Annotated in this window: 41 protein-coding genes and 1 tRNA gene (1 of these 42 cut by a window edge); 24 read left to right on the plus strand and 18 right to left on the minus strand. The window is 68.8% G+C overall.

Translation table 11 applies throughout. The annotated features are described in order from the left end of the window. A protein-coding gene (locus ABZW17_RS05970; RefSeq protein WP_354810121.1) for a MarR family transcriptional regulator crosses the window boundary here: on the minus strand, positions 1–139 show its start. The gene continues 311 nt to the left of window position 1, outside the view; only the first 139 of its 450 coding nucleotides appear in the window; the start codon lies at positions 137–139; the stop codon falls past the left edge of the window. Between the two features lie 154 nt (positions 140–293). Between ABZW17_RS05970 and ABZW17_RS05975 the strand changes: the two genes are divergently transcribed. Both ABZW17_RS05975 and ABZW17_RS05980 read left to right on the plus strand, forming a co-directional pair. Further along, positions 294–1,256, plus strand: a complete 963-nt coding sequence (locus tag ABZW17_RS05975; protein WP_354810123.1) for an alpha/beta hydrolase — start codon at positions 294–296, stop codon at positions 1,254–1,256. 144 nt (positions 1,257–1,400) lie between these two features. After that, positions 1,401–2,609 (plus strand): alpha/beta hydrolase-fold protein, encoded by a 1,209-nt coding sequence (locus ABZW17_RS05980; protein ID WP_354810125.1) that lies wholly within the window; start codon positions 1,401–1,403, stop codon positions 2,607–2,609. 5 nt (positions 2,610–2,614) lie between these two features. On the opposite strand, the gene ABZW17_RS05985 is transcribed toward ABZW17_RS05980, so the two are convergent. Then, positions 2,615–3,505 (minus strand): hypothetical protein, encoded by an 891-nt coding sequence (locus ABZW17_RS05985; RefSeq protein ID WP_354810127.1) that lies wholly within the window; start codon positions 3,503–3,505, stop codon positions 2,615–2,617. A 190-nt stretch (positions 3,506–3,695) separates the two neighbouring features. Here ABZW17_RS05985 and ABZW17_RS05990 point away from each other — a divergent pair, with 190 nt between their 5' ends. Then, the gene (locus ABZW17_RS05990; RefSeq protein WP_354810129.1) at positions 3,696–4,391 is read left to right on the plus strand and encodes a DUF4383 domain-containing protein; all 696 of its coding nucleotides are present in this window, start codon (positions 3,696–3,698) and stop codon (positions 4,389–4,391) included. An 8-nt stretch (positions 4,392–4,399) separates the two neighbouring features. On the opposite strand, the gene ABZW17_RS05995 is transcribed toward ABZW17_RS05990, so the two are convergent. Next, the gene (locus tag ABZW17_RS05995; RefSeq protein ID WP_354810131.1) at positions 4,400–5,401 is read right to left on the minus strand and encodes an SCO0930 family lipoprotein; all 1,002 of its coding nucleotides are present in this window, start codon (positions 5,399–5,401) and stop codon (positions 4,400–4,402) included. A 344-nt stretch (positions 5,402–5,745) separates the two neighbouring features. Continuing rightward, complete coding sequence (pcaB, locus tag ABZW17_RS06000) at positions 5,746–7,131, minus strand: 3-carboxy-cis,cis-muconate cycloisomerase (RefSeq protein ID WP_354810133.1); 1,386 nt, start codon at positions 7,129–7,131, stop codon at positions 5,746–5,748. Between the two features lie 68 nt (positions 7,132–7,199). Here pcaB and ABZW17_RS06005 point away from each other — a divergent pair, with 68 nt between their 5' ends. Continuing rightward, positions 7,200–7,841: a TMEM175 family protein gene (locus ABZW17_RS06005; RefSeq protein ID WP_354810135.1), complete on the plus strand. Its 642-nt coding sequence runs from the start codon at positions 7,200–7,202 to the stop codon at positions 7,839–7,841. A gap of 4 nt (positions 7,842–7,845) precedes the next feature. Here the strand turns inward: ABZW17_RS06005 and ABZW17_RS06010 are convergent, their stop codons facing one another. Then, a complete protein-coding gene (locus ABZW17_RS06010) occupies positions 7,846–8,391 on the minus strand; it encodes a DinB family protein (protein WP_354810137.1) in 546 nt (181 codons plus the stop codon). A gap of 213 nt (positions 8,392–8,604) precedes the next feature. Between ABZW17_RS06010 and ABZW17_RS06015 the strand changes: the two genes are divergently transcribed. Further along, positions 8,605–9,453 (plus strand): hypothetical protein, encoded by an 849-nt coding sequence (locus ABZW17_RS06015; RefSeq protein WP_354810139.1) that lies wholly within the window; start codon positions 8,605–8,607, stop codon positions 9,451–9,453. A gap of 55 nt (positions 9,454–9,508) precedes the next feature. On the opposite strand, the gene ABZW17_RS06020 is transcribed toward ABZW17_RS06015, so the two are convergent. Continuing rightward, complete coding sequence (locus tag ABZW17_RS06020) at positions 9,509–9,721, minus strand: hypothetical protein (protein ID WP_354810551.1); 213 nt, start codon at positions 9,719–9,721, stop codon at positions 9,509–9,511. Continuing rightward, positions 9,658–10,044 (minus strand): AAA family ATPase, encoded by a 387-nt coding sequence (locus ABZW17_RS06025; protein WP_354810141.1) that lies wholly within the window; start codon positions 10,042–10,044, stop codon positions 9,658–9,660. The genes ABZW17_RS06020 and ABZW17_RS06025 overlap by 64 nt, the downstream gene beginning before the upstream one ends. 111 nt (positions 10,045–10,155) lie before the next feature. On the opposite strand from ABZW17_RS06025, the gene ABZW17_RS06030 reads away from it, so the two are divergent. Further along, positions 10,156–10,228 (plus strand) — tRNA-Lys (locus tag ABZW17_RS06030). Positions 10,229–10,643: 415 nt separating this feature from the next. Here ABZW17_RS06030 and ABZW17_RS06035 read toward each other — a convergent pair. Continuing rightward, positions 10,644–11,675 carry a tyrosine-type recombinase/integrase gene (locus ABZW17_RS06035; RefSeq protein WP_354810143.1) on the minus strand — a complete coding sequence of 344 codons (1,032 nt, stop codon included), beginning with the start codon at positions 11,673–11,675 and terminating at the stop codon, positions 10,644–10,646. An 8-nt stretch (positions 11,676–11,683) separates the two neighbouring features. Beyond that, complete coding sequence (locus ABZW17_RS06040) at positions 11,684–11,854, minus strand: hypothetical protein (RefSeq protein WP_354810145.1); 171 nt, start codon at positions 11,852–11,854, stop codon at positions 11,684–11,686. Between the two features lie 1,053 nt (positions 11,855–12,907). Between ABZW17_RS06040 and ABZW17_RS06045 the strand changes: the two genes are divergently transcribed. Next, positions 12,908–13,951, plus strand: a complete 1,044-nt coding sequence (locus ABZW17_RS06045; RefSeq protein ID WP_354810147.1) for a hypothetical protein — start codon at positions 12,908–12,910, stop codon at positions 13,949–13,951. Here ABZW17_RS06045 and ABZW17_RS06050 read toward each other — a convergent pair. Beyond that, entirely contained in the window at positions 13,948–14,409 is a 462-nt protein-coding gene (locus tag ABZW17_RS06050) for a hypothetical protein (RefSeq protein WP_354810149.1), read from the minus strand. The two genes, ABZW17_RS06045 and ABZW17_RS06050, sit on opposite strands and share 4 nt — an antisense overlap. Before the next feature lie 193 nt (positions 14,410–14,602). On the opposite strand from ABZW17_RS06050, the gene ABZW17_RS06055 reads away from it, so the two are divergent. The 4 genes from ABZW17_RS06055 (at position 14,603) to ABZW17_RS06070 (ending at position 21,495) form a co-directional block, all read left to right on the plus strand. Next, positions 14,603–14,971, plus strand: a complete 369-nt coding sequence (locus ABZW17_RS06055) for a helix-turn-helix transcriptional regulator (RefSeq protein WP_354810151.1) — start codon at positions 14,603–14,605, stop codon at positions 14,969–14,971. Positions 14,972–15,380: 409 nt separating this feature from the next. Then, positions 15,381–17,126 (plus strand): class I SAM-dependent DNA methyltransferase, encoded by a 1,746-nt coding sequence (locus tag ABZW17_RS06060; protein ID WP_354810153.1) that lies wholly within the window; start codon positions 15,381–15,383, stop codon positions 17,124–17,126. Next, complete coding sequence (locus ABZW17_RS06065) at positions 17,123–18,358, plus strand: restriction endonuclease subunit S (protein ID WP_354810155.1); 1,236 nt, start codon at positions 17,123–17,125, stop codon at positions 18,356–18,358. Before ABZW17_RS06060 ends, ABZW17_RS06065 begins: the two co-directional genes overlap by 4 nt. Further along, positions 18,358–21,495 (plus strand): DEAD/DEAH box helicase family protein, encoded by a 3,138-nt coding sequence (locus tag ABZW17_RS06070; RefSeq protein ID WP_354810157.1) that lies wholly within the window; start codon positions 18,358–18,360, stop codon positions 21,493–21,495. The genes ABZW17_RS06065 and ABZW17_RS06070 overlap by 1 nt, the downstream gene beginning before the upstream one ends. 255 nt (positions 21,496–21,750) lie before the next feature. Here ABZW17_RS06070 and ABZW17_RS06075 read toward each other — a convergent pair whose 3' ends face one another. Genes ABZW17_RS06075 through ABZW17_RS06085 form a run of 3 tightly spaced genes read right to left on the minus strand, consistent with a single transcriptional unit; the run spans position 21,751 to position 23,707 of the window. Continuing rightward, on the minus strand, positions 21,751–22,176 hold the full coding sequence (locus ABZW17_RS06075) for a contact-dependent growth inhibition system immunity protein (RefSeq protein ID WP_354810159.1): 426 nt from the start codon (positions 22,174–22,176) through the stop codon (positions 21,751–21,753). A 39-nt stretch (positions 22,177–22,215) separates the two neighbouring features. After that, the gene (locus ABZW17_RS06080) at positions 22,216–23,382 is read right to left on the minus strand and encodes a putative T7SS-secreted protein (protein WP_354810161.1); all 1,167 of its coding nucleotides are present in this window, start codon (positions 23,380–23,382) and stop codon (positions 22,216–22,218) included. Then, on the minus strand, positions 23,375–23,707 hold the full coding sequence (locus tag ABZW17_RS06085) for a hypothetical protein (RefSeq protein WP_354810163.1): 333 nt from the start codon (positions 23,705–23,707) through the stop codon (positions 23,375–23,377). Before ABZW17_RS06085 ends, ABZW17_RS06080 begins: the two co-directional genes overlap by 8 nt. A gap of 304 nt (positions 23,708–24,011) precedes the next feature. Between ABZW17_RS06085 and ABZW17_RS06090 the strand changes: the two genes are divergently transcribed. Beyond that, positions 24,012–24,521, plus strand: a complete 510-nt coding sequence (locus ABZW17_RS06090) for a histidine phosphatase family protein (protein ID WP_354810165.1) — start codon at positions 24,012–24,014, stop codon at positions 24,519–24,521. 91 nt (positions 24,522–24,612) lie between these two features. After that, positions 24,613–25,917, plus strand: a complete 1,305-nt coding sequence (locus ABZW17_RS06095; protein WP_354810167.1) for an alginate lyase family protein — start codon at positions 24,613–24,615, stop codon at positions 25,915–25,917. Between the two features lie 48 nt (positions 25,918–25,965). Here the strand turns inward: ABZW17_RS06095 and ABZW17_RS06100 are convergent, their stop codons facing one another. The 3 genes from ABZW17_RS06100 to ABZW17_RS06110 all read right to left on the minus strand — a co-directional run bounded on the left by ABZW17_RS06100 (position 25,966) and on the right by ABZW17_RS06110 (position 27,676). After that, positions 25,966–26,682: a trypsin-like serine protease gene (locus ABZW17_RS06100; protein ID WP_354810169.1), complete on the minus strand. Its 717-nt coding sequence runs from the start codon at positions 26,680–26,682 to the stop codon at positions 25,966–25,968. 234 nt (positions 26,683–26,916) lie between these two features. After that, positions 26,917–27,288, minus strand: coding sequence for a hypothetical protein (locus ABZW17_RS06105; protein WP_354810539.1), 372 nt, complete (start codon positions 27,286–27,288; stop codon positions 26,917–26,919). A 22-nt stretch (positions 27,289–27,310) separates the two neighbouring features. Then, complete coding sequence (locus tag ABZW17_RS06110) at positions 27,311–27,676, minus strand: hypothetical protein (RefSeq protein ID WP_354810171.1); 366 nt, start codon at positions 27,674–27,676, stop codon at positions 27,311–27,313. A gap of 445 nt (positions 27,677–28,121) precedes the next feature. On the opposite strand from ABZW17_RS06110, the gene lanKC reads away from it, so the two are divergent. After that, a complete protein-coding gene (gene lanKC, locus ABZW17_RS06115) occupies positions 28,122–30,692 on the plus strand; it encodes a class III lanthionine synthetase LanKC (protein WP_354810173.1) in 2,571 nt (856 codons plus the stop codon). Positions 30,693–31,269: 577 nt separating this feature from the next. Here lanKC and ABZW17_RS06120 read toward each other — a convergent pair. Both ABZW17_RS06120 and ABZW17_RS06125 read right to left on the minus strand, forming a co-directional pair. Next, a complete protein-coding gene (locus ABZW17_RS06120) occupies positions 31,270–31,680 on the minus strand; it encodes a thioesterase family protein (protein WP_354810175.1) in 411 nt (136 codons plus the stop codon). Further along, positions 31,677–32,957, minus strand: coding sequence for a hydroxyacid-oxoacid transhydrogenase (locus ABZW17_RS06125; protein ID WP_354810177.1), 1,281 nt, complete (start codon positions 32,955–32,957; stop codon positions 31,677–31,679). Before ABZW17_RS06125 ends, ABZW17_RS06120 begins: the two co-directional genes overlap by 4 nt. Positions 32,958–33,092: 135 nt before the next feature. On the opposite strand from ABZW17_RS06125, the gene ABZW17_RS06130 reads away from it, so the two are divergent. From ABZW17_RS06130 to ABZW17_RS06175, 10 genes are all read left to right on the plus strand, one after another. Next, on the plus strand, positions 33,093–34,751 hold the full coding sequence (locus tag ABZW17_RS06130) for a thiamine pyrophosphate-dependent enzyme (protein ID WP_354810541.1): 1,659 nt from the start codon (positions 33,093–33,095) through the stop codon (positions 34,749–34,751). 213 nt (positions 34,752–34,964) lie between these two features. Then, a complete protein-coding gene (locus ABZW17_RS06135) occupies positions 34,965–35,138 on the plus strand; it encodes a hypothetical protein (RefSeq protein ID WP_354810179.1) in 174 nt (57 codons plus the stop codon). 206 nt (positions 35,139–35,344) lie between these two features. Beyond that, on the plus strand, positions 35,345–35,548 hold the full coding sequence (locus ABZW17_RS06140; RefSeq protein ID WP_004563013.1) for a cold-shock protein: 204 nt from the start codon (positions 35,345–35,347) through the stop codon (positions 35,546–35,548). Positions 35,549–35,612: 64 nt separating this feature from the next. Next, a complete protein-coding gene (locus tag ABZW17_RS06145; RefSeq protein ID WP_354810181.1) occupies positions 35,613–35,828 on the plus strand; it encodes a heavy-metal-associated domain-containing protein in 216 nt (71 codons plus the stop codon). Positions 35,829–36,024: 196 nt separating this feature from the next. After that, entirely contained in the window at positions 36,025–37,059 is a 1,035-nt protein-coding gene (locus ABZW17_RS06150) for an NAD(+)/NADH kinase (protein ID WP_354810183.1), read from the plus strand. Beyond that, positions 37,056–37,805, plus strand: a complete 750-nt coding sequence (locus tag ABZW17_RS06155; protein ID WP_354810185.1) for a thiamine pyrophosphate-dependent enzyme — start codon at positions 37,056–37,058, stop codon at positions 37,803–37,805. Before ABZW17_RS06150 ends, ABZW17_RS06155 begins: the two co-directional genes overlap by 4 nt. A gap of 84 nt (positions 37,806–37,889) precedes the next feature. After that, positions 37,890–39,152, plus strand: a complete 1,263-nt coding sequence (locus ABZW17_RS06160; protein WP_354810187.1) for a GAF domain-containing protein — start codon at positions 37,890–37,892, stop codon at positions 39,150–39,152. Between the two features lie 218 nt (positions 39,153–39,370). Continuing rightward, on the plus strand, positions 39,371–40,789 hold the full coding sequence (locus ABZW17_RS06165) for a hypothetical protein (RefSeq protein WP_354810189.1): 1,419 nt from the start codon (positions 39,371–39,373) through the stop codon (positions 40,787–40,789). After that, the gene (locus ABZW17_RS06170; RefSeq protein WP_354810191.1) at positions 40,786–41,760 is read left to right on the plus strand and encodes a glutamate ABC transporter substrate-binding protein; all 975 of its coding nucleotides are present in this window, start codon (positions 40,786–40,788) and stop codon (positions 41,758–41,760) included. Before ABZW17_RS06165 ends, ABZW17_RS06170 begins: the two co-directional genes overlap by 4 nt. 55 nt (positions 41,761–41,815) lie before the next feature. After that, entirely contained in the window at positions 41,816–44,452 is a 2,637-nt protein-coding gene (locus ABZW17_RS06175) for a tetratricopeptide repeat protein (protein WP_354810193.1), read from the plus strand. The last annotated feature ends 59 nt before the right edge of the window (positions 44,453–44,511 follow it).

Here is a 44,511-nt window from a genome sequence, read left to right on the forward strand (position 1 = left end):
CCCAGAGCGCCAGCATGACCAGGTACTGGGGGTAGGTCAGATCGAGGTCCTCCAGGACGACCCGGTACAGCGACGTCACCGCGCGAGACGCCGCGTACAGCCCGAAGCAGAGCTGGTCGTCCAGTCGCAGCGATGCCATGGCGTCCTCCTCTCTCGTAACTCTCCATGGTCCTCGGCCCGGCCTCGGGAGGCAACTCAAGTGCCCTGCATCTCATTGAGTCCCAATTAGTTGTGCACAACCGAGTTGCGAGCTACCTTAGTGGCATCAGCTTGGTCCACCCGAGGAGGACGACATGACCGCCAACCCGCACCAGCTGGCCCTCGAACCGGCCGCGCAGGCGTTCGCGGAGGCCACCGACCAGCCGCCGTACCTGTTCCAGCTGGCCCCGGAAGAGGGTCGCAAGGCCGTCGACGGCGTCCAGGACGGCGACGTCGCCATGCCCGCCGCCGAGATCGAGGTGCTGTCCGTCCCGGGCGGCCCGGACGGCGACGTCGAGACCCGGATCGTCCGCCCCGCCGGGGTTTCCGGCCCGCTGCCGGTGATCGTCTACATCCACGGCGCCGGCTGGGTGTTCGGCGACTTCCACACCCACGAGCGGCTGGTGCGTGAGCTGGCGGCCGGCGTCGGCGCGGCCGTCGTGTTCCCGGAGTACAGCCGTTCGCCTGAGGCGCGTTACCCGGTCGCCATCGAGGAGAACTACGCCGTGGCGAAGTGGGTCGCCCAGCACGGCGCCGAGAAGGGCCTCGACACCTCGCGCATCGCGATCGCCGGCGACTCCGTCGGCGGCAACATGACCGCGGCGCTGACCATCCTGGCCAAGCAGCGCGGCGACGTCACCTTCAAGCAGCAGGTGCTCTTCTACCCGGTGACCGACGCTTCGTTCGACACCGAGTCGTACCACCGGTTCGCCGAGGGCTACTTCCTCGGCCGCGAAGGCATGAAGTGGTTCTGGGACCAGTACACGACGGACCCGGCCCAGCGCGCGGAGATCACGGCGTCGCCGCTGCGCGCGTCGCTCGACGAGCTCGCCGGGCTGCCGCCGGCCCTGGTGATCACCGGCGAAGCCGACGTCCTTCGCGACGAAGGTGAGGCGTACGCGGCGAAGCTGCGTCAGGCCGGTGTGCCCGTCACCGCCGTCCGGTACCAGGGGATCATCCACGACTTCGTGATGGTGAACGCCCTTCGCGAGACCCACGCCGCCGAGGCCGCGATCACCCAGGCCGTCACCGTGCTGACCCGCGCACTCGCGAAGTAACTGAGAGAACGCTGAGTTCGCGGCACGTTGCGGCCTTATGACGGAGCTCACAAGGCCGCAACGTGCGTGGGGGCTCAAACGTGATATATACGCGAGTCCCGCGATCCGGGCGCGCATTTCTGCCCGCCTGGAAGGACCGTTGCCATGCACCTGAGCAGCATCCGGCTCGACTCGCCGGTCAACATGATCGTGGTGGTCGTGTTGACGCTGCTCGCGATCGTCGCCGTCCCGTGGTTCTGGGACCGCTGGAAACGCAAGCGGCTCTGGCGCAGCGCGACGATCCTGCTCGCCGTCGTGCTCATCGTGCTCAGCGCCGGCATGGGCGGCAACATGATCGGCGGGTTCTTCCCGACGGTCGGCTCGCTGCTCGGCACCGGCGTCTACTCGGCGCAGGGGACCGACGCGGAAGCGGCGCAGAACGGCGAAGACCTCGAAAAGCTGCGTGACACCGGCGTGGCGCACGCCCGCGAGGGCAAGGGCACCGTCGTCCACATGAAGGTGACCGGGCGGCGCACCAAGGTCACCCGCGACGTCACCGTCTACCTGCCGCCGCAGTACTTCGACGCGGCGTTCAAGGAGCTGCGGTTCCCGGCGATCGAGTGGATCCCGAACTACCCGTCCGGGCCCGAGGTCGTGACCGGCGGCTACCACCTGCCCGAGCAGCTCGACGCGGCGATCGCCAAGCGCGTCCTGCCGCCGACCGTGGTGATCGTCCCGGACCCGACGGGCGTGCCGAAGGTCGGCCACGACACCGAATGCGTCGACGAGGTCAACGGCACGGCGAACGACACGTACCTCACCGCGGACCTGCGCGACTGGGCGCTGCAGAAGCTCGGCGTCGCGGCGAACCGGCGGGCGTGGACGATCGCGGGCTGGTCGTCCGGCGGGTACTGCGCGATGAACCTGGTGACCCGGCACCCGCAGTGGTACGGCCAGGCGGTCAGCGTCAGCGGCTACGACAAGGCCCAGGTCGACGCCGAAACCGAGGACCTGTTCCACGGCCGCCAGGACATCAACGACGCCAACAACGTCCGGCTCAACGTGGCCCGGCACCCGTCGCCGGTGGACATCCTGGCGATCTCCGGTGAGAAGGAGAACTACGAGAGCTTCGCGATCGACCAGATCCGCGCGGCGGCCCGCCCGCCGGTCCAGTTCTCGTCGTGGCGGATCAAGGACGCCGGGCACAACATGAACACGTTCAAGTCCCAGATCCCCGACGTCCTGGCGTGGATCGGGGCGCACACGACGGGCCCGTCCCCGGCCGGTCGGCAGCTGGAGACCACCGGCGGCGTGCTGCCGTGGCCGCTGCCGCGCTCCGGCGCGCACGGCGCCCTCGCCGACACCGACCAGTAGGCCCGTCAGCCGAGCAGCTTCGCGACGATGTCCGTCACGCGCTTCGACGCGGTCGGGTAGTCGACGCCGGCCGGGTGCTCGGTCAGCACCACCACGATGTAGCGGCTGTCGTCGCCGAGCACGCCCGAGGTGTGCAGCATCCGCGTCGGCTTGCAGCACGACCAGCCCTGCTTGACCGCCCACGCCCGCCCGCCGGCCGCGTCCGGGATGCCGAAGTACTGCCGGAAGCCGTCGGACCCGCGTTCGGTCGCGGCGCGCAACGCGGCCATGATCGCGCTCGGACCGTGGTCGAGCAGGTACCGGTAGATCTTCACGACGTCCGGCGCGGTGATCTGCGTGTCGCCCCAGCGGCCGGGGTCCGCGGGCGCCCGCGTGCCGGTGAGGCCGAGTTTCCTGGCCCACTGCGTGACGATCGACGGGCCGCCGTAGGACGTCCAGAACCGGCTGGCGAGGTCGTCGTCGCTGCGCGACAGCATCCGCTGCACGTCGGCCACCGGACCGCCGCGCTCGAGCACGGAAAGCGCTATCAGCAGTTTCACGAGCGAGGCGGACGTGTAATCGCGGTCGGGGTGCACGGAGACGGTGGTTTTGCCGCTCTGCCGGTCGAACACGACGGCGCTGACGTTGCCGCCGCGCACCAGCTTGTCCAGCGTGGCGGCGTCCACCCCGGGGCCGGGCTCCGGCGTCGGCTCCGCCTTCTTCTCCGGCCCGGTCTTTGCCGGTGGTGTCGCGCTGGTGCTCACGCTTGTCGTCACGCCTGTGGTCACGCTCGGCGGCGTGACGGTTTCGGCGACCGCGACCGCCTGGGGCGGCGTGCTGTGGCTCAGTGTCACCGCCACCGCGCCGATCGCCCCCACGCACAGCCCCACCAGGAAGATGCCGCTCAGCTTGCGCATGACCCGGATTGCCGGGAACGCCGCGCGCTGTTCGCTCGAACGGGGGTATTTGTGGGATTGCTCTCGAACCGGCCCCGATCCGGGAACGCGCAGGTGGGCTGTGGGCAAGCGACATCGTTTCGCTCACCGTGTCCGCGGGGTACCTGAGGGCGGTGACGGTCGTCACCACCCGCTGGGAAGGACTGGAGTCATGGTTCACGCGAAAGGCGCACGCATCCGGGTCCGAGGCCTGCAGCCGGCGCAGGTGCTGGCCGGACTGGCCGGCATCGCGTTCCTCGTCGTAGGCATCATCGGATTTTCAAGGACCGGCTTCGGCGACTTCGCCGGGCACCACGACGTGGGGTTCTGGCGGTTCTCCGGCAACCCCCTGATGAGCTTGGTCCGCGTCGTGACCGGCGTCGTCGGCCTGCTGCTGGCGTTCGGCTCGGGCCGCGCGCGGGTGTTCGGCTGGCTGCTGTTCATCGGTTACGGCCTGCTGTTCGTGTGGGGCCTGATGATCGACGGCCTCATTTCGACCAACCCCTTCGCCAACGCCGGCAACCCGATGGACCTCGGCCGCGCCGACACGTGGCTGCACCTCGGCGTCGCCGCGCTCGGCCTGCTGATCGCGGTCCTGCCGGCCCGCCGCACGATCCTGCTGCCCGAAGACGAGGTCGTCGACGAGCCGGCCGTGGCCGAGCAGCGCACCGAGGTCATCGACCGCACGGACGCGGTCGACCGCGACCGCCGCACCGACGTCGTCGACCGGGGCCGCCGCACGGACGTCGTCGACGGTGCCGACGGGGTGGCCGAGGAGCCGCGCCGCCGGTCGTTCCTGCGTCGTGACCGCAACGAGCGAGGCCCGGAGGTCGCTCGCGAAGAGCGTCCGCCGGGCCTCGCCCACTAGGTGATCGTTCAGTAGGTGGTGCCGGTACCACCGGAGTTGTCGTTGCTGCTCCCAGTTCCGCTGTTAGCCGCCGGGGCCTGGTTGGCGGTGGAGCTGGGAGTGGTGCCGACCTTGCAGCCGTTGGGCTCGATGACGAACCAGGTGCCGTTGACGCCCATGCCGTTGGCGTCGCCCGGCTTCAGGTCCTTCGAGAAGTTGTAGACGGGCCAGCCGCCGATGGTGACCTGCTCGGTGCCGTCCTGGCGCTTGATGCTGCCGAGCAGCTTCGAGTCGATGCCCTGCAGCTCGACCTTGCCCTTGGACAGGACCGGCGGCCAGGTCTTGGCGCAGTCACCGTTGCAGGCGGAGGCCTTCTTCTTGGTGTCCTTCGTGAACAGGTAGAGCGTCATGCCGTTCTGGTCGACGATCGCGTCGCCGAGCCCGTCGATCTTGCTGGCGCTGAGCTTGACGGCACCGGACTCGGTGCCACCCGCCGCGGCCTGCCCGGACTTCCCGCCCTTGGCGTTCGCCGCGTACCAGGCGCCACCGACGCCCTGGCCGGTCGCGTCACCGGGCTTGGTGTCCTTGGCGTAGCGGTAGAGCGCCCACCCGCCGACGGTGATCTGTTCGGTGCCGTCGGAGCGCGTCACCTTCCCGACGATGTTCTTGTCGACCCCCTGCACCTGGACGTCCCCGGTGGCCAGCATCGGCGGCCAGGCCTTGGCGCAGTCACCGTCGCAGTTGGACTTCGGCGGCTTCGCGGTGTCCTTGTCGAACCGGTAGAGGGTCATGCCGTTCTGGTCGGTGAGCACCTGCCCGACATCGGCGACGTCGGCGACGACCAGTTTCGATTCGTTCGACGCCGGAGCGGCGTTGCCCACCTGGCCGTTGGCGGCCTGGCCACCCCCGGTACCCCCGGCGGCAGCCGGAGCAACAACCGGCTGGGCGGTTTCGGCACCCGAGCAAGCGGTGAGCACTGCCAGCCCGGCTGCCGCCGCGGCGACGGAGACGGCGATGCGCGTGCGAAGCATGGAAGTTCTCCTTGTGTCCGTTGGGATTCCCGCCGCTCGGTGCGGCTGCCTGATACCCACTACACGGACCCCTGGCGGAGGCGGTTCAAAGAATTTTCGACGACGTGACCGGGCGGCCCGGCGAGGCCAGCCGGGCCGGTCGAGCCGGGACCCGGTACCCGGAGGCCCGGCGGCCGGGACCCGGCGGCCGGCGCACGGCCGCCGCCGGATTCGCGCCTTGGCCGCGGGCGAGTGGTGGCCGCCCCTGGTCCGCAGCCGCAGCCGCAGCCGCAGCCGCAGCCGCAGCCGCAGCCGCAGCCCGCAGCCGCTGCTCCCTCGCCTGCGGGGGAGCCGTTGCCTGCCGCTCAGCCGCGGAGGGCGCGGTCGACCAGCGCGGCGGCCGCGCCCGTGTAGCCGGCCGGGTCGAGGAGCTCGTCGAGCGCCGCCGGAGTCAGCACGCCGGTGACGGCGGGCAGCTCGTCCAGCACCTCCCGCAGCGGCCGGCCCTCGTGTACTGCCCGCCGGGACGCCTCGCCCAGCAGTTCCTTCGCCGTCGCCTTGCCGAGCAGCGGCGCCAGCACGGCGGAAAGCCGTTCGGAGACGATCAGCCCGTGCGTCGACGCCAGGTTCTCCCGCATCCGCCCGGGCACCGCGGTGAGCCCGCGCGCCAGCTCGGCGGCGGTGTGCGCGGCACCGCCGGTCAGCCGCAGGCACTCGCGGACCAGCTGCCATTCGGCGTGCCAGACCCCGGCCGACCGCTCGTCCTCGGCCAGCATCGACTGCGTAACCCCCGCGGCCAGCACCGGCACCTGCAGCGCGGCCGACCGGATCAGCGTCGCGAGCACGGGGTTCCGCTTGTGCGGCATCGCCGAGGAACCGCCCCGCCCGTCGGCGGCCGGTTCGGCGACCTCGCCCAGCTCGGTCCGGGTCAGCGTCTCGACGTCGACCGCCAGCTTCCCGAGCGCGCCCGCGGTGAACGCGAGCGCGCCCGCCAGCTCCGCGACCGGCGTCCGCAGCGCGTGCCACGGCAGCACCGGCACACCCAGCCCGGTCTCCTCGGCGAAGGCAGCGGTCAGCCGTCCGGCGTAGGCGCCGGCGTCCGCGTCGCCGTCGGCGAGGCGCGCGTACTCGACGTACGCCGCCAGCGTTCCGGCCGCGCCGCCCAGCGAGACCGGCAGCCCGCCGTCGAGCACGCGCCGGATGCGGACGGCCGCGTCCAGCACCAGCTGCCGCCAGCCCGCGGCCTTGAGCCCGAACGTCGTCGGCACCGCGTGTGCCGTCAGCGTCCGCCCGGCCATCGTCGTGTCCCGGTGCTCGCGGGCCAGCCCGGCCAGCGCCTCGGCCGTCGCGTCGAGGTCGGCAGCGAGCGGCCGCAGCGTCCGGTCGGCGACCAGCATCATCGCCGTGTCGAAGATGTCCTGGCTGGTCGAGCCGCGGTGCACGTACTCGGCCGCGCCGGGCGCCACCTCGCCGACCGCCGCCGTCAACGCCTTCACCAGGCCGACCACCGGGTTCGCGGTCGCCCGCGACCCGCGCGCCAGCTCGACGACGTCGATCCGCGCCCGGCCGGCGGCCTCCGTGATCGCGTCCGCGGCCTCCGGCGGCACCGTCCCGAGCCGCGCCTGCGCCCGCGCGAGCGCTGCCTCGGCGTCGAGCATCGCGCGCAACCACGCCTCGTCTCCGGTCGACGCTTCGGCCGGCGTGCCGGCCCGCACGGGGGACAGGAGCCCGGAATCGGGGTCGACGGTCATGGCGTCAGCATCGCACGCGCACGACCTCGGCGACGGCCGCGCAGCCGCGTCTGGCACGCTCATCGGCCATGACCAGCGCCCCGTCCGCGGAGGACACCGCCGGCGACGAACCCCGGGGAATCGCCGCCGAGCGGCTGACCTTCTTTTCGGACGCCGTCGTCGCCATCGCGATCACGCTGCTCGCGCTCGAGCTGCCGCTGCCGGAGGGCGCCACCAGCGCCGAACTGCTGCGGTCACTCGGTCATCACCAGTCCGAATACGTCTCCTTCCTGATCAGCTTCGTCGTCATCGGCGGCCACTGGCGTGCCCACCACCGCCTGTTCAACTACGTCACCGCGCTCGGCGGCGGGCTCGCCCGGCTCACCTTCGGCTGGCTCCTGACGCAGGTGATCATGCCGTTCGCCACGAAGGTGCTGGCCGAAGACGGCGGGTTCGAGTTCCGGTTCGTCTTCTACGCCGTCGTGCAGGTCGTCGCGCTGACGCTGTTCCTCGTCATGGCCCGGCAGATCCAGCGGAACCACCTCTACCGCGCGGACACCCCACCGGAGCTCTTCGGCTCGGTGTACCGCGGGATCGGCGCGCTGATCGCCGCCTTCGCCGTCTCGATCCCGGTAGCCTTCTTCACGCACTGGGCCTACACGTGCTGGATCGTCATCCCAATCGTCGTCAACCTCCTCTTCCGCGTCCGCCGCCGGACGGCCGCCGCCTGAGCCGTCATTCGCCGGTCGCGCCGTCGATCCGCTCGCGGACCAGGTCGGCCTGGCCGATGTGGCGCGCGTACTCGCCGATCATGCGCAGCATCAGCCAGCGCAGGGTGAACGGTTCGCCGGTGCTGCGGCGAGTGCCGGTCTGGTCCAGTGAGGCGGCTTCGGCGACGATCTCCCGGGAGCGCGCGCATTCGGCGTGCCACAGGGAGAACGCCTCGTCGACATCGCCGCCCAGGTCCGTGAAGTCCTGCTCCGGGTCGTCGTCCGAGTAGTAGAGGTTCGGCACGTCCTCGCCCGTGAACTGGATCCGGAACCACCAGCGTTCGACACCCGTGAGGTGCCGCAGCAGGCCGTGCAGGGTCAGCGTCGACGGTGGTACCGAGCGTTCGGACAGCTGCGCGGGGTCCAGACCGGCGCATTTCAGCTCGAAGGTGCGCCGGTAGTACTCCAGGCTCTCGGTGAGGGCCTGGAGCTCGTCCGCGACCGGTGCGGGGTCGTGCCGGGGGCCGGTCAAGCGGGGCGGAGCGGCCACCGGGGTGGTGTGTTCGGTCATGCGCGGAGCGTGCCACAGGGGTCCGACAATTTTCGGATCACCGGGGTGGCCGGTGACCGGGCAACCGGCCGAAAACCCCAGTTCAAGCACGGTTCGAAGAACCCGGTAACGAAAATCCGGGTGCGCCGATCTGATCTTCGTCACCCTGCTGCGCACGCCCGTCTTGACCGGTCGGAGCGGCACCCCTCGGTTCGGAACCAGGAGATCACGACTATGCAGCGAACCGGACGAAGAACTGCCGTGCTGGCCGCGCTGACGACGGCGGTCCTGTGCGCAGCACCCGCCGTCGCGGCCGCGGCGCCGCCCGCGAGCACGATCGACGTCAGCGCGACCACGGTCCGCGCGGGCGACACGCTCACGGTCACCGAGCAGCTGACCAACCCGACGGACTTCACCGTCACCGGCGCGAAGGCGGCGCTCTACGTCAAGGAAAAGCCGATCGCCGACGTGCTGGACCTGGTGTCCTGCGCCGGCGCGATCGCCCCGTGCGCGCCGTACCTGAGCAGCTTCCGCGGCGGCGTCGGCGACCTGGGCGCGGGCGAGAGCCGGACGGTGACGTGGACGCTGCGCCTCAAGGACGACGTCGAGCCCGGCGAGTTCACGCTCCAGCACCAGTTCGCCGGCGACAACTACGCGTTCGCGGTCGAAGACGGCCCGGCCGTGACGATCGCCGCGCCGGCCAAGGCCGACGTCAAGGTCGCGCTGACCGGCACGCCCCACTTCGGCGTGGTCGCCCGGGTCGACTACGTGATCACGGTGTCGAACACCGGACCGGCGTCCGCGACCGGCGTCCGCGTGACGGCCAACCCGGGTACCGGCCGCACGATCACCTCGGCCACGGGCTGCACCCGCTCGGGAGCGACGCTGACCTGCACGATCGGCACCCTGGCCCCGGGCGCCTCGGCGACGGCGAAGTTCACGTCGGAAGGCGGATTCTTCGCGTGGGGCGCGTTCACGGCCACGGCCCAGCGCGCGGCGAGCGCCCCGGCCGACCCGAACGTCGCCAACGACAGCGTGTCGAAGAAGTGCACGGCTTACACGGGTCTCTTCGTGCAGTGTTGACGGCCTGACGCGCGGGGTCCGGACGGGACCCCGCGCGTACGTCCACACAGGAGCATCAGAGCGCGAAGGCTGCCGAGCGGCCCCGGTTCCGCACGTCGTCGGCGGTCTCTTCGACGGTCTGCGCGGAGGTGTCGAGGACATGCCGTTCGAGGTCCCCGAGCCGACTGAACGCGGCATGCATCCCCTTGAGCGGCTCGACGTCGGTCAGTTCCGCCGCACCGCGGGCGGTCCCGCGCGCGAGGGTGACATCGAGGCTCGGCCGGAGCACGACGTAGAAGAGGTCCAGACCGTCGCGCAGCGCGGAGTCCCGGAACGGCTGCAGCGCCCACGGCCCGACGACCCGTCGAGCACAACGTCGTAACCCCCGCGCGCATACCCACAGGCGGCCTCGGCGATGACCCCGAGCACAACGTCGTTCTGCCGGGCGGCCTCGGGCAGGTAGGGCGGAACGAACCCGGTCCGGATCCAGACGCAGAAGCTGTCGGTGTGCAGGTGCACGGCCGCATGAGGCGCGTTTTCGGTGACGAGCCGCGCAACGGTGGACTTCCCGGCCCCGGGCGGCCCGGTGAGGATCAGCAGCGAACCAGCCATGCGGGCATCATGCAGAGCCGGCGGCTGGAGAACCAGTCTTGACCTCCGCGGGAGCGCGACCCGGACCCGGAGTGCAGGCGGCCGACGGCGCCCTGGCTAAACTGGTGGCGCGGGCCGTTAGCTCAATTGGTAGAGCTGCGGACTTTTAATCCGTAGGTTCTGGGTTCGAGCCCCAGGCGGCCCACTGCGATCCTGCTTCTGACCTGCGAAAACAGGGAGATTGGTGATCTTCGGGCAAGTCCGCGGGGTCATGTGTGGCCGGGCGTGTGGCTACGGCGTGGACATGAGGATCGGTGGCCGTGACGAAATAGGCCGACGCCGGGGCTGCTCGCGGCTAAGGTGAACGGTCCCGAAATTCGACTGCGGCAGGTATTTTGTTGCTGTAGCCGGGACAATGGACTTCGGTAGGATGCTTGTGGGCGGCTGGGCTGCTGTCATTCTGTCCTGAGTCGGTGGTTCCTGGTGTGACGATTGTGTGTCCGATCGTGAGGCCCGAGGCGTCGATCGCAGCGGATTGATAACGGCGTTTTGAGTGTGGCGTGAGCAATGGAGCCCAATCGGAGACATCGGTGCCCGCTCCTGGGCAGCATATTCCCAGGTCAAGCGCACACGTGCGGCATCGCGATGCCGCGCACCCGCGGACTCGTGGTCCGCGGGTTAGAGATTTTCGGGGTAGCTGTTGGTGCGTGCGGGCACCCGGTGGCACTGCCCGCCACGCGTCGGCAGTGGAGCGGGAGCCGGGCCCGGTGCGTACGGCCGGAGGGTGCAGGGAACAAGGAGGCGCTGATTTTCTCGGCGGCTTGGTGGCGGGTGCAGGGGTGGAGCGAGATGTAGTAGTCGGCGGTGAAGGTCATGGAGGCGTGTCCGAGCATGTCCTGGGTGCTTTCGAGGTCGCTGCCGGCGGCCAGGGACAGTGAGGCTGCGCCGTGGCGGAGGTCGTGCAGCCGGATCGGCGGTAGCTGGGTGTGTTCGGCCAGCAGGTCCTCGAACTCGTGGGTGAACAGGTCGCACCGGCATGGCATCCCGGTGGGGGTGGTGAACAGGTACCGCTCTCCTGCTGGTCCTGCGGGGAGCCCGGCTCGTGCGGTGAGGTAGCGCCGCACCAGGCCGGCGGTGAGGTGGTCGAGAGCGATGGTCCGTGTGCTGGATCGGCTTTTCAGTCTCCCGTCACCGTCAGCCTGCTCTCCGGGGTCCGGTCTGGTGATGACGAACAGCTCGCGGTGGCGCAGGTCCACGTCGACCTCGCGCAAGGCGGCGGCTTCGCTGCGGCGCAGTCCGGTGACGGCCACGAGATGGTAATACAGGTAGCGCTTGTGCCCGGCAATGGCTTTGAGGAACTCGATCGTCTGTTCTCGAGTCCACACGCACACCGGTCCCAGGCGCCATCCGGTTGCCCGCCAGCGCGCCACCCGCTCTTCAGTCCACACGTACGGCCGCGGCGCCACCGCTTCCGGGAGGTCGATCTCCCGGCCTCGTGCCGGGTTGCGTGCCAGCAGTCCTTCCTTCACCGCGGCTCGCAGCGCGGAGCTCAACGTCGCACGGACCCGCGCCACGGTCGATGGCGCCAGTCGTCCGTAGCGGGACCCGGTCCCGGCCGCGATCGCGGTGAACGCCTTCTGCACGTCGCTCACGCTGAGGGTCACCAACGGCAGGTCACCCAGCTGGGGGGCAGGTAGGTGACGACGTGCTGCCGGTAGTTCCGACGTGTGCTGGAACGGAGCCGGACGGTGCGGATCCAGTACTCCAGCCAGTGACCGGTTGTCAGCCCGATGCCCTTGGTGGCCGCCGCGACCTGGTCCCGGGCGGCCATCGCGGCCTCCTCCGAGGGGTAGCCGCCGCGACGCACCCGCCCGCGTACGAGACCCGTCTCCGGCTCGGGGACCTTCGACCGCGAACCACCACGACCCGTGCTCCGGTTCAGCCAATCGGCGACAACGCGCACCCAGCTACCTCCCCGTCGCCGGACACCGGCACCCACACCGCTTGAACACATCCTTTGCCGACATAGAGACTCCTCACGCGGGGCAGACCAACGAGCTGGCCAGGTCGCCGATCTGCGCCGGGTCTCGGTCGCGGCCGATGGCCGGGTCGAGGCCGGCGGGTCCCGACCGACGGCGGTGCTGGGCACGGCGTGCAGGTGGCGTCGATGCGCTGCAGCGTGTCCGGCGGCAACGGCCGATCGTCGGTCACGTAGGTGTGGATCACGGTGATGAACATTGCCTCCGTCCGGGCAGGGCCCAGTTCGGTGATCCGCCCAGGCCCAGCTGCGCCATCAGATGAATCGTGCCACCCTCATCGCTTCAAAATTCCGGGATCCGATGCCATGGTCATACGCCTCAATTCACGGTAAAGAACACCCGCCAACCGCGTCCTCGCTGAGGCTACTGGGCTGCCGGGCGGAGTTTGCCGCTGCGATCATGACGGAACACCGCAGTACTATGATCGTGAACCCATATCTCGCGAATGTCCATAAGGGACTGTCTATTTGTGATAAAGCCACGCGAAGCGGGATAAAAATTGGCGCGCTGTGGCGTCCTCGGTCCCTACGTGCATCGTAGATCAAAACAGGCAGAAGTCCCGCCTCGTCAATCACGGACATTGCCAGCATGTCGAGCTGCGATACTCTCGTTGATCACGAGGCAGCCAGCCATCTCGCTGTCCCGGTTCACGAGGTGTTCACCGTTTCGCAGCGGTCTCTTGATCGCTCTGAAGCACTCGCGCTGTGGCTCATGTGGAGATTGTTGTTCGAGTGGCAGGTGTGCCAAATTCTTCCTTCGCTTCACGACTCGTCCGGCGTGTCGCGCACCGAGGGTGTTACCCGGCCGCCGTACCGTAGTCAGTTACAGGTCCTCGAGGAGGCTTGATGACGGCAACCCGGACAACGGCACGCGGCGTCTTCGCGATTACGGATGTACTGCTGGCACAAGTAGACCCGGCGGATGCACAGCCGCTTGCCTCAGTAGCAGGAGTGCCCGGTGGTGGCCTCGTCGTTTCCGGGGACAAGGAAGCGAAGATGGCCGTCCGCTATCTTCGAGGGCGCGGTTTCCAGCAGTTGATGTTGCCGGACCGCCAGCGTTATAAGGGACGGAACCGGTTGCCCGCGGCCCATCCATTCGACTCCAACTGGATTTCGTGGCAGCGGGATCTGGGACTGCCGGTAATCATGCCGGATGCCGGCTACGTTGCGGCAACGGACCTGAATGGCCTCCAGACAGTTTTGCGGAACTCGGCAGCGATCCCGGGAGCCATCGCACCATTGGCTCTGGCCAACTGGTGGTTATACGGCGCCGGCCTCCGGCTGCTGCTCACCGAACTCGCCCAGGTCTCGGTGCCAATCGCCGTGATCATCGAGCATGCCGGCGACCCCTTCGGGGCGAACCGCATACTCCAGGGACTACTCGCCGTGATCCGCAGCGGGATCCCGGTCATTCCGTTGCGCTGCGACACGAGTGCGGTTGGGCTACTCGCTCATGGCGCGCTGGCCGCCGCATACGGAGGTACGACAGCACTACGACACCTGTATCCCCAGCGAGCCGGTGGTGGGGGCACTCCCGGTAAGGAATCAGCTCTCTGGCCCGCAGGACTTGCCTTGCACTACCGCGACCTTCTCCACGACGCCGTGATGGCCACACCGACAGTCCCGCGGTGGAGGTGTGACTGCCAAATCTGCCGCGGCGCTCGGCTCGATCGCTTGGCCATCGCATCGACCTACGAGGTGAGGCAGCACAATCTTGCGTGCGTTCTCGGCCTCCGCCACCAGCTTGTCGCTCTGCCCGCAGGAAGTGACCGGGTCAGGGCTTGGTCCTCCTGGTGCCGGCGTGGCGAAGAGGAACATGCGGCGGTGAACACGTCGCCGGTCTTTCTCAGGGTGCCGCCAGCCTTGAGGCACTGGCAGGCCGCGGGCTAGACGGACACAATTCCCGGAGTTGAGTCGCTGCGCAACTCGGCAAGGATCACTTCGTCCAGCAGGCGGTGCAGGAGGCCCCTGCTGGACCCGGGCGTCGGCCCGCCCTCGCCTGCCGAGGCGATTCGTGCCGGGTGTCCGGCCGCGACCAGCCACACACCACGCAGGCCCGCCTCGGCCATGGCGTGCTCAGTGATGCGATCAGCGGAAACAATCGCGACCCGAGACGCGTAGGACGCCCACCGGCCTGCCCGTTGTACGGCGCGAACAGGATCACGTCCGGCCACGACGATGGCCTGGATCGTGACAGGTCGGGCCCATTCGAGGTTCTCCGCGCTACCTGAGACCAGCTCCAACGCCAAGAGGTCCGTAATCGGTTCGCGGTGAAGCACGTCGTGAGCCGATCGGTCGAGCTCGGCAATGGCCGTGACCGTCTTGCCCTGGAATCGAACGGTGCACACCCGACCGGGTATACCGAGCAAGCCAGGCACTGCCTCCGCGGCACGCATCAGCCCAGCACCAGAGGGTGCTGACCACGTGGAGTCCATCGCCTGAGCCGTCATGTCTCCTTGATTGTGCCCACTCAAGTAGGCATCCTCAAGGAGGCGCGCCGAGGCAAGGCTGGTCAAACGGTCAACGATTCGAGGGGGCAAAATGCCAGCTGGAGAACCACCCGGCGAGGGTCCTGGGCGGACGCCGCGTCTCCTCAAGGCAGTTCCATCTCCGTCCTTCGACGACCACTTTAGTGTGCACTTCGGCCGCCGTCTCCGCGAGCTACGCGAGCAACGGGGTCTGACACAAGAAGTCGCCGCGGTGACTGCGGGCATCACGCGGAACACCCTCGTCAAGCTTGAACGTGCGCGCTTCCCGAATCCGCAGCTCAGCACGTTGCTCTCCCTGATGCAGTGCTACGAACTTCGTTCCATCGACGAGTTGATCGGGCCGATGCCCGCCACACGTCTTGCCCATGCCTGGCAGGCTGCGGGGTGGCCGAACACGCGCCAACGACGACAACCAGGATGACACCGACGTTCATACGCGGACCAGGTTTCTCTTGTCCCCGGTTTGCGGTCGGCCCGGCCGTCGGTTCGTCGTTCCGGCGGAGGTGGTGCAGTCGGCGCGTCTGCCTGCGGCAAGGGGGCAGCGTGCGCAGCCCAGCGACCTCGCCGCAGGGTAGATCGAGCTCGTGGCCGAGTGATCGCCGCCTGGCTTCTCGTTTGCATGAGCCTAAACGCCCTGGCCACGCAAGCGTCGGTTACAGGCTCTCACGCGGCCGAGCGCTGGTGGCGCCGCCGCGAGGACTGGCGATGCGCCATGATGTCCCAGTGACGCGCCGGCTGTCGCAGACTGTGCGCCGCCTGGTCGGACGGTGCCCACGTCCTCAAGCTGGACGTCCACCATTCATCGTCGAGTGAACGTCGTAAGGAGCCGCGTGAGCACTCTCGGTAGTTTTATCTGGTCGATCGCTGATCAGCTTCGGGGTCCCTACCGCCCCAACCAGTACGGCAACGTGGTCCTCCCGCTCACGATCCTGCGCCGCCTCGACTGCATCCTCGAGCCCGACCGCGAGACGGTACGCAAGCTCGCGGCGAAGTACGACAACCCGAACCGGCTCAGGATCGAGGTCAAGAAGGCGACCGGCCGGTCGTTCTTCAACACCTCGAACTACTCCTTCGCCAACCTGCTGGCCGACGCCGACGGGCTGGCGGACAACCTGGCCGACTACATCGACCGGTTCTCACCCGATGTCGACGTGTTCGAGTACTTCGACTTCAAGAAGGAGATCCTGGCCCTGGAGAAGGCGGAACTCCTGCGCGAGGTCATCACCTCCTTCAAAGCCGTCGACCTGCATCCGGATGTCGTCTCCAACGCCGACATGGGCGATGCGTTCGAGTACATCATCCGCAAGTTCAACGAGGCCGCGAACGAGACCTCCGGCGACCATTACACCCCGCGCGACGCGATCCGGCTGCTGGTCGACCTGCTCTTCGCCGAGAAGGACGCCGACCTGACCGAGGCCGGCATCGTCCGCACGTTGTACGACCCGACTGCGGGCACCGGCGGTATGCTCGCCTTGGCCGAGGAGCACCTGCTTGCACAGAATCCCGGCGCGAAGCTGAGCCTGTACGGCCAGGAGTACAACCCGCAGTCGTACGCCATTTGCAAGTCCGACTTGCTGGCCAAGGGCCATGACGAGACCAATATTGCTTTCGGCAACACGCTCACCGATGATGCGTTCAAAGGCCGCCAGTTCGACTTCTGCATGTCCAACCCGCCGTACGGCGTCGACTGGAAGCAGTACGCCAAGGCGGTCACCAAAGAGAAGGAGTCAGCGGGGCCCTATGGCCGGTTCGTCCCGGGCCTCCCTTCGACCTCAGACGGGCAGATGCTCTTCCTGCTCCACCTGGTTCATAAGCTGCGCGCCCCGGAGGACGGCGGCGGCCGCGCCGGGATCGTGATGAACGGCTCGCCGCTTTTTAACGGTGGCGCCGAGTCCGGGCCCTCCAACATCCGCAAGTGGCTGCTGGAGAACGACCTGATCGATGCCATCGTCGCGCTGCCGACGAACATGTTCTTCAACACCGGTATTGCCACCTACATTTGGATCCTCGACAACACCAAGCACCCCGACCGCAAGGGCCTGGTCCAGCTCATCGACGGTTCGTCGTTCTGGACCAAGATGCGGAAGAATCTCGGTGCCAAGAACCGTGAGCTCAGCGAGGCAGACCGGGTCAAGGTGGTGAAGTTGTACGACGACTTCCTCGACGCCGACCCCGATTGCTCCAAGGTGCTGCGCAACGACGAGTTCGGCTACTGGACCATCACCGTCGAGCGTCCCCTCCTCGACGAGGATGGCAAGCCGGTCGTCGACCGCAAAGGCAAGCCCAAGCCGGACACGAAGAAGCGCGACACCGAGAACGTCCCGTTCACCCACGGCGGCTCGACCGCCGGTGTGGCCGGCAAGGTCGAGGTGATCCAGGCGTACTTCGACGCCGAGGTGAAGCCGCACGTCCCCGACGCTTGGATCGATTGGACCAAGGTCAAGATCGGCTACGAGATTCCCTTCACCCGCCACTTCTACAAGTACGTCCCGCCCCGTCCTCTTGCCGAGATCGACGCCGACCTGGAGAAGCAGGTCGCCAAGATCCTCGACTTGCTGCGGGAGGTTGAGCAGTGACGGGACCACTGTGGGAGTCGTTGCCTGATGGCTGGCAGACAGGACAGGTCAAGCATGCTGCGACGGTCACTCTTGGCAAGATGTTGCAGAGCAAGGACTCGGGCGGGGACGTACGTGCGCCCTACATGCGTGCCGCAAATGTGCAGCCCGACGGCGCGTTGGCCCTCGATGACGTGAACGAGATGTGGTTCGGCGAGGCCGAATTGGAGCAATTGAACATCAGAGTCGGTGACGTGGTCGTTGTCGAGGGCGGCCAGGGCGGGTTCGGCCGTGCCGCGTACGTTGATGAGGAGCTATTGGGCTGGGGATTCCAAAACTCGATCAACCGGCTCCGACCGATTAGCGGTTACGACGGCCGCTTCATCGCGTTCTACCTGATTGCGCTGCGGGCAAGCGGTTTCATCCGTGCCTGCTCCAACGTTGTCTCGATGCCGCACCTCACGGCGGAGAAGCTCGCCAGGATTCCGATCCCACTGGCCCCGCTGGAGGAGCAGCGCGCCATCGCCGACTACCTCGACCGCGAGACCGCTCGCATCGACACGCTCATCGAGGAGCAGCAGCGCCTGATCGAGATGCTCCGCGAGCGCCGTGCCGCAGTACTCTCCGCAGCATTCGATACCGACCCGTCGACCGAGGCAACTAAAGTCGGACGAATGCTGGCGGCCCGCCCGTCGTACGGCGTGCTGGTGCCGAGGTACGTGGAAGAGGCGGAGGGCGTTCCGTTTGTTCGGGTCGGCGACCTGTTGAACCTCACACCGGAGCGGCCCATGCTGGCGATCGCGCCGGAGCAGTCGGACGAGTACTCACGCACGAAGATCGTCGGCGGTGAAGTGCTTCTCGGCGTTGTCGGCAAGATGGGGCAGGCTGCGCTCGCACCTCGGTGGCTCGCGGGCGCGAACGTCGCGCGGGCGGTGGCTGTACTCCGCTGCAAAGACCCGGCTATAGCCCCCCTCTTATGCGCCTGGATCGGATCCAACAAATTTCTGTATCAGGCTGAGTTGGCGACGAGCGGAGACAGCATTCAGCCCACGCTCGGTATGAAGGACCTTGCGCGGTTCGACATCAACCTGCCTACTGATCCCAACGCGGCTGCTGACCTCATTAGCCGGTTGGCCAAGATCGACACACTCATCATCGAGACTGAGCGGTTCATCGAGCTCGCCCGGGAGCGCCGGGCGGCGTTGATCACGGCGGCGGTGACGGGGCAGATCGACGTACGGGAGATGGTCTGATGGCCGGTCACAACGAGGTCGTCTTCGAGACCGAGATCTGCGAGTACCTGGCTGACCATGGGTGGCTGTACTCGGAGGACGACACCGGCTACGACCGGGAGCGGGCGCTCTTCCCCGATGACCTGTTCGCCTGGCTGAAAGAGACCCAACCGGCACCATACGAGAAGGCGCTGAAAGCGGCAGGGTCGGAGGCGAAGTTCCTCGACGTGCTGGCCACGTCGCTTGACAAGCCTCTCGAACACGGTGGCGGGACGTTGAACATCCTGCGCAACGGAGTGCAGTACATCGGCGGTGGCCGGCTGAAGATGGCGCAGTTCCGGCCCGAGACCAGCCTGAATGCGACCACCAACGAGCAGTACGCGGAGATGCGGGTACGGGTGATGCGGCAGGTCTACTTCTCCACCGCCGACCAGCGCAGCATCGACCTGGTCTTCTTCATCAACGGGCTCCCGGTCGCGACGGTCGAATTGAAGACCGACTTCACACAGTCCCTCGATCAGGCGATCAACCAGTACCGCAAGAACCGGAATCCGCTGACCAACGGGAGGCTCGAGCCGCTGCTGTCGTTCGGGCACCGGGCGGTGGTGCACTTCGCGGTCTCCAACGACCTAGCCGCGATGACCACCCGGCTCGAGGGCGAGAAGACGCACTTCCTGCCATTCAACGTCGGCCATGAGGATGGTGCGGGGAACCCGCCGGGTACGGGCGGGCGTTCAGCAACCGCGTACCTGTGGGAGCGGGTCTGGGAGAAGCACGCCTGGCTCAACATCATCGGCCGACTGATGATCGTGGAGACCAAGGAGGAGTGGGACGTCGCGACCGGGACGTCGGTGCGGCGCACGAGCATGCTCTTCCCCCGGTTCCACCAATGGGAGGCGGTGACAAACATCGTGGCCGCGGTGCGCGAGGAGGGGGTGGGCCACCGCTACCTGATCGAACACTCCGCAGGCTCGGGCAAGACCAACACCATCGCCTGGACCGCGCATCGTCTGGCGCGGTTACACGTGAAGGACAAGAAGGTCTTCGACTCGGTGATTGTGGTCGTGGACCGCACCGTGCTTGACGGGCAGCTCCAGGAAGCGATCCGGCAGATCGACGGGTCGGGAAAGATCGTGACCACGATCAGTCCGGAGGACGTGCGCAAGGCGGGAGCCAAGTCGAAGTCCGGACTGCTGGCGACTGCGTTGAAGAACGGGGAGCTGATCATCGCTGTCACGGTGCAGACCTTCCCGTTCGCACTCGACGAGATCCGGGCCGACAAAGGTCTGAAGGGCAAGCGGTTCGCGGTGATCGCGGACGAGGCGCACTCCTCACAGTCCGGACAGATTTCCTCCAAGCTCAAGGCCGTGCTGACCGCTGAGGAGGTCAAGGAGATCGAGGAGGGCGGCTCGATCAATGTCGAGTCGATCTTGGCTTCGGAGATGACTGAGCGGGCCGAGTCGAAGAACATCTCCTACTTCGCGTTCACCGCGACACCGAAGAACAAGACCCTGGAACTCTTCGGCCGCAAGGGCCCTGACGGCAAGCCGGTCGAGTTTCACCTCTACTCGATGCGGCAGGCGATCGAGGAGGGTTACATCCTCGACGTGCTCAAGGGTTACCAGCCCTACGACACCGCGCTGAAGATCGCCGGGCAAGCCGAGAGCGGCGACGGCGACGTGGTAGTGGACGAGGCCGCGGCGCGCAAAGGGTTGATGCGGTGGGTGAAGCTGCACCCGACCAACATCAGCCAGAAAGTGCAGATCATCGTCGAGCACTTCCACGCCAACGTCGCCCACCTGCTCGAGGGCAAGGCGAAGGCGATGGTCGTCACCGACTCTCGCAAGGCCGCAGTGAAGTACAAGAAGGCGATCGACGCGTACATCGCCAAGCGGGCCGTCAACGATGCCTCGTACAACTACCGGACCCTGGTCGCCTTCTCCGGCTCGGTGACGATGGCCGAGGACGAAGAGTGGGCTTCGGACTGGGGGGCGCAGCCGAGTAAGGACGACGAGTTCACCGAGGCCAACCTCAACCCGGGCGCCGGCTCGGACTTGGCCGCCGCCTTCAAGGGCGCAACGTACAAGATCATGCTAGTCGCCAACAAATATCAGACAGGGTTCGACCAGCCGCTGCTCTCGGCGATGTACGTCGACAAGAAGCTCTCCGGGGTCACTGCCGTGCAGACGCTGTCGCGGCTCAACCGCACCTATCGCACTGCGGGCGGAGAGCGCAAGCGCAAGACGTTCGTCATCGACTTCGTGAACAACCCCGAGGACATCCGGGCCGCGTTCGAGCCGTACTTCACGAACGCCACCCTGGAGACCGAGACCGATCCGTACGTCGTCTTCCACCTCGCCACCAAGCTCGACCAGGCTGGTATCTATACGCCAGAGCAGGTGCGCGAGGTCGCCGAACTGTGGGTCACGCGGAAGGGCAACAACGCGCTTTCGGCTGCGATCAGCCCAGCCAAGAACGAGTTCGCCCGCCGCTACGCGGCTGCGATTGAGGCCGATGACAAGGTCATCCTCAACACTCTCGACCTGTTCCGCAAGGACGTCTCCACCCTTGTCCGGCTCTACGACTTCATGAGCCAGATCGTCGACTATGGCGACGCGTACATGGAGATGCTGTCGATCTTCCTGCGGCTCCTGGAGAAGGTCATCGCAGAGTCGTCCTGGGCCGCAGAGGTCGATTTGTCCGATGTGGTCCTCGTCGGCGTCAAGCACAGCAAGGGAACCGCAGTCGACATCTCGCTGACCGGCGACGGCGAGCTCAAAGGCATCAGTGCTGCGGGCACCGGCGGCCGGAAGGAGCCGAAGTACGTCGCACTCCAGGTCGTCATCGACAAGATGAATGATCTCTTCGGTGCCGAGTCGTTCACGGGGTCGCAGGTCCGGGAGTTCGTGCAGGGCCTGGTGCAGCGGCTGCTCGCCCACCCGGACTTGATCAACCAGACCAAGGTGAACTCGAAGAAGCAATTCATGGAGTCGCAGGACTTCCAGGCTGCGGTCGTCGAGGCGGTGGTCGAGAATCAGGAGGCCCACAACACCATGGCGGACTACTTCTTCAGTGACGGGCCTGGCGTCAACGCTGTCATCGTGGCACTCGCGGACGCCTTTTACGAGGCTGCGATCGATCAGCAGACGGATGTGTGAGCAGCCTGGGTGCCATGTCACGAACGGTGTTTCAGCATTCTCGATCAGTCTCGATAGCTTGCCGGCGGTCATCCGAAGGTGATGGCGAACGCGCAGGTGGCGTGCCGCGCACACATGCGTTTCCAGGCGGCTATCGCAGCGGTAGCGAGAGCGGCTCGTGCAGTTGGCGGCGGTCAGCGCCATTCCCGTCTTGCTCCGACAGGTATTGAAGCAATTCCGCAGATCAGATGTCTGCGACTGTCCTAATTGTGAATGTCAGCCGCGGAACATGTTGATCTGCTGCCAGATGGTGTCGTGTGGTGCGTCGTGATCGTCGAGGTTGCCGAGGGACTCGACTGCTCCGGTCACGGCTGAAGCGCGGCTTCCTTGGTCAGGGTGCTGTTGCCAGTAAGCCTGCGGGATCTTCAGCACGGCCGTGAGCAGGTCGCCGGGGTAGAAGTCGCCTTCGGCGAGAGGGTTCTGCTCCAGGAGGGTCAGCGCAATGGGGACCAGTACGTCGAGGCTCTCTTGCTGGAGCAGAAGTATACGGAGGTCTTCGACGTCCAAGGAGCCGATCGGCTTGTGGCGCAGCTCGTAGACGGTCCTGATCAGCCGCGTAGCGTCGGCTGGTGGGTTGCCCCAGTGGCGGTCTTCGATCTGCTCGAGGGTGAGCGATTCGTCCACGTCGTGACTGGTCCCCATGGCTCCTCGTGTCAGCTGTCGTGGTCGTGCGTGGGTCTGCTATCCGCGTGGTACCCACTGCTCACTGTAGTCGAGGAGGCGGCTGGCTTCGGATAGTTCGGCCTCGACGGCGGGACGGTCTTCGGGTGACAGTCGTGAGTCGCTGAGCTGGCGTTTCAGGCGGTTGATCTGGTTCGAGAGGCCGTTTTGGGCCTCTCTGACTTCGGTGACGTGGTCCCAGGGGGTGCCGTCGCCCTTGCGGGCGACGACTTCGCCGTTCAGTTCGCGGCGCGCGCCGTCGAGATCCTTATCGGTGAGGTGTTCCTTGAGCCGGTCCGTCTTGGTGGGCTTGGTCGGGTTGGAACGCGGTTTGACGGGTTCGACGTGGTCGTCGGTCATGGCGTGCCGGGCGAGGTCGCCGACGGCGCCGACGGTCATCGTTCCGCCAACCGCGATGCCGGCGGCGGATACGACGTTGAGGGGCACGCCGGCGATGGCGCCGATGCCGGTGGCGTCGAGGAGGAGGCCCGCGCCTTCGCCTGCTGAGCTGATCGTGGTCAGCGCTATTCCGCCGACCGCGGCGGCGGTGTCGACCGGGTGGTTGAGCATGGCGTTGCCGAACGAGGCGAGGCTGTTCGCGGCGTGGGTGCCGAGGTCGGCGAGGAAGTTGCCGGCGTCGTCGAGCCAGCTGGACTTTTGTGGTGCTACGTCCGCTTCGGTGTCGAGCATGCCTGCGATGGAGTTTCCGGCCTCGGTCAGCTGCTCTCGGGCCCGGTTGAGCCTGTCCTGGGCAGCTTGCCGTCCGCCTTCACCCGGATCGGTGAACGGTGGCAGAGGCTGGTTGTGGGCCTGAGCCTCAGCTGCGGCGGCATCGTGCCGGGCTTTGGCCTGCTGGGTGGCGGCTTGGGCGTTGTTCCACTGGGCGATGGCTTCGCCTGCCTGGGTTTGGGCCCAGCGGAGCGTGTGCGCGTAGTCGGTCAGCAGTGACCCGCCTCGGTGCAGGGTGTCGGCGGCGTCGAACCACTTGTTCGGCTCGTAGCTGAACTTGTCGTGGAACGCGCGGGCGGCTGGGCCTTCCCAGGCTCCAGTGTCGATGGCTTTGAGCCCGTCGGCGGCCTGGCCGGCGAGGTCGCCGCGGGCGTTCAGTACGCGCGCGTTCTCCTCGATCGCTTCGGGTTTGCCGGGGACGAGGGCTGTCGGGTCGCTGGTGTCTCCGAGTTCAGCCATCGTCCACCGGTCCCTGGCCCGGGTCGGTGGTGAGTGAGCCGGCAGCCGCGGAGTCCGTCGCTCGGTACGCGGCGGCCGCCTTGGTGAGGACGTCGCCGATCGCGTCCGCGTCGTCGGTCAAGATGTCGAGACCGTCGCTCCAGCGGACACAAAAGTTCATCAGGGAGTTGTGGATACCGTCGTGTCCGTACAGGCCAGTATCACCGCACAGGTCGCGTAGCTCGAAGCTCGACTGGTCGGTCACGCTTCGCTTGATGCCGTTCGCGCCTTCCTCCACCTTGCCGACGTCGACATGGAACCCAGGACCATCCACTACTGAAACCATCCCCCTCGAACACGTTCAGTGCTCGTCGAGTGTGGATGATTCGGTCGCCGATGACAAGCGGCCGACCTGCCGTGAGCACAGCTCGACGAACGGAGACATAACGGAGCCCAGACCTGCCGCCAAGGCACGTTACGATGAGCGCTGCAGCTTAAAACTGCTGGTAGAAACCGTTGCCAACGCGACCAGGATTGGATCGCTGCGGCGTTACGAGCAGGCTTTTAATCCGTAGGTTCTGGGTTCGAGCCCCAGGCGGCGCACTCGAACGAACTCCGAAGTCGGCGGCTGTGTCGATTAGGGTTGCGGTATGGACGCGACCAGGTGGCTCATCGTTCTCCGGCACGCCAAGTCGGACTGGTCGGAGGGGCTGCCCGACCACGAACGGCCCCTAGCGCCCCGGGGTGTCCGTGATGCGCCGCGGCTCGGCCGGTGGCTTGTCGAGACCGGTCGTGTTCCCGAGCTGGTTGTCTGCTCCGCCGCCCGGCGGACCCGCGAGACCTGGCACCGTGTCAGTGGCGAGCTTCCCGCGTCGCCGCCGGTCGAGTACGACGACGATCTCTACGGTGCCGACGTTCCCGAGCTGCTGAACGCCGCCCGCCGGACGCCGGGTGACGTCACCACGCTTGCGCTCGTCGGGCACGAGCCCGGGGTCAGCGAGGTGACGCTGCACCTCGCCGGTCACGGGGAAGACACCCGGCAGGTCCAGACCAAGTTCCCCACGGGCGCCGCGGCCGTGCTTGCCACTGCGGACCCGTGGGACGCGCTCCGGACGGCCCGGCTCGTCGCCTTCTTCCGGCCTCGCGACTTCACCGACTGACGGGTCCATGGGCATTGCCTCAGCGGTGTTCACATGCGTACGCTCCATTCACTCACAGGTCTGGTATTCATATTTGTGAATGGAGCGGGACATGGTTCTCCGCCACACCGTCGTGGCCGCGATGGCCGCGCTCGGCCTCGTCGCCACGTCGTTCGCCGCGCCGGCCGAAGCCGCGTCGTGGCCTTCGCCCTGTACCGTCCCGGTTCTCGGGCCGGTGTGTGCCCCCGATACCGCCGTTCTCGACGGCAAGCAGCTGCTTCGCACGAAACTCGCCGCGCTCGTCGGCGAAAGAACGTCTCGCACCGCGCTGAACAACCTGCTCGTCGCCGCGAAGACCGATCTCACCGCGGGACCGTGGAGTGTCACCTCGAAGAAACAGGTGCCACCCAGCGGTGACAAGCACGACTACCTCAGCCTCGCGCCGTACTGGTGGCCGACCACGCAGCCGACCGCCGAGAACCCGTGGGGCTGCCCGTTCGTGCAGCGGGACGGTCAGCGCAACCCGATCGTCGACGAAATCACCGACCACGCCTACCGCGGCGACGCGTTCGCCGCGATCTACCGACTCGCGCTCGCCTGGTACTACACCGGGGACGCGCGGTACGCCCGGCGCGCGGCGCTCGACCTGCGTACGTGGTTCCTCGACGCCGCGACGAAGATGAACCCGAACATGAACTACGCGCAGGGCATCCCGTGCAAAGTGGACGGCCGCGGCATCGGCATCATCGAGTTTTCCTACACGCTGAGCCAGGTCGTCGACGCGACCGCGATCCTCGCCACCGGCGCTCCCGGGTGGACGAAGACCGACCAGGCCGGCATGACCGGCTGGTACACGCAGTTCCTCGGCTGGCTGCGTACCAGCAAGAACGGCACCGACGAGGCCAAGGCCCAGAACAACCACGGCAGCTTCTACGACATGCTCGTCGCCTCGCTCGCCCTCGGCACGGGGCAGCGGGACCTGGCCGCGGCCGTCGCGCGGGACGCCGGGCCCCAGCGCATCGCCCCGCAGATCCAGGCCGGCGGCCTGCAGCCGCAGGAGACGAGCCGGACGCGAAGCTGGCCCTACTCGGCGTTCAACCTGGTCGCGCTGACGCGGCTCGCGCAGATCGGCCAGCACGTCGGCGTCGACCTGTGGCACTACACCGCGCCCAGCGGGGCCACGCTGTTCTCGGCCGTCGACTTCCTGATCCCGGGCGCCACGCAGGGCAAGTCGGCTTGGCCGTACCCCGAGCTGGACTTCCGGCCGTACGCGGCTTTGGACGTCCTGCACGCGGCCGCCGACGCGGGCGACCGGGCGGCGCGGACGGCTCTGCCGCGGGTGCCGGCCGAACCGGGCGGTGATCTCTACCCGGTCCGGCCCGCCGCCGAACAGCTCGACGACATTTCGACGTCCTGACGGCGTGAAAAGGGCCCGGCTTTTGCGGCCGGGCCCTTTCCGGCGGAATCAGACGCCGGCCACCTGGGAAATCCAGCTGCGATAACGCGTGATGTTCGTGTACGCGGTGTTGTTCGACCGGTCGCTGGTCGACGCGACGCCAACCTGGCGGCCGGACGCGAACATCGGGCCGCCGGAGTCGCCGCCGGCGGTGATGCCGTTGACGCGGTTCGCGCACACCGCGACGCCGCCGGTGTAGTCGCTGCAGCTGATCGAGTTCACCCGCACGGTCGCGACCTTCAGGTACCGCGACTGGCAGTTGATCTCGGAGCCGCACTGGCTGGTCGCGCCCCAGCCGTAGACCGAGACGTTCTGGCCGACCGTGACGTCACCGACGTTGCCGAGCGGCGAGTAGGTGGCGTTCACCGAGGTCGTGAGCCGGACGATCGCCAGGTCGGCGCTGCCCGGGTAGCGCGTGATGGTGGAGCCGGTGGCCACGGTTCCGCCGCTCGACTGGTCCAGGCTGCCGATGCGGAACGTGTAGGTGCCGGAACTGCTGACGCAGTGCTTGGCGGTCAGGATGTACTGCGGCGCGATGATGGTCGCGGTGCAGTTCTGCTGGCCGTTGACGAACAGCCGGGCCGCCCAGGGGCCGCTGGAGGCGGTGCTGCCGCCGATGATCGACGGCTGGGCCTGCGGGGTGCTGTCCGCGGCCGCCGGACCGCCGAGCCCGATGACGGCCAACGCGGTGCTCGCGGCCAGCAGGATGAACTTGCCGAATTTCACTCTGACTCCTTTTCACGCGGGGGAGAACCGCGTGGGGGAAAGCCGGTGGGGACCGAACTCCAGGATTGTCCGAGTTTTAGGCGAATGTCCGGAACCGACGAAAGTCGCCGGTCGAATCCGTATTTATTGCCCGCCGCGGGGTACGTGCAGTTCCCTTACTGTTCCGCGTGCGGCTCCGGGCGCGCGGCTGCGCCGCTCCGGTGGTGCCGCCGGGTGCTTCCGAGGTGGTGCTGTTCAGGCGGCGATCTTCGCCGGGGCCGTCTTCCGCAGCCAGTACAGGCCGATGACCGGCAGCACGAGCGGGATGAACAGGTAGCCCTCGCCGTAGACCGACCAGACGGTCGGGTGCCGGAAGGCGGCCGCGTCGACGAGGCTCAGCGTGCCGATCGTCAGGACGCCCAGCAGTTCGATGGAGCAGGCCGCGAGGGCCACGCGCCACCAGCCGTCGCCGCGCCGGGCGAGCGCGATCGTCGCGACGATGTAGACGACCGCGGCGAGGGCCGAGAGCAGGTAGGCGAGCGGGGCCTCGTGGAACTTCGTGCCGATCTGGACGCCGGCCCGCGACGTCGCCGCCAGCGCGAAGATCGCGTACACGGCGACGAGCACCCGTCCGGGGCCGCTGGCCGTCCTACGCTGTTGCTCCACTCCACACCTCGTTCAGTCGCAGCACCATCACCGGGATGGCCAGGCAGGCAATGCCGAGCACCGCGGTGCTCGACCGGCTCCGCTCGGCCAGCGCCCAGGCGGCGCCGACGGGCAGCACGACCAGGCAGCCGATCAGGTAGGCCAGGTAGGTCGCCAGGCTGCCGGGACGTTCACCGCCGGCGAGCAGCACGACCCCGATCACCAGCTGCGCGACCAGCAGCAGTTCGATCACGGCGAGTGCGATCAGGAGCGGGTTGTCCGGCAGCCGGTTGCGAGCGGACTGCACGAAGCTCCAAAGCGCGACGAGCGTGGCAGCCACGGCGACCGTCACGGCGAATCCGAAGATCACCCGTTCCTCCTTCCGGTCCGCCGGCCGCCAACTTACTCCGTGGTACCCGCTGGTCCGTTCGCCGAGGTGCCGCGGGCGTGGCGTGGGCCACCGCGTCGACACCCGGCGCTGTGCGGGCCGACACGGAAGGCCGGCACCTCGAAAATCAATCACGGACCGCGTTGATTGGCAATCTGTCAATTCGATTTGCGTATTCGGTCAAATCTCTGGCTGGACCTGGGTAAGTGCTGAAGAAACCTTCATGTTACAACTCTTTGGTGTGATGGATTTGTTCGAGAGGGTCACCCTGGGTTCTGCTACTGGCCGGTAAGTGACCTTTTTGCCTACCTCGGATAGCCCAGCTGAACCGCCGGGATGGCGGATTGGCTCAGGGTGGCTCGACGTGGGGGAATATCCTTCGTCCCGGAGCCGTGGTGCCCGGGGATCGTACGGAGGGGTATCTCGGATGGACCTGCGCCACGAAGCGTTTTGCTTCGCTGATCCGTTGTTCTACGACGAACAGCAGGAAAACGGCGCACTGATCGACGATTTCGCCGCGGAACTTCCAGCGCCGGAGGCTGGCTGGAGCAGCACGGACAAGGGGGTCTGGCGTGCGATGCGTCCCGCGGGACGTGTGCTCCCAGCGCAGGGCTGGAAGATCCGTGTCTCCGCCGGCCCGGACAACGCGCGCCAGGTGCTTGCGCAGGTGTACGCGAGCTGCGTCGAGCACCGGGTCTCGTTCAAGCACCTCCGCTCAGCGTCAGCGTTGCTCGCGCGGAATTCGAAATACGCTTCGCCGGCTGGCAACGTCGAGCTGGCGGTCATTTACCCGGCCGACGACAACGAACTCGAGCGGGTGCTCGTGGACCTGTCGACGCGGCTCGCGGGTGAGCACGGTCCTGACATTCCGAGCGACCTTCGGTACGGCGACGGGCCCCTCTACGTACGTTACGGCGGATTCGAGGAACAGTGGGTCGAACATGACGGCCACCGCGTACCCGCGGTCCGCAAGCCGGACGGCAGGCTCGTGCCCGACCGGCAGGGGCCGACGTTCTCTGTGCCCGGTTGGGTGAAGATTCCCGCGTGTCTGCAAAGCGGGATCGCAACGCGTCGAGGAGCCGTCCCGGCTCAGTTCCCTTACCGAATTGCCAGCCCACTGACCACATCGAGGGGCGGCGACAGCTACCTCGCCGTCCCCAAAGCAGGTGGCAGGCAGGTCGTCCTCAAGGAGGCCCGCCCGTACACCGGCCTCGACGAGGGGCGGACCGACGCCGTCCAACGGCTCCGCCGTGAGCACGAGGTGCTCGCTCGGCTCGCCGGCATCCCCGGCGTGCCACAGGTGCTCGAGCGGTTCACCGTCTCGGAGCGCCACTACTCGGCCATGGAGTACCTGCCCGGCATTTCCCTCGACAGCTGGCAGACCCGCAATCACCCGCTGACCAGGCACGGCACGACGGAGCCCGACCTCGCTACCTACACTCGGCGCGCGTTGGGCATCGTCGCGGCAGTCGAGCGAACGATCCAGGCGATCCACGGCCGAGGCATCGTCTTGGGTGACCTGCACCCCCAGAACATCCTGGTCGACGAGGACCACGACGACCAGGTCTTCCTGCCCGACTTCGAGGCGGCGTTCGACGTCGAGTCCGCCGACCGGCCGGCGCCAGGTGCGCCCGGGTTCCGCGTGCCGGAGGACCGCGCCGGGTTCGAGATCGACGAGCATGCTGCGGCCGCTTTGCGCCTGTGGCTGTTCCTGCCGCTTTACCCGCTGACGGAAGTTGCTCCGGCGAAGCTGCGCCGTATTGCTGAATTCGTCGAACGTCGGTTTGCGCTGCCCGAGGGGTACGTCGATGACGCAGTCATGGCGCTGGCTCCGCGTGAAGGTGACGCGGATTCGGCGCCGGTCCACACCGAGCTCGACCACGACAAGCCGGACTGGGCGCTGGTGCGCAAGCAGATGGTCGAGGCGATCCTGGCCAGTGCGACTCCGGTACGTCAGGATCGGTTGTTCCCGGGGGACGTCGAGCAGTTCGAGGTCGGCGGCGCTTGTTTCGGCGTCGGTGCGGCGGGCGTGCTGCACGCGCTCGATGTCGTCGGCGCCGGGCGGTTTCCCGAGCACGAACGCTGGCTGATCGAGTCGGTTCGGCGTGACCCGCCGGCCCGGCCGGGCTTCTACGACGGCGGCTCCGGCATCGCCTACGTGCTGGAGAGCTTCGGGTACCACGACGAGGCGGGGAGACTGCTGGCGTCGTGCGCACAGCTCGTCGAGCAGACAACCGACCACTCCCTGGAGAGCGGGCTGGCCGGGATCGGGCTGACGATGTTGCACTTCGCGACCGTCCGGCAGGACAACGAGTTCGGCCGCCAGGCGCTGGCCACGGCCGTCCGGCTGGCCGAGGCGCTGGAGACAGCGGCGCCGCCGGGCAGCTCGGCCCGTGCCGGACTGCTGGCCGGCTGGTCCGGGCCCGCGCTGCTGTTCATCCGGCTCTTCGAACGCACCGGTGAGCCGGCCTGGCTGTCGTTTGCCGACCAGGCACTGTGTCGCGACCTCGAGGAATGCGTCGAGGCCGACGACGGCTCGCTGCAGGTGCGCGACGGTGCGGCCCGTGCGTTGCCCTATGCCGGCGTCGGGAGTGCCGGGATCCTTCTCGTCGCCGAGCAGCTGGCGCGGCACCGTCCCGATGCCGAGGCATGCGACAGCGTCGCCGCGCTGCGCGATGCCTGCCGTGGCGAGTTCGTCATGCATCCCGGGTTGCTCAACGGCCGGTGCGGGCTGGCGGTGGCGCTGGGTGCGAACCCGGGCCCGGACCCAGACCAGTCCGTCCGCGCGGTGATCGACCAGCACCTGGCGTGGCTGGCGTGGTACGCGGTGCCGTACAAAGGCGGCCTGGCGTTCCCGGGTGACCGGCTGCTGCGGCTCTCGATGGATGTCAAGACCGGCAGTGCGGGGATCCTCCTCTCCCTCTCCGCCTTGCTTGATGGCAATGAAGTCCTGCCCTTCCTCGGCGACACACCGCTCCACCCGACCACCGGCCGGTAACTGACGGTGCCGCCACGACGGCCCGGGTCGGGCAGCCAACTCCCAGTACCGGGGGTTCGCCGCCCGGGGTAGAGGCGCGGTCGCTGCAGGACGTCTTCGGCAACGACCGCGACCTCTACCTGGCCGTCTGCGGTTGTGGTGCGATCGTCGGCGGGGCGCCTTCCGGCGACGGCCACAATCTCCACAACCGCATGTGGGCAGTGGTGCGTCCGCGCGCGGGGCGCCTTCCGGGAACGGCCCGCAGCCACTGCGAATCCACTTCTGCGGCGAGCCTGAAGCTCACACCCGTGCCGCCACCGGATCGACGCCTAGGTCGCCATCCGTGTGACCAGCCGCTCCGGTGAGCCGCCTGCTCGTCCACTGTGGATTGATCTCATGGGGGCCTTCAGCTTATCGCCGTCGGTGGGGCGTGGAACCCGTCGATGGAAATCTGTGGACAACTCGCCGATGTTGGCGGTGCCTGTGGACAACTCCGGCCGATCGGCCGGTTCTGTCGGTGGCGTCGTGCATCATCGGAAGTGCAGGAAGAACGCAGCCCGGACACACCCGGAAAGGAAGGAGAACCAGTGGCGGTGCATCACCTGGGCTGCAGGGCTTCCAGCGCCTCGCGAAGTTTGCCGGCAAGCGGTGTCGGCCGGCGGGACTCGCGGTCCACGAAGACGTGCACGAAGTGCCCTTCCGCGACCAGGGACTCGTCGGCGGCGTACATCCCTATCTCGTAGCGGACGCTGGACTTCCCGAGGTGCGCCACCCGCAACCCGACTCGCAACGACCCAGGAAAGGAAACCGATGCGTGATACCCGCAGTGCGACTCGACGCAGAGCCCGATCACCGCCCCGGCTTCGATGTCGAGGCCGCCTTGCTCGATGAGCCACGTGTTGATCACGGTGTCCATCAGCGAGTAGTGCACGACGTTGTTGACGTGGCCGTAGACGTCGTTGTCCTTCCAGCGCAACGGGACCGTCTGCCAGTGCGGGTACCCACTCACCACAGCGACACCGACTCGCGCAGGATGACCGACAGGTCGTCCGCGGACGCCTCGCGCGGGGCGGTGGCCAGCAGGCGTTGCTGCTTCAGCGTTCCTTCGACCAGGGAGTCCACATCGGACTCCGCGTAGCCGACGGCGCCGATGCCGTCCGGGATGCCGATCTGCCGCATCAGGTCGATCAGCACCGCGGGCAGGTGGTCGGCGAAGTCGCCGGGCCACTCGAAGTCGGGCGCCAGGAGGCGTGCGACGCGCAGGTGGCGGTCCGGTGCTGCGCTGAAGGTGAAGCGGAACGCGGCGGGCGCGGTCAGCGAGACCGCCATGCCGTGCGGGACCATGGGTTCTTCGCCCGGGTAACCGTCCGGGTGGAAATCCCTGACCTGGCCGGCGATCGGGTACGCGTTGGCGTGCGGGATGTGCACGCCGGCGTTGCCGAACCCGAGTCCGGCGAACGTCGCGGCCAGGGCCATGGCCTCACGCGCCTTGAGGTCGGAACCGTCGCGCACGGCCGCCGGGAGGGCCCACGACAACAGCCGCAGCGACTGCTCGGCGAACATGTCGGCCAGCGGGTTGGACCCGCAGTACGGCACGCGCTGTTCCGGGCGCTTGCGCTCGAACTCGGTGTACGGCTTGGCGGTGTAGCTCTCCGCGGCGTGGCAGAGGATGTCCATGCCGCTGGCGGCCGTCACCGCGGGTGGCTGGCTGACGGTGAGCCGCGGGTCGACGACGGCCAGGGTCGGGCGCAGCCGCAGGTGGCTGATCCCGCTCTTGACGCGCAGGGACAACACGTCCAGGACGCAGACCGTGGTGCTCTCCGAGCCGGTGCCGGTGGTGGTGGGCACCGCGACCAGTGGCTTGAGCGGGCGGGCCGGTGCGCGGCCGCCGCCGACGGGGGCGTTGACGTAGTCCATCAGGTCGCCGTCGTTGCTCGTCAGCAGGTTTGCGGCCTTGGCCGTGTCGATGGCCGAGCCGCCGCCGACGGCGACGAAGGCGTCGTACGGGCCCGTTCCGCGGGCGAAGTCAACCGCCTTCTGCATGCTGACATCGGTGGGTTCGACGTGTACGCCGTCGAAGATCTCGGTCTCGATGCCGTAGCCGGCGATGCCTTCGGCGATGCGGTGCGGCCAGCCGGTTGCGGCCACCTGCGGGTCGGTCACGACGAGGACGCGGTGCGCGCCGTACTGGGTGAGGTCGTAGCCGATCTCGTCGCTGGCGCCGGTGCCGTACTTCAACGCCGGTGCGCCATAAGTAAAAACAGTTTCATGTTCGGTCGCGGCCAAGTCGGTGGTCCTCGCTCCCCTGATCGGCTACCAGTCGGTCAAATCGGACATTCGGCCCATCCTTGTCCGGTTTCGGTGAAGATCACTTGACTGCACTGAACGGTGCCCGCCTAAGCTCTCCTCATTAGATACCAACTGGGAGCGACCGTTGCCCAGACGGCCGTGCGGATCCTGACCGAGGCGCGTGTCCGCCGCGTGTACGCGGTGGTCGGTGAGTCCTTCCTGGAACTGCTCGACGCCCTGCAGCGCGAGCGGGAAATCACGCTGGTTTCGGCGCGGCACGACGCGGGCGCGGCGTTCATGGCGGAGGCCGAGGGCAAGCTGACCGAACGTCCCGCCGTGCTGCTCGCCAGCCGGGGGCCGAGCGCGGCGAGCCTGGCCATCGGCGTCCAAACGGCGTACCAGGACGAGACTCCCATGGTCGTCCTGTTGGAGACGCCGGCGACCGAGCCGGTGTGGTCTTCGTCCGGGGAACTGCCGACCTCGGACCTCACGGCCATGTTCGAGTCGATCGCCAAGTCGACTTTGCGGGTCACCGACCCGGACGGCCTGCCCGGGCTGCTGGCGCACGCGCTGACGACGTCCCAAGAAGGCCGGCCGGGGCCGGTTGTGCTCGGTGTGCCCTGCGACATCTGGGGGATGCCCTACGACGCGGCGAAGCCGATGGCGCGGGTGCGGCCGCCGGCGTCCGGGACGCTGGGCCGTTCAGCTGACGCTGTCGCCCAGCTGGTGGACGAGGCCAAGTACCCCGTCGTCGTCGTCGGTGGGCGGGCTCGGTCGGCGCGGGACGAGCTGATCGCCGTGGCCGACGAACTCGCGTTGCCCGTCTACAACGCCTTCCGGCGGCAGGACGCCTTCCCGGAAAACCACGCCCGGTACGCCGGGCACCTCGGGCTCGGCATCCCGGCCCGGCAGCTGGACGCGCTCGAGCGGGCCGACCTGGTGCTCGCGCTCGGCACCCAGCTCGACGAGGTGACGACCCAGGCCTACCGCTACCCGACGGCGCAGCAGACGCTGGTCATGGTCGGCACCGGCATCGACGTCAGCCCGAAGCGGCGGGGGCTCACCTTCCGCGTCGACTCCGAGGTCGAACCATTCCTGCGGGAGCTGCGGGCGGTCGCGTCGCCGCGGACGCGGCGGGCTTCGGCGGCGAACGCGGCCGTCCACACCTTCATGACCCCGCCCGACACCAGCGGGAACACGCGGGTGCACCCCGTCGACGTCGTCCGGGCGCTGCGCAGACTCGCGCCCGAGGACACCATCGTGACCAGCGACGCCGGGAACTTCGCGCAGTTCATGCACCGCTACTGGTGCTTCACGGCGCCGCGCAGCCAGCTCGGTCCGAGCAACGCCGCCATGGGCTACGCCGTGCCGGCCGCCGTGGCGGCGAAGCTGGCCGAACCGCGGCGGACCGTCGTTGCCATGGTCGGGGACGCCGGGACGCTGATGACCGGGCAGGAGATCGAAACCGCCGTCCGGTACCGGGCGCCGGTGATGGTCGTCGTCTTCCAGAACGGCGTGCACGGGGCGCTCGCCATGCACCAGGCCCGCACCTACGGCCGGCTCACCGGGGTCTCCATCCCGCTGACCGACTTCGCCTCGTGGGCGCGTGGACTGGGCGCGGCCGGGTACACCGTGGACGATCGTGAAGAGCTCGAGCCCATCATCGCCAGCGCGCTGGTGCGGCAGCGGCCGTGCGTCATCGACGTGCGCACGGACCCCGACGTGGTGACTCCGGACGTGCGGCTTTCGGCCCTGCTCGCGCAGGTGCGCCCGCAACCGCCCGCACAGTAAGGATTCTGCTGCGTTTCGTTCCGGAAAAGGCGGGAATGCCGTGTGGTAGCAGGGCGTTGGCTCGGGTAACCTGACGGTGTTCCGGTGGTGGTTCGCCGCTGAACCTTCCCGGCCGGGTCCCGGCGGGAGACAACCGGTTTCTGTCGGTGCCGCATGGCACCATCACGGTCATGACCCGCGCCGAAGCGGGCAGGGAACGAGGGGAGTTTCGACGTGACCGATCACCAGCACGCATCCGAAGCAGCGCGGAAGGCCTCCGGCGTCGTTCCGGTGCTGTTCAGCGCCAGTGCCGAGGCCCACGACGACGCCGTCGTCGCCGGCGAGCACGACACCGCGTGGCGCTCGCCGTTCGCCGCGGAAGGGCTGCGCCCGGCGAGTGGCGAATAGCTCACCTCGCCCGGGTGAAGACCGCTTGTCCGCCCAGGTCAACGTGTGCTTTACTGCTTACGGTCTCGATTTTTGTGTTCGTGATGAGTCACGCTCGCAGAACTCAGCGGGCGTAGTGTCTCCTCGCCGAGGAAGCAAACCGTCCGGGTGCTGACCCGGGTCGCCGAAGTGGCTTCCTGTTTTGGTGTTACACATGGAGATTTTTGATGACTCAGGGCACTGTGAAGTGGTTCAACTCCGAGAAGGGGTTCGGCTTCATCACCCCCGACAACGGTGGCGGCGACGTCTTCGTTCACTACAGCGAGATCCAGGGTAACGGCTTCCGTACCCTCGAGGAGAACGCTCGCGTCGAGTTCGAGATCGGCCAGGGCCAGAAGGGCCCGCAGGCCACGTCGGTCACCGTGATCTGACTTTGATCTTGGGGAAGGGCCGTCACCCGTTCGGGGTGGCGGCCCTTTTCGTAGGCTGCGCACCATGATCGAGCACGGTTACGCCGTTTCCGGCATGAGCTGCGGACACTGCGCGCAGTCGGTCACCGAGGAAATCTCGGTGCTGCCCGGAGTGGCCGAAGTGGACGTCGACGTCGCGGCGCGCCGCGTCCTCGTGCGTGCCGAAACCGCGCTGGCCGAGAACGACGTCCGCGCCGCGGTCGAAGAAGCCGGCTACACCTTCGAAGGTGCGGTGTCGTAACCCCCCGCCGGGCGTTTCGATCCGGTTGGTTCTTCCCCGTCTCCCGCTTGGACAGTCCACTGACGACCAGTCCGTGAGACGCGCGGGTGTGATCTGTGACGCTTCGAGCACGCCCGGACACTGCAACGCCCTGCAACCCTTCCGCTCGCGCCGATCGCGGAGTTCCCTGTGCTGCGAAGCACGACAGGGAGGTCAGGTGGGCGAAACGGTGGCGGGGATCGTCGCGAACCCGGCTTCGGGGCGGGACATCCGCCGGCTGGTCGCGCAGGCTTCGGTGTTCCCCACCGCGGAAAAGGCGAACATGGTCCAGCGGCTGCTGGCGGCGTTCGCCGTCACGGGCCTCGATCGCGCCCTCGTCTCGACCGATCTCGGCGGGATCTCCGCCGCGGTCCTGCGCGCGCTCGGCCGCGGCGGGACCTGGCCGAAGGTCGACTTCTGCCAGGACGATCCGATCACCGGCACCGCGGCCGACACCACGAACGCGGTGCGGCGGATGGTCGAAGCCGGCGCCGGGGTCATCGTCGTCCTCGGCGGGGACGGGACCGCCCGCGTGGCCGCCGCCGCGTGCGAGGACGTGCCGATCCTCGCCCTCTCCACCGGGACCAACAACGTCTTCCCGCAGGTGCGGGAGGCGACCGTGGCCGGCCTGGCCGCCGGGCTGATCGCCACCGGGCAGATCGATCCCGACCTCGTCACCCACCGCGTCAGCGTGCTGGAGGTCGTGACGAAGGCACGCCGGGAGATCGCGCTCGTCGACGTCTGCGTGTCGCTGAGCAGGCACATCGGGGCGCGGGCGTTGTGGGACCCGTCCTCGCTGACCGAGCTGTACTGCACCTTCGCCGAACCGGACGGAATCGGCCTCTCGAGCGTTCCAGGCCACCTCTGTCCCAGCCCCCGGTCGAGCCCGGACGGCGTCGCGCTGCAGCTCGGGCCGGTCGGGGAGACGCCGTACGTCGTGCACGCGCCGATCGCGCCCGGGCTCGTGCGGCCCGTCGGGGTGCGTGGCTGGGGCCTCCTGCGGCCCGGTGTGCGCGTCGAGCTCGCGGCCGCCGGTGGTGTCATCGCGCTCGACGGCGAGCGGGAACTCGAGCTGAAGACCGGCGAGAGCGCGTTCGTCGAGCTCAAGCCGGACGGGCCGTGGGTCGTCGACGTCCGGGCCGCGATGGCGGAGGCGGCGCGGAAAGGGCTGTTGCGCACGGAGACCGACCAGGGGAAGGAACGTCGAAGATGACTGACGCCCTGCGGGCCGCGTATCGCGTCATGTGCACCATCCGGGCCTTCGAGGAGCGGGTGCACCAGGAGTCCGGGCGCCCGGCCACCGGCGAGGAGGCCGCCACGGCCGGCGTCTGCCTCCACCTCGACCGCCGGGACGTCATCGCCGGCGCGCACCGGCGGCACGGTCACCGCATCGCCAAGGGCGTCGACGTCCGGGTCGTGCTGGCCGAACTCCGCGGGCGCCGGACCCGCGTCGCCGACGGCACGCTCGGCGGCGTCTCCCTCCTCGTCTGCGGCGCCGCACTCGCCGCGAAACAGCAGGACAACGGCGGTGTCGGCGTGGCCTTCCTGGCCGACGGCGCCGCCAACCCGGGGACGACAGCGGAGGCGCTGAACCTCGCGTGCGCCTGGAACCTCCCGGCCATCTTCGTCGCGGAGGACAGCGGTTACGCCGATCGGGTGGCCGCACTCGGCATGCCCGGTGTGATCGTCGACGGCGCCGACTTCTTCGCCGTGTACGAAGCCGCAGGCGAGGCAATCGGCCGCGCTCGCCGCGGCGCAGGCCCGACCCTGATCGAAATCGCGCCGGGCGAAGGCGGCTTCGAGCGGTTCCGCGCCCGCGTCACCGACAGCGGTGAGCTGCCCGAACAGGTCCTCGACGACATCGACGCCGACGTCGCGAAACTCATCGAGGTCGCCGCCGTGACACCCCTGGCCACCGCGCCGGACGACCCGCAAACCGACCTCTACGCCCGGTACTAACCGGACAAGCGCGATGTGCGCCACCTTCCGATCACCGCATCGAAACGGCAGACTCCGAGGAGGCAAAGGCACAAGGAGCGGCGGTTGGGGCAGCGAGACCTCGAGGCGGCGTTGCCGGCCGGGGCGGATCCCCGGCGGCACGCCCGTGTCCTCGCGCAGGTGCACGAAGCGGCCTTGAGCGGCAAAACGCCGCCCAGCAGCCCGCGGGCCGTCATCGGCGCGTCCTGGCAACGCATGCGCCGCCTCGGCATGGACCCCGACAGCCGGGCCGTCGCCCCCGCCCTGAACTTCGAACAGCTGGAGGCGCGCCGCCGCGCGAGCGGGCTGGCCGAGGCGTTGCCGACCCTCCGCGACGGCCTGATCAGCCTCGCCGAGCAGGCCGCGCACATCATGGTGATCGCCGACGCGGGCGGCGCGGTCCTCTGGCGCGACGGCAGCGCCGCGGTCCGCCGCCGCGCCGACCGGCTCGGGTTCGTCGAAGGCGCCGACTGGCAAGAGGAATCCGTCGGCACCAACGCCATCGGCACCGCGCTCGTCGCCCGCACCCCGATCCAGATCTACTCCGCCGAGCACTACGTCCGCGCCCAGCACGGCTGGACCTGCGCGGCCGCGCCCCTGCACGACCCGCGCGACGGCCGGCTGCTCGGCGTCGTCGACCTCTCCGGGCCGGCCTCGACCGTCCACGCGACGACGTTGGCGCTGGTCGACGCCGTGACGCGGCTCGCCGAGGCCCAGCTGCGCACCACCCACCTCACCGAGCTCGAACGGCTTCGCGGCTTCGCCGTCCCGGTGCTGGCGAAGGTCGGCGGACGCGCTGTCGTGGCCGACGAACACGGCTGGGTCGCCGCGGCCGCCGGCCTCGCGCCGGTCGACCGGATCGCCCTGCCCACCGGCCTCTCGCCCGGCCGGGTCTGGCTGCCGGCGTACGGCAGCTGCGCGGTCGAGCCGGTTCCCGGCGGCTGGCTGATCCGGCCGGCCGAGACCGAAGCCGCGCCCCTCACCCGCGTCGTGCTCGACGTCCGGTCGGCGCGCGAGCCGGAGCTCACCGTGGCCGGCGCGGCCGGGACGTGGACGCACCGGCTGAGCCCGCGCCACGCCGAGATGCTGTACGTGCTGGCCAGCCACCGCGAAGGCCGGTCGGCGTCGGAGCTGTCGGCCGACCTGTTCGGCGACGCCGGGCGCACCGTCACCGTCCGCGCCGAAATGTCCCGGCTGCGGCGCCACTTCGGCGGCATCCTCGGCGCGAAGCCGTACCGCTTCGCCGACGAAGTCGAGGTCGTGGTCCGGCGGCCCCCGACGCCCGAAGCCGTGCTCCCGCACTCGCTCGCCCCGGCCATCCGCGGCTGAGTCCACTGTGGACACAGAATGCGGCGAACGTCACTCGAACAGGTGAAGCGCGTCCGCGCAGGTTGCACGCCGAGATCACGTGCTGATGACAGCGGGCGGTGCCGGTGGCTGTGCGTGCGGCGACTCGGCTACCTTCTGCGGGTACGGCTCACAGAGCTTTTCGGGGGATCCGGGGTGGGGAAACCCGCAGCCCCGGAAGGTACGGGGAGGAATCGGGGATGACCAGCACTGCGACGGCCCCGGGTCCCGCGGCGCCCGCGCCGGGACCCCCACCGTCGCCGCCGGACGGCCGCGACCGCGCCGGCGGGAGCCGCAGTGGCCTGCTGGGGCTGCTGGACCTGCCCGGACAGGGCGTCCGCGCGATCGTCCGGTCCGCCGCGACCACCCCCGGCCGGCTCACCGTCATCGCCGTCGGGCTGGTGCTGCTGTCCCTCATCGCCGGGCTCGTCGCCACGCTGTCGGTGCAGAGCCGCGACGACACGATCAGCGGCGTCATCGACCACCGCGAACCCCTCGCCGCCGCGGCGCAGCAGGTCTACCGCTCCCTCTCGGACGCCGACGCGACCGCCGCGAGCGCCTTCCTCTCCATCGGCACCGAACCGCCGGAGCTGCGTCAGCGCTACGAGCGTGACATCGCCGAAGCCGGCGCCGCGCTCGCCAAGGCCGCGTCCGACGCCTCGGACATCGCCGACGCGACGCCGGTCGACGTCCTCAACCAGTCGCTGCCCGTCTACACCGGGCTCGTCGAGACGGCCCGCGCGAACAACCGGCTCGGCTACCCGGTCGGCGCGTCCTACCTGCGCGAAGCGTCCGAGCTGATGCGGGCGAAGATCCTCCCGGCCGCCCAGGACCTCTACCGCGTCGACACCGCGCGCCTGGTCGACGAGCAGGACAGCGCCACCGGCTTCCCGTGGCTCGCCACGATCCTGCTCCTCGTCCTGCTGGCCGCGCTCGTCGTCGCGCAGATCCACCTGACCCGCCGCACCAACCGGCTGCTCAACGTCGGGCTCGTCGTCGCCACGGCCGCCGTCGTGGTCTCCCTGCTGTGGGGCGCGGTCGCGCTGGTCGTGCAGGGCAGCCTGGTCGGCAGCGGCCAGGCCGACGGCTCGCACCGCGTCGACGTGCTGGTCCGCGCCCGGATCGCGGCGCTGCAGGCCCGCGCGGACGAAACGCTGACCCTGGTCGCCCGCGGCGACGGCGCGGCGTACGAGAAGGACTTCGGCGCCAACGCGGTCCAGCTCGTCGGCCCCGACGGCCAGGGCGGGCTGCTCGGCGAAGCCCGCGGGCTGATCAAGGACGGCGAGGGCGTCACCAGGGTCGCCGACGCGACCAAGGCCGCGAACGACTGGCTCAAGGCGCACAAGGTGGTCCGCGGCCAGGACGACGCCGGCCAGTACCAGGAGGCCGTCGACTTCGCCGTGCTGGAGGACAAGACCGACGGCTCGGCACCGGCGTTCCGGCGGCTCGACGACAGCCTCCAGGCGGCCATCGACGTCGGCAGGCAGGAATTCCTCGACGACACCCACCGCGGCGACAACGCGCTGACGTTCCTCGCGCCCGGCCTCGCCGTGCTCGCGATCGTCGCCGCGGCCGGTGTCACCATGGGGATCCGGGAGCGACTGAGGGAGTACCGGTGAACAGGCGGGGCATCACGGTCCGGGCGGGTGTGCTGGCGGTCGTCGCGCTGCTGGCGGCGTCCTGCGGCAGCCCCGGGAAACCGGTCGACCCGGCGCCGGTCGGCGACGCGGCCTGGCCGCAACCCGCGCACGTCGGCGGTCCGGACGCGGCGGCCGGCGGCGGCAGCGACACCAGCTGCAACCCGCTGGCCAGCTTGGCGCCGGACAGGGGCACGTCGATCCCCGACGGCTCGACCATGGCCAAGATCAAGGAACGCGGCAAGCTCATCGCCGGCGTCGACCAGACCACCTACCTGTTCGGCTTCCGCAACCCCACCTCGGGCAACCTCGAGGGCTTCGACATCGATCTCGTCAACGAGATCGCCCGCTCGATCTTCGGCGCGCCCGAAGGCCACGTCCAGTTCCGCGCGATCACGTCGTCGCAGCGCCAGGACGTCCTCGCGCAGCACCAGGTCGACATCGTGGTCCGGACCTACAGCATCACCTGCGCGCGCAAGAAGGACGTCCAGTTCTCCTCCGTGTACTACGTCGCCGGGCAGCGGCTGCTGGTGACGAAGGAGTCGAAGGCGACGAAGCTGGGCGACCTGAGCGGCAAGAAGGTGTGCGCGGCGAAGAAGTCGACGTCGCTGGCGAAGATCGCGACGGACCCCGCGAAGCCGGTGGCGGTCTCGGTGGACAACTGGTCGGACTGCCTGGTCATGCTGCAGCAGGGCCAGGTCGAGGCGGTGTCGACCGACGACACCATCCTCGCCGGGATGGCCGCGCAGGACCCGACGCTGCAGGTCGTCGGTGACCAGTTCACCCAGGAGAACTACGGCATCGGCGTGCCGAAGGACAACGAGGACATGGTCAAGTTCGTCAACGCCGTGCTCGAGAACGTCCGCAACAGCGGCGCCTGGCAGAACAGCTACCGCCACTGGGTCGAGTCGAAGCTGGGGGCGGCGTCACCGCCGCAGCCGCAGTACCAGTGAGCCGGTCGCGACTAGGATCGATTCCCGCACGTCGTCGGGGATCTGGGAGGTAGCAGTGTCGGAGGAGCCGCGCCGTCCTCGGCACGCCGCACCGGACGACCGGCCGCAGCCGGCCACGCCCGGCAGCAGCTGGCAGCCGCCGCCACCGGTGCGGTGGGCGACGCCGGAGCCGTCGATCTCGGGCCGCCTCGACGAGGGCGAGGCCGGCGGGGAGGAGACCGTCTTCCACGCCCCCGTGCGCCGCCCGCCGACCCCGCCGCGCGGCGCGCCGATCCCGGGCGCGGACGACCCGACCAAGCCGCCCGGCAGCATGAACCCCGTCCTGCCGCCGGTCCAGCCGGTGCCGACGCAGGCCGTCCGCCCGCCGCAGCCCGACGAACCGCAGCTGACGAGCGTGCTCGCGTCGCCGGCCCCGGAGACGCAGAGCATCATGCCGCCGGCGCCGCGGCCGGACACCGGCCCCGGGACCCCGCTGCCGGACCCGGGCACCGAAAGCGTCCTGCCCGAGCGCACCAGCGAAGGCCGGCACACCGGAACCGGCACGGGAGCGGGCAGCGGCTCGGTCTCCGGATCCGGTTCGTTCCCCGGCACCTCGCGGCGGACGTCGTCCCGGACGTCGCGGTCCCGCCGCGGCCGGCTCGGCGCCGGGCTGGTCGAGGTCCCGCCGGTCCCCGCGCGCGACCCCGCGTCCGCCGTCCTCACGAACCCCGTGGTGTCGGAGGAAAAGCGGTTCTGCGGCAGCTGCAACGCGAAGGTCGGCCGCGGCAAGGACGGCGAACCCGGTTCGCCGGAAGGGAAGTGCGAGAACTGCGGCGCGCCGTTCTCCTTCGTCCCGAAGCTGCAGCCGCACGAGCTCGTCGGCGGCCAGTACGAAGTCCTCGGCGCGATCGCCTACGGCGGCCTCGGCTGGATCTACCTGGCGCAGGACCACAACGTCAGCGACCGCTGGGTCGTCCTCAAAGGACTGATCGACACCGGCGACGCGACCGCGATGGCGGCCGCGGCCAACGAACAGCGGTTCCTCGCCGAGGTCGAGCACCCGAACATCGTCAAGATCCACAACTTCGTGCAGCACCCGGACGCCCACAGCGGGACGACCGTCGGCTACATCGTCATGGAGTACGTCGGCGGCCAGTCGCTGCGGCAGCTCGCGCTGGCGCACCACCGGGAAAGCCGCCGTCCGGAGCCGCTGCCGATCGGCCAGGTCATCGCCTACGGCCTGGAGATCCTGCCCGCGCTCGGCTACCTGCACAGCCAGGGCCTGCTCTACTGCGACCTCAAGCCCGACAACGTCATCCAGACCAACGAACAGCTCAAGCTGATCGACCTCGGCGCGGTCCGCCGCACCGACGACTACGAGAGCCCGCTGTTCTTCACCACCGGCTACAGCGCGCCGGAACTGCCGACGCAGGGCGCGTCGATCGCGTCGGACCTGTTCACCGTCGGGCGCACGCTCGCCGTGCTGAGCTTCGAATTCACCGGCTACACCACCAAGTTCAAGACCACGCTGCCCGGGCCGGACGCGGTCCCGCTGTTCGCGCTCTTCGGTTCCTACTACCGGTTCCTGCGACGCGCGACGCACGCCGACCCGGACCGGCGGTTCCTCTCCGCCGAGGAGATGGCCGACCAGCTCACCGGCGTGCTGCGCGAGATCATGGCGCTCGGCACCGGCAAGCCGCGGCCCGGCACGTCCACGGTGTTCGGCCCGGAGAGCCGCACCTTCGGCGTGCAGCTGGTGGTGCCCGAAACCGGCGCCAGCGTGCCGCTGCCGGGCGCGGCCGAGGTCGTCGCCGGCCTGCCGATCCCGCAGGTCGACACGGACGACCCGGCGGCGGGCGTGCTCGCCACCACGACCGCGCTCGACCCGCGCGCCGCCATCGACGCCCTCGCCGGCGCGCCGCGCGAGTCCATCGAGGTCCGGCTGCGGATCGTGCGCGCCCGGATCGAGCTCGGCGAGCTCGCCGAGGCGCAGCGGCAGCTGCAGGCGGCGCAGTACCTGGCCATCAAGAACGGCTACCCGCACGACTGGCGGATCGACTGGTACCGCGGCCTCATCGAGCTGGCAGGCGCCCGTTCGCGGGTTGCGCACGTCGCGTTCGAAGCGGTGTACGACGACCTGCCGGGCGAAATCGCCCCGAAGCTCGCCTTGGGCATCAGCGCCGAAGGCGTCGGCGACTACTTCGCCGCCGCGCGGTTCTACGAGCTCGTCTGGCGCACCGACCGCACCTACGTCAGCGCCGCCTTCGGCCTCGCCCGCGTGTACCTGGCGCAGGGCGCGCGGGCGAGCGCGGTCGAGGTGCTCGAAACGGTGCCGCCGTCGTCGACCCACTACGTCGACGCGCAGGTCGCGGCGATCAAGATCAAGACGACCGCGACCAAGGCGAACGGCCGCGAGACGCCGGTCACCGAGCACGACCTGCTCGACGCGTCGGCCCGGCTCGAACGGCTCCGCCTCGACGTCGAACGCCAGACCCGGCTGAGCGCGAACGTGCTGGAAGCCGCGCACGAGTGGCTCAAGCACGGCAAGCCGACGCCGGGCGCGCGGGTGCTGGGCTGCCCGCTCGAGGAACGCGAGCTGCGGTTCGGCCTCGAGCGCTGCTACCGGGCCCTGGCACGGCTAGCGGCCACGATCGAACAGCGCGTCGAGCTGGTCGACCGGGCCAACGCCATCCGCCCCCGCACCCTCACCTGACGCCGTCGGGGGGGGGGTTGGGGGGGTTGATCAGGCGAGGCCACCAAACAACGCCCGGG

It is taken from the genome of Amycolatopsis sp. NPDC004625 (genome assembly GCF_040609695.1).
Classification (GTDB): Bacteria; Actinomycetota; Actinomycetes; order Mycobacteriales; family Pseudonocardiaceae; genus Amycolatopsis.

Coding starts and splice junctions, on each gene's coding strand:
- ABZW17_RS06155 (WP_354810185.1), top strand. CDS start 37,056: ATGACTGACGCCCTGCGGGCCGCGTATCGCGTCATGTGCACCATCCGG.
- ABZW17_RS05985 (WP_354810127.1), bottom strand. CDS start 3,505: ATGCGCAAGCTGAGCGGCATCTTCCTGGTGGGGCTGTGCGTGGGGGCG.
- ABZW17_RS05980 (WP_354810125.1), top strand. CDS start 1,401: ATGCACCTGAGCAGCATCCGGCTCGACTCGCCGGTCAACATGATCGTG.
- ABZW17_RS06165 (WP_354810189.1), top strand. CDS start 39,371: ATGACCAGCACTGCGACGGCCCCGGGTCCCGCGGCGCCCGCGCCGGGA.
- ABZW17_RS06145 (WP_354810181.1), top strand. CDS start 35,613: ATGATCGAGCACGGTTACGCCGTTTCCGGCATGAGCTGCGGACACTGC.
- ABZW17_RS06055 (WP_354810151.1), top strand. CDS start 14,603: ATGCCAGCTGGAGAACCACCCGGCGAGGGTCCTGGGCGGACGCCGCGT.
- ABZW17_RS05990 (WP_354810129.1), top strand. CDS start 3,696: ATGGTTCACGCGAAAGGCGCACGCATCCGGGTCCGAGGCCTGCAGCCG.
- ABZW17_RS06005 (WP_354810135.1), top strand. CDS start 7,200: ATGACCAGCGCCCCGTCCGCGGAGGACACCGCCGGCGACGAACCCCGG.
- ABZW17_RS06140 (WP_004563013.1), top strand. CDS start 35,345: ATGACTCAGGGCACTGTGAAGTGGTTCAACTCCGAGAAGGGGTTCGGC.
- ABZW17_RS06045 (WP_354810147.1), top strand. CDS start 12,908: ATGACGGCAACCCGGACAACGGCACGCGGCGTCTTCGCGATTACGGAT.
- ABZW17_RS06080 (WP_354810161.1), bottom strand. CDS start 23,382: ATGGCTGAACTCGGAGACACCAGCGACCCGACAGCCCTCGTCCCCGGC.
- ABZW17_RS06095 (WP_354810167.1), top strand. CDS start 24,613: ATGGTTCTCCGCCACACCGTCGTGGCCGCGATGGCCGCGCTCGGCCTC.
- ABZW17_RS06070 (WP_354810157.1), top strand. CDS start 18,358: ATGGCCGGTCACAACGAGGTCGTCTTCGAGACCGAGATCTGCGAGTAC.
- ABZW17_RS06040 (WP_354810145.1), bottom strand. CDS start 11,854: ATGGCCGCCCGGGACCAGGTCGCGGCGGCCACCAAGGGCATCGGGCTG.
- ABZW17_RS06025 (WP_354810141.1), bottom strand. CDS start 10,044: ATGGCTGGTTCGCTGCTGATCCTCACCGGGCCGCCCGGGGCCGGGAAG.
- lanKC (WP_354810173.1), top strand. CDS start 28,122: ATGGACCTGCGCCACGAAGCGTTTTGCTTCGCTGATCCGTTGTTCTAC.
- pcaB (WP_354810133.1), bottom strand. CDS start 7,131: ATGACCGTCGACCCCGATTCCGGGCTCCTGTCCCCCGTGCGGGCCGGC.
- ABZW17_RS06085 (WP_354810163.1), bottom strand. CDS start 23,707: ATGGTTTCAGTAGTGGATGGTCCTGGGTTCCATGTCGACGTCGGCAAG.
- ABZW17_RS06015 (WP_354810139.1), top strand. CDS start 8,605: ATGCAGCGAACCGGACGAAGAACTGCCGTGCTGGCCGCGCTGACGACG.
- ABZW17_RS06090 (WP_354810165.1), top strand. CDS start 24,012: ATGGACGCGACCAGGTGGCTCATCGTTCTCCGGCACGCCAAGTCGGAC.
- ABZW17_RS05975 (WP_354810123.1), top strand. CDS start 294: ATGACCGCCAACCCGCACCAGCTGGCCCTCGAACCGGCCGCGCAGGCG.
- ABZW17_RS06010 (WP_354810137.1), bottom strand. CDS start 8,391: ATGACCGAACACACCACCCCGGTGGCCGCTCCGCCCCGCTTGACCGGC.
- ABZW17_RS05995 (WP_354810131.1), bottom strand. CDS start 5,401: ATGCTTCGCACGCGCATCGCCGTCTCCGTCGCCGCGGCGGCAGCCGGG.
- ABZW17_RS06075 (WP_354810159.1), bottom strand. CDS start 22,176: ATGGGGACCAGTCACGACGTGGACGAATCGCTCACCCTCGAGCAGATC.